We start from the raw sequence: 55340 nt of genomic DNA, 5'->3' as shown, positions 1-55340 counted from the left end.
TCAAATGGCTGCACGCGATCTCCTGGAGTGCGACGCGCTCGACCCGACCGACACCGGCTGGTGCACTGGCCTCGCCGGCGTCGCCCTCGCGCGCGACGACGAACGCCTCGCCGGACTGCTCGCGTCCCGGGAACCGTTGCGGGACATGAGTCTCTGCCACGGCGAGCTGGGCGTGGTCGAGGCGCTGGCCGCCCACCACCCGAGCGCCGCGACCCGGCGCACGGCGTTGCTGCTGGGAGCGTTGGAAGAAAACGGACCGCACTGCGCGACGCCCGGTGGTGTCCCCTCACCCGGACTGCTGACGGGCCTGGCCGGCATCGGCCACGGTCTGCTGCGGCAAGGGTTCCCGATCCCGTCCGTGTTGTTGCCCCACCCACCCCGAGAAGAGGAGCACTCCCGATGAACGAGTCCCTGCACCGCACCGCCGACCAGCACGAACCGGCCGAGGACGCGATCGGGGAGATGGAGCTCGCACCCAAGACGTTCGCGGGTGCGCGCGCCCGTGCGCTGATGGGTCTGACGATGGCGATGAGCGCGTTCGTGGCGATCACCCCAGCCATCTCGGACACGACGGTGAGCGACAAGTAAGAAAGTTTCACCCCGAATACGCCTGGGCAGCCGATAGGGAACCTGTCCAGGGAACGTTAGGGTCCAGACATGCAGACCCGAGCCCCCCACGTGGTCGGCCGTGATCGTGAGGTCACGGCCATCACGGGGGCACTCGGCCAGACGCGCGAGTCCCGCGGTGGCGCCGTCTTCCTCACCGGGGAGGCGGGCATCGGCAAGTCGCGGCTGGCCAGGTTCGCCGCGGGCCAGGCCTACGACGCGGGCATGCGGGTGCTCAAAGGACGCGGCACGACCATCGGCCCGATGGTGCCGTTCCGGCCGATCGCGGAGGCGTTGCTGGGCCTGTTCCGCGGCGATCCGCCGGACGACTCGGCGCTCGGGCCGTACAAACCGGTGCTGGGCACGCTGATCCCGGACTGGCACGACCACAGGTCCACGACCGAGTCGGTCGTCGTGCTGGCCGAGGCGGTGCTGCGGCTGCTCGCGTCGGTGGCGCGCAAGACGCCGTGCCTGCTGGTGCTCGAGGACCTGCACGAGGCCGACGCGGAGACGCTCGCGGTGGTCGAGTACCTCGCGGACAACCTGGAGGACCAGCCGGTACTGCTGCTGGCGACGATCCGCACCGAACCCGGTCACGCGCTGGAACTCGTGCACCGGATGGTGCAACGCGGCTCCGGCGGGCTGCTCGAACTGCACCGGCTCTCGCAGGACGAGGTGGGGCGGATGACGTCCGCCTGCCTGGACAGCGACCTGGTGCCGGCCGAGCTGGTCGATCGCTTGTGGACGGACAGCGCCGGGAACCCGTTCGTCATCGAGGAACTGCTGCACGGCATGGTCAGCGGCGGCCTGCTGGTCGCGGGCGCGCAGGGCTGGCAGGTGCTGGGTTCGCTGAAACTGCCCGTGCCGGCGGCGTTCGTGCGCAGCGTCGCGCACCGCACCGACCGGCTGGGGCCGCAGGGCCGCGAGGTGCTGTCCATCGCGGCCGTGCTGGGGCACCGGTTCCCGCTTTCGGTGGTGCAGAAGGTGACCGGGACGGACGACCGGGCGTTGCTCAGCCACCTGCACGCCGGGGTGGCCGCGCAGCTCGTGACGCCGGACGAGCCCGCGCCGGACTGGTACGCGTTCCGGCACCCGCTGACCGCCGACGCGCTGCTGGCGCAGCTCACCCCGGCCGAGCGCGTGGACCTGTCGGCGCGCACGGCGGACGCGATCGAGGACCTGCACCCCGGCCTGCCCGGTGACTGGTGCCCGCTGGTCGCGAAGCTGCGGTTCGACGCCGGTTCCCGCGCGCAGGCGGGACTCCTGTTCGCCGAGGCGGGCAAGCGGGCGCTGACCGGTGGTGCCGCCGTGTCGGCCGTCGCGTTGCTGGACCGCGCCCAGGACCTGCTGCAGGACTCCTGCGCCGCACGGGCCGAGGTGCTCGACACGTTGCTGCCCGCGTTGGCCGAGACCGGCGACTTCGAACGCGCCTTCGCCCTGGAAATCGGTGACCTGCAGGGCTCCCTGCGCGCGAAGGTCCACACGCGACTGTCCAGGGTGGCCTACCTGGCCGGGTGGTTCACCGAGGGTGCGGAGCAGGTCCGGATCGCCAGGACGTTGCTCGGCCCGGACGCTCCGGACGACCTCACCGCGCAGCTGGACGTCAACTCCGCCTACCTGGCGCTGAACATCGCGAGCGCGGACCGGATCTCGTCGGCGGCGGGCCTCGCGCGGCAGGCGGCGCTCGCGGCCGACCGCGCCGGGTTGCCGATGGTGGCGTGCGAGGCGTGGCAGCTGCTCGGGATCATCGCGCGGGAGCAGGACATCGACGAGGCGAACGCGTGCTTCAGCAAGGCGCTCGCGCTGGCCGACGAGCACCAGCTGCCGATCCAGCACGTCTACGCGCTCGTCCGGCTGGCGGGCAACGACTGGCTGCGGCACGGCAGCACGGCGTCGCTGGACCGCACGCACGCCCAGGCGTGCCGGGTGGGCGCGATCACGGTGGCGCACAACGTGGACGCGATCCTCGCGCTGCAGTCGGTGCTGACCGGCGACTACGCGGCGGCCGCCGGGCAGATCGACCGGTGCCTGCGCACGACGACGCGCCTGCGGTTCCACGCCCTGACCCGCTACCTGCTGATGGCGAAGGCCGTGCTGGCCGCGCACCAGGGCGACCGCGCCGGGACCGACGACGCCATCGGCGAGTTCGAGGCCGTGGCGAAGAGCGGCGCGCAGGAGTACCCGCTGTGCTTCGGCCTCGCCCGCGCTTTCTGCGCGTTGCTGGAGGAGAACCACGGCCTGGCGATGACCGAGCTCGACCGCGCGCTCGACCTGGAATCGCAGAACCCCTCGACGTTCCACCTGTCCGGCACGCACGGGCTGCGCGTGCTGCTCGGCGTGCTGGACGGCCGGTTCGACTGGCCGCAGTACGACGAACTGACCGCGACGTCCGCCGCCGCGATGCGCTGGAACCGTCAGTTCACCGACCTCGCGCACGCGGTGCTGCTGGGCCGCGGCGGGCGGTTCGACGAGGCCCTGGAGGCGTTCGAGCGCGCCCAGGAGGCCGCCGCGCCGTACCCGCTGGCCCGGCACCTCGGTCTGCGGCTGGTGGCGGGTTCGGCGGCCGGGTGGGGGGATCCGGTGGCGTGGCTGCGCTCGGCCGAGGAGTTCTTCCACCAGGCGACGGTGCCCGCGGTCGCGTCGGCGTGCCGGGGGTTGTTGCGGCAGGCGGGAGTGCCGGTGCAGCAACGGCGCAGCGGCACCGACTCGGTGCCGGCCCAGCTGCGCGGGCACGGCGTGACGGTGCGCGAGTTCGAGGTCTTCGTGCTGCTGGCTGACCGAATGGGCAACAAAGCGATCGGCACGCGCCTGCACATCTCACCGCGCACGGTGGAGAAGCACGTGGCGTCGCTCATCGCGAAGACGGGCCAGCCCGACCGGGAATCCCTGTCCGCGTACGCCGCCGCGCTCGGCCGCTGAGTCCGGCGCGACGGCGTCACGCCGAACCCGCGAGCGCCCCGGTCGTCACTGCTCGGCTGACCCGGGCTCGGTCATGGTGCGCATCATCCTCGCCTTCACGGTGTCGGGCGCGACCTTGCCCGCGATGGCCTGGACCTTGTTCTTGAGCGAGCCCGCCACCACGTGGTCGTCGCCCTTCATCAGCGCCTCGAAGCCCTGCCGCGCCACCTCGGCGGGATCGTCCTTCTCCCCGGTGGCGACCAAGGTGTCCTGCATGCCCGCCCGGTCGAAGAACTCGGTGTCGGTCGGGCCCGGCATCAGCGTGGTGACGCTGACCCCGGTGTCGCGCAGTTCCTCCCGCAGCCCCTGCGCGAACGACGCGAGGAACGCCTTGGAGGCGGCGTAGACGGAGTGGAACGGGCCCGGCGCGGTGGCAGCGATGGACGACGTGAAGAGCACCCTGCCCTGCTTGCGGTCCACCATGTCGCCGATCAGGCGGTGTGCCAGGTGCACGGAGGAGCGGACGTTCAGGTCCACGATCTCCAGGTTGTCGCCGAGCGAGGTGTCGCGCACGAAGTCCCCGCCGACGCCGACGCCCGCGTTCACCGCGAGCACGTCGACGGGACGTCCCATCGTGCGGATCCGCGCGACGAGCGACTCCACCCCCTCGTAGGCGCGCAGGTCCGCACGCACCGGTTCGACCCGCACACCTCCGCTGCGCAGCCGCAGTTGCGCGGCGGTGTCGTCCACCCTCTCGTCCTCGGCCACGACGACGACGTCAAAGGCGTTGTCCGCCATCACCTTCGCGAGTTCGTAACCTATACCGCTCGTTGCACCGGTTACCACGGCAAGCGCATTCACAGGTGTTCTCCTTCCGGCTCACCGGCTGGTTACCCATGACCGGCAGGTCGATGCGACATCGGCCGAAAGTCCGATGCAACCTCCCCGAGGTATCAGGTGTCCTTATCGGTAGGTTGGCTGAAACGACATGGGGGACATTCGTGCGCAAATTCGTTCTCGCGCCGCTGTGCGCGCTGGTCACGGTGAGCGTGGCTGCGTGCAGTCCGTCAGGTCCGGACCAGGCCAATCCGGAACTGGCACCGCGCGGCACGCAGATGACCAAGGTCAAGCCCACCAAGCAGGACCTGACGACGAAGCTCAGCATCGCGGGCAAGGTCGAGATGAACCCGACGTTCGGGCTCGTCGCGCCGGTCGCGGGGCAGGTCAGGTACTTCGACGTACCGGCACCGAACGGCACGCCGACCAGGCCGATCCGGGTCGCGACGGTGTGGAAGGACCAGACACCGAACTACGTCGAGGCCCCGGCGGGGTCGACGTTCAGCGGCAGGCTGGTGGACGACAAGGCGACGGTGACGGCGGGCATGCCGATCGCGTCCGCCAAGCACGTCGGGTACGCGCTCGTCGGCGACATCGACGGGCAGCAGGCGTACAAGATCAACGGCGCGCTGACCGACGTGACGGCGCAGATCAAGAACGGCCCGGGCCCGTTCCCGTGCACCGTGCTCGGCACGATCGCCGCGCTGCCGTCCGGCACCATCCCGGAGAAGCCCCCGGTGACGCCGGACACCAAGGACGGCGAGAAGAAGGACCAGCCGCAGCAACCGCAACAACCCCAGCAGCAGCCCAGTTCCTCGACGGGTCTGCGGATCGTGTGCACGGCGCCGGCGGACGTGCAGATGATCAACGGCGCCACCGCGTCGATCGAGGTCACCACGGGCAAGTCGGCACAGGCGCTGGTCGTGCCGGTCGAGGCCGTGGCGGGACAGCAGGGCAAGGGCAAGGTCGACGTGATCGCGCAGGACGGCTCGCGCCGCACCACCGACGTGACGCTGGGCCTGACCGACGGCAAGGTCATCGAGATCAAGTCGGGTCTCACCGGTGACGAGGAACTGGCCGTGCCGGGGCCGAACCTGCCGGAGGGCCAGCAGCAGGGCGGCGACCAGAGCAAGCCGACGGGACCGTGATGACGCAGTCCTTCGACCAGCCGACCGTGCAGGTGCAGCCGGCCCAGGCGCCGCTGTTGCAGCTCACCGGGATCACGAAAGTCCTGAAGGGCCAAGGCGAACCGCGGACGATCCTGTCCGGTGTGGACTTCACCGTGCACGCGGGGCAGAGCGTCGCCATCCTCGGCCGCTCGGGTTCGGGCAAGTCGACGCTGCTGTCGTTGATCGGCCTGTTCGACAAGGCCGACGAGGGCCAGTACCTCTTGCACGGCAACGACATCACGAAGCTCGCCGAACGCAGGGCCGCGGCGTTGCGCAGCGCGGAGTTCGGGTTCGTCTTCCAGCGCTTCTTCCTGCTCAAGCACCTCACCGCGGCGCAGAACGTGGCGATGGCGCTGGTGAACGGCCAGGGCTGGTCGTCGCGGCGCAAGCGCAAGCAGCAGGTGGAGGAGGCGCTGGAGCAGGTCGGCATCGCGCACCTGTCGAAGTCCAAGCCCAGCAGGCTTTCCGGCGGTGAGCAGCAGCGCGTCGCGATCGCCCGCGCACTGGTGCGGCAGCCGCGCATCATCCTCGCCGACGAGCCCACGGGCGCGCTCGACACCGAGACCGGCAACCTCGTCGTCGAGGTGCTGCTCAACACGACCAGGCAGGGCTGCGGCCTCGTGCTGGTCACGCACGACCACGACCACGCGCGCAAGATGGGCCGCGTGATGGAGCTGCGCGACGGGCGGTTCAACTGATGCTTTCCGGCAAGTTCCGGTCCGCCGTGGTCATCGGCGGACAGGGCATCCGCGCCCGCAAGCTGCGCACGTTCCTGTCGATGGTGTCGCTGTTCCTCGGCGTCCTCGCGGTCGTGGCGGTGCAGGCGGGCTCCGAGATCGCCGAACGGGCGATGCTCACCAACATCGAGCTCCAGGCGGGCAAAGACGGCACGATCATGGGCTACGTCCCCGGCGAGAAGGGCGCGCCCGGCATCGTCGAGTCGACCCTGAAGGGCCGCACCGACGCCGTCGCGATGATCAGCTCGCGCGCCGTCATCGGCGAGCCGGGTGTGCGCCCCGTCAACGAGGGCGGCATGCCGTTCGAGTACGCGGGCCGCGGCGGCGACTACGGCGGCCCGATGGTCTACTGCGACGCCAACGGCACCTGCACCGAGCAGAAGCAGCAGGAGAAGAAGCCGGCCGGCCAGGCCATCGAGGTCGGCCTGGTGGCACTGACCGGCGACATCCGCCCGTTCAAGCCGTTCCGCCCGGTCTCCGGCAGCTGGCTCGAGTTCGGTTCGACGCCTTCACTGGCTCCGCGCATCGTGCTGAACGAGGAGGCCGCCAAGGGTCTCAACCAGTACCGCGTTCCGGGCGAGATGATGGTCGACGGCGCCACGCACCACATGACGCCGCAGATCCTCGGCGTCGTCACCGACGGCTACAGCCAGCCGCGCGCCTACATGCGCCTCGACGAGCTCCGCACCTGGATGCCGTCCAGCGTCGAACCCAGCGAGGTCGACAAGTTCCGCGGCGGCGGCACGAGCCTCGAGCTCTACCTCGAGCCTGGCACCGACGACCTCCAGCAGTTGCTGAAGTCGAAGATCGTGGCCGCGGGCGTGGCGCAGGAACAGCTGCACTTCCAGGTCGTGAAGTCCAAGGAGAACATGGAGTCCGAGCTGAGGATCATGCGCCTGATCTTCCTCGGCATGGCCTTCATGGTGCTGCTGATCGGCGTCGCCGGCATCCTCAACGTCGGCCTCGCCACCGTCGGCGAACGCGTCGAGGAGTTCGCGCTGCGCCGCGCGGTCGGCATGTCCCGGCTGCTGCTCGCGGGCATCGTGCTCGCCGAGACGTTGCTGACCGGCCTGTTGACAGCCGGGCTGGCGATCGGCACCGGAGTCGCCGGGCTGCACGTCGCTTTGATGATGTTCGGCAGCCGGTTCCCGTCGCTGGAGGGGACGACGTTCCCCTGGGAGGCGGGCGTCGCCGGGGTGATCGCGGGTCTGGTCGCGGGTGTGCTCGGCGGGTTGATCCCGGCGATCCGGGCGGCGCGGATCCCGATCGCGACAGTCATGCGGGCCTGAGTGCTGTGGCCGTCGAACCGGGGGTTCGACGGCCTCCGTGCTTTCGGCTCGTCGCCGGCGAAGCCCCGGACCGCGGAGATGCGGTCCGGGGCTTCGCGCTGTCCGGCGAGAACTAGTTGAGCTCGTCCGGGTTCGGGCCGATGCGGCCGCCCCGGTCCAGCCCCGCGATCGCCTCCACCTCGGCGTCGGCCAGCTCGAAGCCGAACACGTCGAAGTTCTCCTGGATCCGCGACGGCGTCACGGACTTCGGGATCACGACGTTGCCGATCTGCAGGTGCCAGCGCAGCACGACCTGGGCCGTGGACTTGCCGTGCGCCAGCGCGATCTTCTGCACGACCGGGTCGGTCAGCAGGTCACCGCCCTGGCCGAGCGGGGACCAGGCCTCGGTCTGGATGCCGTGCTGCGCGTTGAACGCGCGCACGTCGGCCTGCTGGAAGTACGGGTGCAGCTCGATCTGGTTGACCGCGGGCGTGACGCCGGTCTCGTCGATCAGGCGCTGCAGGTGCGCGGGCTGGAAGTTGGAGACGCCGATCGCGCGGACGCGACCCTCCTTCTGCAGCTCCACGAACGCCTTCCAGGTGTCGACGTAGTTGTCGCGCGCCGGGGTCGGCCAGTGGATCAGGTACAGGTCGAGGACGTCGAGGCCCAGCTTGGTCATCGACGCGTCGAAGGCGCGCAACGTCGAGTCGTAGCCGTGGTCGTCGTTCCACAGCTTGGTGGTGACGAACACTTCGTCACGGTCCACACCGGACTGCGCGATGGCCGCGCCGGTGCCCGCCTCGTTGCCGTAGGCGGCGGCCGTGTCGATGCTGCGGTAGCCGGCCTTCAGCGCCTCCGCGACGGCCGTGGTGGCCTCCGCGTCGGGCACCTGCCAGACGCCGAAGCCGAGCTGGGGCATGACGACGCCGTTGTTGAGCTTCACGGTGTTCAAAGCGAAATCCTTACTGTGATCAGGGAATCAGCGTCGGTGCGGTGCCGCCGTCGACGCGCAACGCGGCTCCGGTCGTCGCGGACGACAGGTCCGACGCGACGTAGGTGATGAGGTTCGCGACCTCGTGGGGGCGGATCAGACGGCCCAGCAGCAACGTGGGACGTTCGGTGCGGACGAACTCCGCCTCGCCGCCGTCGCCGACGCGGTCGCGGATGAACTCCTCGACGCCGGGCGTCAGGGTCGGGCCGGGCAGGACCGAGTTCACGGTGACGCCGGTGCCCTTGACCTCCTGGGCCATGCCGCGCGAGATCGCGATCTGGGCGGTCTTCGTCATGCCGTAATGGACCATCTCGGTCGGCGTGAAGACGCCGGACTCGCTGCTGACGAAGATCACCCGGCCCCAGCCGCGCTCGACCATGCGGGGCGTGTAGTGCCTGGCCAGGCGGACGCCGGACATGATGTTGGTGTCGAAGTAGCGCTGCCACTCGGCGTCGTCGATCTCGAAGACCGGCTTCGCGCCGTAGATGCCCAGGTTGTTGACGAGCACGTCGACGTCGGGCACCTGCTCGACCAGCGCCGCCGCGCCCTCGGCGGTGGCGAGGTCCGTCGCGACCCCGCGCACGTCACCGTGACCGCTGAGCTTGCCGACGGCCTCGGCCACGGTCTCCTCGCTGCGGCCCGTGACGACGACCGCGGCACCCGCCTTGAGCAGGCCCTCCGCCGCGGCGAAGCCGATGCCGGCGGTGGAGCCCGTCACAAGTGCCGTGCGTCCCGACAGATCCATGTCTCTCCCCGGTAGACTTGTTGAAGACGATTACAAGCGTACGCAATAGTTGCACACGCTGTCTATTCGAGAAGGGTTGACCTATGTCACTGGACGACGACGCCGTCCAGGCGCGCGCGCAGGGCTGGCGGACGCTCGCGGCGTTGCACGCCCGCATCGAGGACCGCCTCGAGCGCGCGTTGCAGAAGGCCCACGAGCTCTCCGTCAGCGAGTACACCGTTCTGGACGTCCTCAACCGTCAGGACGGCTTCCACCTCCGGATGAACCAGCTGTCCAACGCCGTCGTGCTCAGCCAGTCAGCCACGACCCGGCTGGTCACGCGACTCGAGGACCGCGGCCTGCTCGCCCGCTACCTCTGCCCCACCGACCGGCGCGGCATCTACACCGAGGTCACCGAGAAGGGCCACGCGCTGCTCGCCGACGCCCGCCCCACCCACGACGAGGTCCTCGCGCAGTCGCTCGCCGAGGCCACCGAGACGCCCGAGCTGAAGCCACTCGTTGAGGCGCTCGCCAAGCTGTAGGACCAGGGGCAAGATCGCGCGCATGGATCTCCACGCCCTGATCCGCGCCGAGGCACCCCAGGCCGAGCAGCAGCGCGCCCTCACCGAACCGGTGCTGACCGCGCTCGTCGACCACGGCGTGCACCGCCTGATCGCCCCGAAGCGCTACGGCGGCGCCGAGACCGGCCTGCCCGAGTGGAGCCGGACCGTCCAGGAGCTGTCGCGCTCGGACGCCTCCACGGGCTGGACCGCGATGACGACCACCATCTCGTCGTCGCTCGCCTGGTACCTGCCGACCGACGCCGCCGACGAGGTGTTCGGCGACCCTCGCGCGTTGATCGCGGGCACCGCCGCACCGCTCGGCAGGGCGGTCGAGGCCGACGGCGGCTACCGCGTCACCGGCCGTTGGGGCTGGGGCAGCGCCGTCGCGTACTCGTCGTGGATCATCGGTGGCACGATCACGCCCGTTGGCCCGCGTCTGGCCGTGTATCCGCGCAACGACGTCACGATCCACGACACCTGGCACGCCGCCGGCCTGCGCGCCACGGCCTCGCACGAGTTCTCCGTGCAGGACGCCTTCCTGCCCCCGGACCGCGCCATCTGGCCGATCGGCAGCACGCCCGGCATCGAGGGCCCGATCACGATCTTCCCGTACTTCAGCTTCCTCGCCGCGGGCGTCGCGTCGGTGTGCCTCGGCGTGGCCCGCCGCGCGATCGACGAGATCGAGGCGCTCGCCACCGAGAAGACCCCGCAGTACGCGACCACCCGGCTCGCCGAGCAGACCGGCGTGCAGATCGAACTCGCCGTGATGGAGGCCCGGCTCTCAGCCTCGGCGGCGTTCCTGCACGAGGCGTTGAGCACCGCCTGGGAATCGGCGCTGCACGGCGACCCCGCCCCCGACCCGGTGAAGGCACGACTGCGGCTCGCCTGCTCGTTCGTGACCGGCGAGGCGGTCGACGTGACGCAACGGGCGTTCGCGGCGGGCGGTGGCAGCTCGGTGTTCGAGTCGTCGGCGTTGCAACGGTGCCTGCGCGACGTGAACGTGGCCGCACAACACACGGTCGTGTCACGGCGGATGCTGGAGACCTACTCGATGCTCAGGCTGGGCCTCAGCCCGGACATGTCGAGGTTCTGATGGACGCCCTCGAAGCGATCATGACCACGCGGGCCATCCGCCGGTTCACCGGCGAGCCGGTGTCGGACGACGACGTGTGGACGTGCCTGCGCGCCGCCCAGCAGGCCCCGTCGGGCGGCAACGTCCAGCCCACCCGCTACCTCGTCGTCACCGACCCCGAGGTGCGCGAGGAGGTCGGCAAGCTCTACCGCAGCGCGTTCACCAGGTACACCGAGATCGCGCCGGCGCGCACCGACACCGTCGGCCTGCGGATCGGCCGGTCCGCGAACCACCTCGCCGACACGGTGGCGTCCGTCCCGGTCATCGTGTTCTTCCTCATGCCGCGCACGCCGTCGCTGGTGGAGGGCATCGACATCGGACCGGTGCACGCGTCGGTCTACCCGGCCGTCCAGAACTTCTGCCTGGCCGCCCGCGCGCTGGGTCTCGGCACCACGCTGACCACGGTGATCAGGGTCCACCAGGCCGAGGCGCTGGAGTTGCTCGGCGTGCCTGCGCAGTGGGAGATCGCCGCGATGGTCCCCCTCGGGCACCCGGCGGAGAAGTTCTCGGTGGCGAAACGACGCGAGGTGTCGAAGCTGACTTCGTTCAACCGCTGGAGCTAGGGTTCGGGGCATGCCCGACACGCAGTACGAAGACCTGCTCCGCCACGTCCTGAAGGAGGGCGTGCGCAAGGAGGACCGCACCGGCACCGGCACGCGGTCGATCTTCGGCCACCAGCTGCGCTACCCGCTCGCCGCCGGGTTCCCGCTGATCACCACCAAGAAGGTGCACTTCAAGTCGATCGCGTACGAACTGCTGTGGTTCCTGCGCGGCGACTCGAACGTGCGGTGGCTGCAGGAGCACGGCGTGTCCATCTGGGACGAGTGGGCGTCCCCCGAGGGCGAGCTCGGCCCTGTCTACGGCGTGCAGTGGCGGTCCTGGCCCACGCCTGACGGCGGGCACGTCGACCAGATCGCCGAGGTCCTGAAGACGTTGCGGACGAACCCGGACTCGCGCCGGATCATCGTCTCCGCCTGGAACGTCGGCGAGATCTCGAACATGGCGTTGCCGCCGTGCCACGCGTTCTTCCAGTTCTACGTCGCCGACGGCAAGCTGTCGTGCCAGCTCTACCAGCGCAGCGCGGACCTGTTCCTCGGCGTGCCGTTCAACATCGCCTCGTACGCGCTGCTGACGCACATGATCGCCGCGCAGACCGGGCTCGGCGTCGGCGACTTCATCTGGACCGGCGGCGACTGCCACATCTACGACAACCACCTGGAGCAGGTCGAGCTCCAGCTCAGCCGCGAGGCCCGCGAGTTCCCGACGCTGCGCATGGCGGACGCGCCTTCCCTGTTCGACTACTCCTACGAGGACTTCGAGATCGTCGGGTACGACCCGCACCCCGGCATCAAGGCGCCGGTGGCGGTGTGATCGGGCTGATCTGGGCGCAGGCCGCGAACGGCGTCATCGGCCGCGACAACGCGATCCCGTGGCGCCTCCCCGAGGACATGAAGCACTTCCGGGAGACGACCTCCGGCGCGGCCGTCCTGATGGGACGGCTGACCTGGGAGTCGCTGCCGCCGCGCTTCCGCCCCCTGCCCGGCCGCCGCAACCTGGTGCTGTCACGCACGCCCCAGGAGGGCGTGGAGACCTTCGACAGCCTGGAGAAGGCCCTCGCCGACGTCACCGGTGACCTGTGGGTGATGGGCGGCTCGGCGGTGTACGCGGCGGCGCTGCCGTTCGCCGACCGGGTCGAGGTGACCGAGATCCGCGAGGAGTTCGAGGGCGACACCTACGCGCCGGCCGTGGACCGCGAGCCGGTCAGCGTCGGCGAGTGGCTGGAGTCGAGCAGCGGGCTGCACTACCGGTTCGTGAGCTACTGACCGATCGACAGCCCAGACTGTTCAGTCTAGGCTGTCTATTGTGACCGAACCCGTCGCCCTCAACCAGCGGCTGCGCGTGCTCGTCGGACGGTTGCGCCGCAGGTTGCAGGACGAGTCGTCGGTGGACGACCTGACCGCGCCGCAGGCGTCGGCGCTGGCCAGGCTGTTGCTGCTGGGCGAACCGTCGACCGCCAGCCAGCTCGCGGGCGCCGAACGCGTGAAGCCGCAGTCGATGGCCAAGACGCTGACCGCGCTGCACGAGCAGGGCCTCATCCAGCGCGCCGCCGACCCGTCCGACGGCCGCCGCCAGCTGATCACCCTCACCCCCGACGGCCGCGCGGCCGCCCAGGGCGCCCGCGCCACCCGGATCGAGTGGCTGACCGACGCGTTGACGCAAGCGCTGAGCGAGTCCGAACGGCAGGTGATCGCCGAGGCGCTGACGCTGCTGGAGCGCGTGGTGGAGGAATGACCGCCGCCACGGGCTTCGACCGGCGGCTCATCACGCCGCTGGTCGCGGGCGCCGTGCTGAACCCGATCAACACCACGATCCTGTCGGTGGCGCTGGTGCCGATCGGGGCGTCGTTCGGCGAGCCGCCGTCCGCGACCGCCTGGCTGATCACCTCGCTGTACGTGGCCACCGCCATCGGTCAGCCCGTGGCGGGTCGCCTGATCGACACCTACGGCCCGCGCCGGCTCTTCTTACCCGCCACCGCGCTCGTAGGCGTTGCCGGCGTGCTGGGAGCACTGGCACCGAACCTGGTGGTGCTCGTCGTCGCGCGCGTGTTGCTGGGCCTCGGCACGTGTGCCGGCTATCCGGCCGCGATGCGCCTGCTGCGCGACGAGGCCGACCGCACCGGCGAGGACAGTCCCGGCGGCATTCTGACAATCCTCGCCATAGCCACCCAGACGGTCTCGGTGATCGGCCCGCCGCTCGGCGGTCTGCTGGTCGACTTCGGGGGCTGGCGTTCGACGCTGGCGATCAACGTCCCGCTGGCGCTGGCGGCGTTCCTGCTGGGCCGGCGGTACTTCCCGCGCTCGCGGCCCAGTTCGGTGGCGCGGAAACCGTTGCTGGACCTCAGCGGCCTGAACCGGCCGTTGCTGATCACGTACGGCCGCGCGCTGCTCGCGTACCTGGTGTCGTACAGCTTCGTCTACGGCTTCACCCAGTGGCTGGAGGCGGGCCGCGGCCTCACGGCGGGCCAGGCGGGGCTGGTGATGCTGCCGATGTTCGGCGTGGGCATCCTGGTCTCCGCCCTGACCGGCCGCAGTGAGGCCGTGCGCGGCAAGCTGATCGTGTCGTCGTTCGCCCAGATCACCGCCTGTGTCCTGCTGTTCGTCCTCGGCGCGTCAAGTCCACTGTGGATACTACTGCTGGTCGTGGTGATCACCGGTGTCCCGCAGGGCCTCAACAGCCTCGCGCTGCAGAACTCCGTGTACCGCCAGGCGGATCCGGCTTCGGTCGGTGCCGCGGCGGGACTGCTGCGCACGTTCGGCTACGTCGGCGCGATCGTCTCGTCCACCGCGCAGGGCCTCGTGTTCGGCGAGAGCGCCGACACCGGCGGCCTGCACGGGCTGGCGGCGTTCCTGGTCGTCGCGAGCGTCCTGTTCCTGCTCGTCAACGTGCTCGACCGCTCCCTGAAAGGTGTTCGATGACCACCGCACTGCTCGTCATGGACTTCCAGAACGGCATCGTCGGCCGCATCCCGGGCGCGGAAGCGTTGCTGGGCAACGTCTCCACCGCCGTCGAGAAGGTCCGCGCCGATGGCGGGCACGTCGGCTGGGCGCGCGTGGCGTTCACCGACGACGACTTCGCGGCCATCCCCTCCACGAGCGTGATGGCCCGCATGGCGACCTCCGTGGTGCGTGACTCGATGCACGCGGACGCCGCCACCACCCAGTTCCACGAAAAGCTCGCCCCACAGCCGGACGACATCGTCGTGCGAAAGACGCGCATCGGCGCGTTCACCACCACAGACCTCGATGCCCAGCTGACCGACCGTGGCGTCACCTCGCTGGTGCTGGCAGGCATCAGCACGAGCGGCGTCGTCCTCAGCACGGCACGAGAGGCGATGGACCGCGACTACGCCCTCACGGTCCTGTCCGACGCGTGCGCCGACCCGGACCAGGCCACCCACGAGTTCCTGGTGAACACCCTCTACCCGCGCTACGGCGAGGTGGTCACCGTTTCGGCTCTCTAACGCCGCCCGCCCGGCTCCCACTCGTGCACCTCGACGGCGTCGTACCGGTCCGCGCTCAGCACCGACGCCGGTTCCGCTGCCCGCACCAACGCGGCCGTCCCGAGCCACGCCGTGCCGTCGTCGGACAGCAACGGCCCGTACGCGACCAGCCCCTCGGGCCGGGGCGGCACGAGATCGACGGCCTCCCCGGCGCCGAACCCGAGCACCAGGTGCCCTCCACCACCGGGCGAGTCCCACATCGTGCGCCCGAGGACGTTGCGCCACCGCCGCACCAGCACGTCGCGGTAACCACCGGCCTGGTAGACGGGCTCCTCGAACGCGAACGCCCGCGCGGCCGCCGCGTCCGGCACCTCGACGACGTGCACGCTTCCGGTCAGGACGCCATCGGTGAAGGTCGGGCCACGCGCGATGAGCTCGAACCCGTCCATGTACGACCAGTGCGCTTCGAGCAGCTGCCGGCGCAACGGCATCGACCCGGGCCGGTCCCGGTGGAAGCAGAAGAACTCCACTACCGCCGCCGCGCCCGAGCGTGCCACGCCTCCACGATCAACTCTTCCAACTCCCCCACCCCGATGTGCTCCAACCGCACGAGGATCGCCGGATACCCCTGGAAGTGCGGCGTCGTGAAGTACACCGAGCAGTCGGAAGCCAGCAACGCCTCCTTGGCCCCCAGGTCCGGCACCCGAGCGGCCAGGATGGGCCCGGACGGCGCCGAAGGCCCCAAAGCGGACAGGTCGGTCCCCCGCAGCGGCCGTTCCCAGACGAAGAGCTTCTCCTTGACCCGCCAGTCGACGACGCCCTCGCGGAGCCGCTCCGTCACGTCGGGCATGGAGGTGGCGATCCTGCGCACGTCGTCCCAGGTGGCCATGGCGGAAGCTCCTACAGGTGGTCCGGCGGACGCTGCTGCTCGGCGAGGAACCGTTCGAACTCGGCCCCCAGTTCGTCCGCGCTGGGGATGTCGGTGTTGCCCACAGTCTGGATGAACGCGTCGTACTGCCGCTCGAGCGCTTCCACGACCTGGGCGACCTCCTCCGACTCCGCTACCTGGCGGTGGATCTCGGCATCGGCGGCCTGGGCGGCGTCGAGCAGCGAGCCGATGGGCAACGCCAGGCCGGAGGCGCGGGCCACGGCGTCGAGCAGGGTCACGGCGGCGGTCGGGTACTGCGACTGCGCGAGGTAGTGCGGGACCTGGGCGGCGAAGCCCATCGCGTCGTGGCCCGCCTGGCCCAGGCGGAACTCCAGCAGGCCCGAGACGTTGCCGGGGACCTGGACGCGGTTGAAGAAGGGCTGGTACTCCGACACGAGTTCGGGGCGCGTGGCGTGGCCGATGACGTTCAACGGCCGTGTGTGCGGCACGCCCATCGGGATGCCGTGGTAACCCACGGTCAGACGGACGCCCCAGCGGTCGATCAGCGACTTCACGGCCTCGACGAACGCCTCCCAGCTGCGGTCCGGTTCGGGGCCGGTGAGCAGCAGGAACGGGTGCCCGGCGCTGTCCCAGAGCAGGTGCACGACCAGTTCGGGGGCGGCGTAGTCCTCCCAGTGGTCGGTCGCGTAGGTCATCAGGGGGCGGCGCGAGCGGTAGTCGATCAGGCCGTCCACGTCGAAACGGGCGACGACGCGGCTCTCCAGCGTCTCCAGCAGGTGTTCGGTCAAAAGACGGCCCGCGGCGCCGGCGTCCATGAAGCCCTCGAAGTGGTGCAGCAGCACCGCACCTGTCAGGTCCGGCACCTCCGAGTCCACCTCGTACAGGTTCTCCGGGTCCACCGCACGCCTCCTGGATCAATCGCTTTCGTCTCGTCCAAGCCAACCACGTGGATGCAGAACTGATTCCGCTCGGGTCGATTAGCCCATACGGACCGTGTGTGCGCATCACCTCACGGGTACTCCAACGCGGTGTACAGGCGCTGGGTGACGCGTGGAGCATTGGTCGCGGCCGTGGTGATTCTCCTCGGTGCGGCGGTCTTCGCCTTCGGTCCGATGACTCCTTTCGACAACGAATCGATCGACCGCAGCCAGCCCGCCATGCTCAAGTCCGTCCGGGACCTGAGCCAGTACCACGCGGCGGCGGGCGAGTTCCAGGTCGTGCTGGACATCGAGGACGACGTGAAGTGGGTGCCGGCGGCGCTGGCGGGCCAGCGCACGTTGTTCGTCGCGGCCGGGTCGGTCAACGCCTACGTCGACTTCGGCACGCTCGCCGACGACGGGCTGGTCGTCTCGCCCGACGGCAAGACCGTGGAACTGCGGCTGCCGAAGCCGCAGCTGGACAAACCGAACCTGCACAACGACCGTTCGTACGTCTACAGCCAGGAACGCGGTCTCATCGACGACTTCCAGGCGCTGGCCGGACCTCCCGACCTGCAACGGTTCTACGTCGCGGCCGAGCAGAAGCTCGCGGAGGCGGCGGACGAGTCCGAGCTGCGCAAGCGGGCCGAGGACAACACGCGCGTGATGCTCACCGGAATGTTGCAGGCACTGGGCTTCCAGGTGAAAGTGCGCACCGACTGAACCGAAGAGCCCGATCCTCCCGAACGTCCAGCGGTGACCCCATCACTCCGGGTTAGGATCCGCTGGTGGAAGACGATCTGATGGCCTGGGCCCCCGTTCCGGGTGCCGCGCCGGCGTCCGGGATCGCGTTGCCCGGGTTCAGCAACTTCCGCGTGATCGCCCAGGGTGGCGAGGGCACGATCTACCGGGCGCGGCAGGACGGCCTCGGCCGCGACGTCGCGGTCAAGGTCCTCCAGGTCACCGACCCCGCCACGGTGGCGCGGTTCCGCCGCGAACTCGCCATCACCGTCGAACTGGGCCGCCAGCACCCCCACATCGTCACGGTGCTCGACACCGGCACGTTGCCGGACGGCCGCCCGTGCATCGTCATGGAGTTCTACGAGCGCGGGTCGCTGCACGACCGGTTGCGCGCCATGGGTCCGTTGCCGGTGCAGGACGTGGTGGCGGCGGGCATCGCGGTGGCGGACGCGCTGGCGTTCGCGCACGGCCAGGGCATCCTGCACCGGGACGTGAAGCCGCAGAACGTGCTCGTCCTCCCGACCTCCTACGTGCTGGCCGACTTCGGCATCGCCCGCGGTGCCGACGCGGGGCATTCCGCGTCACTGCAGATGGTCAGCTACCGGCACGCGGCGCCGCAGATGATCGAGGGCGCCCCGCCGTCGTTCGCGGACGACCTGTGGTCGCTCGGCTCGACGCTGTTCACGTTGCTGGAGGGCAAGCCCCCGTTCGCCTCGGACAACCCGGACGAGGACACGCTGCTGTCCTACGTCGGACGGGTGAGCAGCGCCGAACCCCGCGCGCTGACCCGGTTCGACGTGCCCGCGTGGCTGGTCGCGGTGATCAACCGCTGCCTGCGCAAGGACCGCGCCGAACGCTACTCGTCGGCGCTGGAGCTGCGGGACGCCCTGATGGCGGCCAACTCCGGCACCGCACTGTCCTCTGTGGACCCCGACGCGACGGCGATGCTGGGCGAGCGCCCGGACTTCTACCCGGAGGGCCCGACGGAGGCGCCCGGTTTCGGTCCACGCGGTTTCCAGCCCGAACCGGAACCGGAACCAGAACCCGAGCCGGAGCCGGACGACTCGTGGCGCGGCCGCCTGGAGGATCTCACCTACCGGCAGCACGACCTGGTCCCGCCGCCTCCGCCGCAGCCGCGCCCGGTGCCGCAGTTGCCGGACATCCCGCTGCCGGCCGTGCCGCCGCTGACCGCGGACCTGCCGGCCGAACCGATGACGGGTCCGGTCCGCAGGAGCAAACGCGGTGCGGTGCTGGCGTTGCTGGCCGTGATCGCGGTGACGGGCGGCCTCGCCGCGGGCATCTTCCTCAACCGCGGCGACGGCCGGCAGGCCCAGCCGCCCGTGACGACCACGACCACGCTCCCGGTGCCGACGTCGGACTCGGCCGACCTGGGACCGTCGCCGAACACCGACCCGCGGTTCGTGCCGGTGCTCAAGCGCGCCGAGTACCAGGGCAAGGCGATCGAACTGGAGTGGAGCGACCCGAGCGACGGCCAGGCCGACTTCGTGGTGATCGACGTGACGGGTGAACAGGGGAACGCGCTCGCGCGTGTGACCGGTGGCGGCACGAAGTACGTCGTCGAGGACGGCGGCGGCGACCGGCGGTGTTTCCAGATCGCGGCGTTCGGCTACAGCGGCGAGCGCGGCAGCTCGGCAAAGGTCTGCGCCAACAAGAACTGAACGTTCTGGCCCCCTTGTTGTTGCGGGCGCACGAACTGGCGTACGGTCCCCCGGTGCAAAGCGCTCGTTATGCCGGCCCACCGATGTTCGCTCGTGGACGAAAGCGCCGCACACTCCTGCTGGTGGCGGTTCCGCTCGTCGTCGGCATCGGGATCGGTGTGCTGATCGGCGGCAACCTCCAGTCGCAGTCCACCCAGGACACCGGTGCCACACCGACGCCACCCGCTGTGCCCGATCAGCTCGAATACACCGACATGCCGTGCGATCCCGGTTCGTCCGTTCTGGTCCTGCACTCGCTGGAGGGCGCGATGCGGGAGTCGGACGTCCGCGTGCTGCTCGACTACGAGACGATGTGGGTGCAGCACCGGGAGAGCGCGAACCCGGCGCTGAGCGGCCAGACCGCGCAGCTGAGCAGACGCGACGACGTGTGCCCGGTGATCGTGCCCGAGGACCCGCGCTTCACCCAGTTCATCTGGCTCGGCCCGTTCCCCTCGGACACCGCCCCGGCGTTGTGCGAGGCGCTGCTCAAGGTGACTGGCAAGAACTGCATCCCGGCGCAGGTCGTGCGCTAGACGGGGGAACGGGCGGCGGGCCGGCCGTCCACCCCACCCCTTGGATCTTGTCCTTCAAGTCTGTCAGGTGGCAGGCGCGGGTGAGCGAGCCGGAGGACAGGGCCTAGCGCCGGAACAACGGCCTCGGGTCGACCGGCCACACCAGCTTGCGCCACCAGGAAGCCTTGCGCCGCACCGCTTTCTTGACCTGCCGGGCGAGCCGCCAGCTCTGCTCGTCGTTCGCGGGCCGGGGTGCGAACGCGGCCTCGTCGACGACGACCGCGAGCCGTGCGCCCGCCTCGCCCCACTCGCGCCCGACGTCCGGCACGGTGCGGCTGGGTTTCGGCCGCAGTCCGGCGAGTTGCAACGCGTCGAGCACCTCGTTCCACGCTCCCACGGGCCCGGCCGCGCGCAGCCGGAGCCGCCGGGACGTGCGCGCCACGTAGAGCGCGACGAGCAGCACCACGGGCGTGAACACCCAGAACGGGAACGACTTCGGCGCTGCCGGCGCCGCCACGGCGTCACCGGCCACCGCACTCGGCTGCACCAGCGGCGGCACCGACGCGAGCGAGGTCGGCGTGGGCTTGGCGGTGGTGGACGCGAGCCGGTTCAGCACCTCGCGCTTCGACGCGGCGCTCGGCCCGCTTCCGTTGCCGGACACGGGATCGAACGCCACCCAGCCCCACCCGCTGAAGTACACCTCCGGCCACGCGGTGGCGTCCGCGGCACGCACGATCCGTTCGCCGTTCTGCTCGGGCACCGGCTGGAACCCGACCACCACCCGCGTCGGCAGCCCGACGGCCCGCGCGAGCACCGCGTAGGCCGACGCGAACTGCTCGGCCGTGCCGGCGTTCGCCCCGGACTCGCCCTCCGCGCCGAACAGGAACGTCTCCAGCCGCGCGTACGACGACCCGACCGGCGCCTCCGCGTCCGGCCTGCGGTTGAGCCGCACGACCTGCTCCAGCGCCACGGCCTTCTCGTACGGCGTGCGCGCGTTCTGCGTGGCCTGCCGCGCGTAGTCCGCCAGCGTGAACGGCAACCGCGGCAACGCCGTGTACTTCGTGACGTCGACCGGCACCTGGGCCTCGGCGAGATCGTTGTCCGCGGGCGTCTCCACCACCCCGCGCACCGTGTAGCTCAGCCCGGTCCTCAGCCCGTCCGCCACCACGAGCGACCCGGTGTCCGGATCCACCATGGCGTTGCTCAGCGACACCGCCTGCGGCTTCCCGACGCCCGGCAGCCACTCCCCCTGCAACCCGGTGATCTGCAGGTCCACACTCGCGTCCTGGACCTTCCCTCCGAGCGGCAGGTCCGGCGCGTCCACCACGCCGAGCGGCCCGTACGTCGACGCCGCCTCCCACGACGCCCCGGAGTACCGGCTCAGCGTCACCAGCCGCACCGGCACCTCGGGCCCGCGCATGCGGAACAGCTCGGTCTCCCCCTGCGCCGCCCAGGAAGCCAGCTGCGGCAAGGGGTTCGAGATCGCGATGTCGGTCACCGGCGGCGTCACGAGCTTGCGCGGCTCGAACCCGTTGGCAGGCAACACGAACGTCAGCAACGTCAACGCCGCCAACGCCGTCGCCAGCACCGCGGGCGGTACCACGGGCCCGCGCCGGTCGATGATCAGCCAGCCCAGCGCCAGCACCACGACCATCGTCAACGCCACCAGCCCGTAGCTGTCCGCACGCCCGGTCGTGAGCAGCGCGGCCGCGACGTACAGGGTGGCGGCGCCGAGTGCGGGTACGAACAACGCCGTGCCGCGCCTGGTCACCGACAGCACCGCACCGGTGGAGATGCCGATGATGAGCAGCAGACCCGGTACCAGCAATTCCGGCGTCGCCGGGGCCGGCCGGGCGGCGGTGAGCAGCCGGGGCACGGTGTCGAGCAGCACCCACGTGGGGTCGCGGTCGGGGGACGCGCCCTTGGCCATCAGGAACCCGCCGGCCATCGCCACGACCATGACGGCCAGGGCGGCGAGGCCTGCCGGGACGAACCTCTTGAGCAGCAGGGCGAGGAAGCCGGAGAACGCGGCCAGTCCGAAGTAGACGAACGCGCCGTCCCACGCCTGGGCCAGCTGGAGGGCACCGACGAGCAGCAGGGCGGACACCCACGCGAACTTCACCGCTTCGCGCTTCATCGCGACACCACCGCGTTCCACGAGTCCACCAGGTCCTCTGCCCCGGCCCCGTTGATCACCAGCACCGACCCGGCCGCGCTCACCGGCTTCTTCTCGTCCACCACCAGCACCGTGCCGAACGCCGCCCGCCCCGCCTCCAGCACGAGCGCCGGCACCGTCTTCCCGCTGATCACCGCGACCACGTCCAGGTCGCGCACCGGCACGGTCGGCCGGCCGTCCACGTCCTGCAGCTCCAGGTCGGCCAACGCCGACAGGATCGGCGCCGAGTCCTGCTGTTCCTCGATGTCCGTGCCGCCCGACGACGTCAGCAGCCGCACCGGGTGCCCCTGCTCCAGCGCCGACGTGACGAGCGACGCCGCCACCTCGACGGCTTCCTCGAAGCGTTGCGGGTCGTCATAAGAAGAAGCGCTGTCGTCCAGCAGCACGGCGAGGTGCGGGCGGGCCGGGTCGGCGTCCTCGCGGATCATCAACGTGCCGGTGCGCGCGGACGTCGCCCAGTGCAGGCGGCGCAGGTCGTCGCCCGGCACGTACTCGCGCAGCCCCACCAGGTCCGTGCCGCCGCGCTCGACGCGTTCGTCGGCGCCCACCTGGCCCCGGCGGGCGCCGGAGGGCAGGCCCCGCACCGGCAGGACGCGCGGGACCACGCGGACCTGGACCACCTCGCCCAGCACCGTGCGGGCCTGGGCCAGGCCGGCGAGTCCCTTGCGGCGCAACGTCAGCGGGCCCACGTCGAACACACCTCGGCGTTCGGTCGGGATCGTGTAGTCGACCGCCTCCACGACGCCGGGCTTGAGCAACGGCACGTCCACGTCGGTCGCGGCGCCCGCCACCAGGTCCACCGCGTCCAGTGCCACGGGCCAGCGGCCGGACGACGAGAGTTCCAGGCGGCCGGAGCAGCGGGCCAGGCGCGGCACTGTGCGGGGGCGGACCGTGCGCGAGACCGTCAGCGGTGAGGCGACCAGCACGGAGACGGTCGAGGCGATCACCAGTGCGGTCAGCGCCAGGCCGAACGCCGCCATGCCCGCGTAGCGCCACCACAGGCCGACGCCGAGCATGAGCAGGCCCAGCACCGCCGTTCCGGTGCCGCGCGCGGTGAGTCTCATTGCGCGGCGGGCTTGGGCACCGGCACGCGCGAGAGCACGTCCGCCAGCACTTCCGACGTCGTCACGCCCGACAGCACGCTTTCGCGCGTGAGGACGAGGCGGTGGGCCAGCACCGGGTCGGCGATGTCCTGGACGTCCTGCGGCACCACGAAGTGCCTGCCCTTGGACGCCGCGTACACCTGCGCGCACCGCACCAGCGTCCGCAGGCCGCGGGTCGAGGTGCCGAGCCGCAGGCGTTCGTCGGAGCGGGTGCCCGTGCCCAGGGCGGAGATGTACTGCAGGATCGGGTCGGCCACGTGCAGCAGGGACAGCCGAGCGCTGAACGAGCTGACCTCGCGCGGCGACGACACCGTGCGCACGTCGGCGATCCGGCCCGCGCCGCTGCCCGGACGCAGCACGTCCAGTTCGTCCTCGACCGACGGGTAGCCGATGGAGGTGCGCAGCATGAACCTGTCGAGCTGCGCCTCGGGCAGGCGGTAGGTGCCGTCGAGGTCGATCGGGTTCTGCGTCGCCACCACGAGGAACGGGTCGGGCACCGAGTGCCCGACGCCGTCGATCGTGACCGTGCGCTCCTCCATGACCTCCAGCAACGCGGACTGCGTCTTCGCGGCCGCGCGGTTGATCTCGTCCGCCAGCACGATGTTCGCGAACACCGGGCCCGGCCGGAACCGGATCTGGCCCGTCTGCGGGTCGTAGACCGACGTGCCCGTCACGTCCGACGGCAGCAGGTCCGGCGTGAACTGCACCCGCCGCGACACCCCGCCGAGCGCGCCCGCGACGGCACGCGCCAGCGTCGTCTTGCCCGTGCCCGGCACGTCCTCGAGCAGCACGTGGCCGCCCGCGAACATCGCCACCAGCACCAGGTCGACCACGTCGCGCTTGCCGCGCACCGCGCCCTCGACCGCGTCGCCGAGCCGCGTGTGCAGGTCGCGGAAGGCGGAAACCTCACCGGTGTCGATCATTTGTCCTCATCTCCACGCCGAACACCGATGCGCAACAGGAACGCGCACGCCAGCAGACCCAGCCCACCCACGCCCATCGGCGCGGTCTCCACTCCGGCCGGAGCCACCTTCGGGATGCAGCCGGGCTTCCCGCCGCACTCGTCGATCAGCAGGCTGACGTTCTTGCCCGCCGAGTCGACCTGGCCACCGCCGGACGCCGCGTAGGCGCGCACGACGATCCGGTTCGGCCCTTCCTCCAGCGAGATCCGCGCCGTGGTCGCGTTGCAGGCAATGCCCACCGCGTAGTCCCATGTGGTGTTCACGACCTCGCAGCGACCGTTGTGGCTCGCCCAGTCGGCGGGCGGCGCCATGTTCACCGTGCGCGTCGGCATCCGCACCCCTCCGGTGAAACCCGTGATCACCCCGGCACCCGCCGAAGGCAGCGGTGGTGGAGGCGGCGGGGGTGGCGGCGTCGTCGTGGTCGTCACCGGCGGGGGCGGTGGTGGCGGCGTCGTTGTCGTCGTCACCGGCGGAGGGTTGTTGGGGGGCGGGTTGTTCGGCGGCGGCGTCACCGTGAACGCGGCCATGCCCGAGGCACCCGCGGTCGACGCCGTCGAGGCGCGCACCGTCACGTCCAGGCGCCCGCCCGAGCAGAAGGTCGTTCCCGCACAGGGCACCGAGAGGTCGGCGGACGTCGCGGCCGTCTGCGCCGAGACCGAACCACCGCTGAACGACCCGGACCCGGCCACGGTGTACCCCACGATCGGCTCGGCCGACTGCGGCGCGCTCCAGCTCACCGTCACGACCAGCGCCGAGGCGTTGCGCGACTTCTCCCGCACGGTCACCCCGGCGGGCGCGCCCGGAGCCGTCCCGCCGACCGAGGGCGGGGTCGACGGCACCGACGGCGGCGTGGAACCACCGGTGTCCGGAGGCGTGCCGTTGCCGTTGCCGGGGTTGCGCGGCGGCTTCTGCGGCTCGTTCGGGTTCGGCGGCGGAGGCGGCGGCACGGACGGCGGCGGCGAGCGGTCCGGGTCCTTCACCGGCAGCTCGGGGCTGCGGATCGTCAACGACCGCGTCGCACCGTCCGGGTCCACCAGCACGCCGGTCGACGACCCCGGCACGTTCACGAACAACCGGCCGTCGTCGAACACCAGCTCGGGGTCGGCCCCGCCGGACGTCCGCACGTCGTCCCCGCCGCGGCTGCCACCGCGATCGAGGATGACGACCTTGCCGGATCCCTTGCAGGGCACGTAGACCTTGTCGCGGAACACCGCGGGCCGGCCGGGCTTCGGGCACCCCATGGCGCCGACGTCGACGCGCAGGACCTCACGTCCGACCACGAGGACGACCGTCGAGGAGGAAGGCACCGACGCGGGCACCAGGTCGAGCGGCGAGGTCTGGGCGGCGATCACCTCGGCGTCCGAGCGGTCCGTCGACGAGTCGACGTCCTCGCCCGTGCCGTCGCGCACCACGACACCGCCGTCGAGACCGATCAGCGTCACGCCCTGGTCGTGCGGCACGAGCACCGTGCGCGGCCCGGCACCGGTGACCTGCCGCTGCGACCGTTCCTCGAACCGCTCGTCGCCGTCGGACCAGTCGAGCGACCTCAGCGTGCCGCCGTGGTCGACCAGCCACAGCACGCCGCGCTCGTCCACGACGGCGTCGGCCAGCGGCTGCCCGGCCTGCCACGTCTGCCCGACGTCGGCCAGGGTCAGCGGGTCGGCGGTGTGCACGGTGCCGGCCGCGCGGTCGACGACGAACACCATCCCGTTGGCCACCAGCACCTTGCTCGACGCGCCGGGCGGCGCCTGCCGGCGGCCGGAGGCGAGCAGCGTGGCCAGGTCGATGACCGTGATCTCGCCGGTGCGGCGGTTCAGCACGATCAGCCGGCCGTCCTCCTGGGCGATCTCCAGCTGCGAGTCGGGACCGCTGACCTGCAACCGGGTCTGCGGCCTGCCCGACACGGGGTTGACCTGCACGACCTCACCGCGCTGGTCGTCGCCCAGCCAGGTGAGACCGTCCGACACCGCGACCGACGTCCGGGAGATGCCCTGCCCGAGCGCGGCGCCCGCGAGCACCAGCACGCCCAGCAACGCCGCGACGAAACTCGCCGACTCCCGCCCTCCACCGGAGATGATGCGTCTGATCCGGTGCCACCACGACATAAAGCGCCCTCCCTCGCCGCCGGGGATGCTAACCCTCGACTCTGACAACTTCGGACCCGCTCCGGTTCCCGGTTCGCCTGGTCAGCCGCTTGGCCGACATCAGGAACGGTAATCACGGGGTCTGACACTTTTGAAAACCGAATGGCGTTCCCCCAAACCGACCAACGCTTAAGGCAGAGTGGACGCATGGAAATCCCCGGCATGGGACTTGCCAAGCAGGCGCTCAACACCGCGCTCGACACGACAGCGGCCGTGGCGGCCGTCCCGAGCCGCGTGCTCGACCTGATCAGCGAGGTCGAACAGCTCGTCCGCAAGGTCAGCAGCACGATCGACGCCGTCGACGGGATCGTCGTGAAGGCGGACGCGCTGGTCGACCGGACCGCGAACGTCGTCGCCGACGCCGAGAAGGCCGTGGACGAGGTCCGCGCGATCACCGCGAGTGCCGCGGACGTCTCCGAACGGGCCGCGCAGGTCGTCGTCACGGCGGGCCGGACCGCCGGCACGGCCGACGAGCTGATCGGCATCTACGAGCCGCTCGCCAAGAAGGCGCAGCCGCTCGCGCAGCGGTTCGTCGACGAGCTCTCCCCGCACGAGGTCGAGGCCGCGATCAAGCTCGTGGACGAGCTGCCGGTCCTCACCGAGCACCTGACCAGCGACATCCTCCCGATCCTCGCCACCCTGGACAAGGTCGGACCCGAGGTCCACCAGCTGCTCGAGGTCACGAGCGACATGCGCCAGGCGATCCTCGGCATCCCCGGTTTCGGGTTCATGCGCCGCCGTGGCGAGAAAAAAGAAGAAAAAGAGGAAGAAGAAGGTGTGAAGGCGGTCGAGAACGGGTAACCGGGCCGCCATGACGGCCCGCCTGCACGACACCCAGCTGACCTGGTGGCTCCTCAGCAGCGTGTTCGGACTCCTGTCCGCGACCAACGTCCTGCTGGCGCTCACCGAACGCGCGACCTGGCCCTACGCGCTCGCGACGCTGCTCCTCGCCGCGAGCGCGTGGGCCGCCAGACAGGCGCTCAGACCTTCCCCGTCGTCTGCTGAGTCAGGTTCGACGGTGCCCCGAAGCGGAACGCCCGCACCCGATAGGTCGCGGTTTTCTCGTCTGGAAGTGTGATCACCCCGTACGAGGTGGTGTCCGGGTCGAGTTGCACGGCGACGCGGTAGTCCGCCGCGCCCGCGGGTCTGACCTCGATCAGGTAGCCGTCCTCGTCCGCCGCCCGGTCCTCCCACGTGAAGAGGATCCCGTTGGCGTGCTTCACCTCCGCCTCCAGTCCGGCCGCGGCCGACTCGGGCGACGACACGGCGTGCGTGCCCCCGCCACCCTTCACCGCGGCCGTCCAGTCCGGCCCCTCGATCTCCGGCACCTCGTCACCAGGGGGCAACGTGACGTCCACAGTGGCCGACGGAGGCCCCGTGAACGGCCGGACCCGGTAGTAGAACCGGGTTTCCGGAATCAGGTCGGGGTGCCTGTAGGTGTTCCTGGACGCCGGGCTGAACTCCAGGATCGTGTACTCGCCGTCCGCCGCGTTCGCGTACTCGACGACCTGCCCGGCCACCCCCGCCTCGGGACGCCAGTGCAGCGTCACGTCCACGGGCGAGGTCAGCTCGGACGTCAGCACGGGGTCCTGCTGTTCTTGGCCGCAGGCAGCCGAGAACAGCAGGAGCGCCACCGACAGTCGCTTGATCACTTGCGCCAGAAGCGGACGTTGCTCCAGACGACCGTGGCGGGTCCCTGGCCGCTGGACGTCCGGTAGGCGCCGAACTTGTCGTAGAAGCTCGTACCCGAACTCGCGTAGGTGTGCGCACGCGAGCCGTTGATGTACGTGCGGTGTTCCGTGGCCGTGTTGTGCACGGTGTTCACGCGAACAGTCGCTCCCACGGTCGCGCCGGTGGCGATGGTGGCGCCCCCGTGCACGGCGTAGAGCCGGCCGCCGCGTTCCACGGCGAGCATCCAGAACGGTCCGGCGCTCGGAGCTTCCCGGAACGTCTGCTTGAGACTGATGCGGGTGCCGCCGAGACTCGTGATCCGGAAGCTTCCCTCGAACTGGCGCGTGCCGCCGGTGTAAGTGGCGTAACGCCGCTCGGCACGCTGGTCTCCGCTCGCGGTGGAGCAGGTGAGCTGGAACGTGAGGTTGTCGACGTTGCCACAGCCGCGTTCCTGAACGGTGAACGAGGGCGAGTAGCTGGTCCAGGGACCCGTCTCGACCTGAGCCCGTGCCGGTGAGACCGACACGAGCAGACCGGTCGCCAGTGCGATCCCCGCGGCGATGCGGAGTCGTTTGGACATACCGATACCTCCTCAAAACGTGCTGAGGGCAGCACGTTCTCTCAGGGGGCGGTAGCCGGAGACTAGCGGATACTGATCGAATGTTCGACCTCCACCGTCTGCGACTTCTGCGCGAACTTTCCCAAAGGGGGACGCTCGCCGCGGTCGCGCAGGCGTTGAACTACAGCCCGTCGTCGGTGTCGCAGCAGCTCTCCCTGCTGGAGACCGAGGTGGGCGTGCCGTTGCTGGAACCGGTCGGCAGGCGGGTCAAGCTCACCCCGCAGGCCGAAATCCTGGTGCGGCACACCGAAGAGGTCCTCGCCCGCCTGGACCAGGCGGAGTCCGAGGTGGCGGCGTCGCTGCACGAGATCACCGGCACGTTGCGGGTGGCGACGTTCCAGACGGCGGCGCTCGCGTTGATCCCGGCGACGCTGGCGCGCATGAGGGACGAGCATCCGTCACTGCGGATCGAGTTCCAGGTGCTCGACCCCGCGGAAGCGCTCTCCGCGTTGCACGCCAGGGACTTCGACCTCGTCTTCGTGGAGGAGTGGCCGGACCAGCCGGAAGCGCGCCTGGCCGGCCTCGAGTACCGGGAACTGACCCGGGACCCGATCCGGCTGGCCGTCCCGCGCGGACTGCCGGTCGAGGAGATCGGTTCCCACCCGTGGATCATGGAGACCGACGGCTTCCCGCAGCGGATCTTCAACGTGAACTGGTGCCGCCACAACGGGTTCGAGCCGGACGTGCGGTTCTCCTCGACGGACGTGCTGGTGAAGCTGCGGTTCGTGGAACGGGGTCTCGCGGTCGCGCTGCTGCCCGACCTCGTCTGGTACGACCGCGAGATCACCGTCGACCTGCACGAGCTGCCGGTCCCGCAGTCCCGGCTGCTGTTCACTGCGGCACGGGCAGGACGAGGTCAGCATCCCGCTGTGCGGGCGTTTCGCGAGGCGCTGGCGCTCTCCGTAGCGCCGCTCCGACCCCGGCCGTGATCACCAGCGCGATGCCGCACAACGAGATCACGCTCAGGTGCTGGCCGAGCAGCACCGCCCCGGCGAGCGCCGCCGCGGCCGGTTCCAGGGCCAGCACCACACCGAACGTGCTGGCCTGCAACGTCTTCAGCGCCCGGATCTCCAGCGTGTACGGGATCGCGGACGCCAGCAGCGCCACCAGCGTGCCGAGCAGCAGCATCCTGGGTTCGAACAACGCGGTCCCCGCCGTCGACAGCCCGTACGGCAACGTCAGCGCCGCCGCGATCAGGCTCGCCCCCGCCAGGCCTCCGGTGCCGAGCCCCGCCGTCGCGAGCTTGCGCCCGGCCAGCACGTAACAGGCCCAGAACACGGCCGCGATCAACGCCAGCACCACACCGATGAGGTCGAGCTTCGCGCCCGTGTACTCACGTACGCCCAGGACGACGACGCCCGCGAGCGCCAGCCCGACCCACACGAAGTCGCGGGCCCGCCTGCTGAGCACGGCCGCGAGTCCGAGCGGCCCGAGGAACTCGATCGTCACCGCGACGCCGAGCGGGATGCGGTCGAGCGCGAGGTAGAACGTGCCGTTCATGCCGGCCATGGTCATGCCGAGCACGAGGGTCTCCTGGCGGAACTTCGGCCGCACGACCACCGCGAGCATCAGCGCCGCGATGCCGAGCCTCAGCGCCGTGGCGCCGGGTGCGCCGATCTGGCCGAAGAGCTGGTTCGCGAACGCCGCCCCGAACTGCAGGGAGACGACGGAGCCGAGGACGAGGAAGACCGACATGAGCCCAGTCTTGTTCGCACGGTCCGTTCAGTACAGCGAACGTTTCCGAGCGATATCGTTCGGTTTTCCCGACGCTTTAGACTGGTGGGTGCGATGAGACGCAAACCCTCCTCCCCCCTCCCCCAGCGCGCGGGCCTGGACGCGGCACGGCTGAAGCTGCCCTCCGAGGGCCCGTGGCTGTCGTTGCGCGACCACCTCGTGGAACGCCTGCCGCGCGTGGCCGCCGCACGCATCGACGAGATGCTGGTGGAGGAACGGATCTGGGGTGTCTCCGGACCGCTGGGCCTCGACACGCCGTTCGTGCCCGACTCCTACATCTGGTTCCACCGCGACCTGCCCGTCGAGGTGCCCGTGCCGTTCGAGGTCGGGGTGGTGTACCAGGACGACGACATCGTGGTCGCCGACAAACCACACTTCCTCGCGACGATCCCGCGCGGCCAGCACATCATGCAGACAGCTTTGGTGAAGCTGCGCGACTCGTTGGGACTGCCCGATCTCTCCCCCGCGCACCGGCTGGACCGCGTCACGGCCGGGCTGGTGCTCTTCGTGGTGCGCCGCGAACTGCGCGGCAAGTACCAGACGATGTTCCGGGACCGCCTGGTGTCCAAGGAGTACGAGGCGATCGCGCCGTACGACCCGTCGCTCGAACTGCCCCGGGTCGTAAGATCGCGGATCATCAAGGAACGCGGCATCATCACCGCGTTCGAGGCCGACGGCGAACCCAACGCCGAGACCCACGTGTCCCTGGTGGAGCATCGGGACGGCCTCGGCCGGTACCACCTGAAGCCGGTGACCGGGCGCACGCACCAGCTGCGGCTGCACATGTCCGGGCTCGGCGTGCCGATCGTCAACGACGACTTCTACCCCGTGTTGCGGGAGCGTCCGCTCGACGACTTCTCGTCGCCTTTGCAACTCCTCGCCCGCACACTGTCCTTCCCGGACCCGGTGTCGGGCGTGGAGCGTTCGTTCACCTCGGGGCTGAAGCTCTCCGCCTGGTCATGAGACGTGCGTGCGGCGGGTGTCGATCGGCTGCGGCTCCCAGACCTGGTTCATCCTCTCCAGCAACCGCCGCGCCAGCGCGCTCGTCTCCGGATGGGTCTCGGTGAACGTCGCCACGATCGCCGCCCGGAACATCAACCGGCCGCGTGCCGTCGTGCTGTACCAGAACCAGTCCTGCTCCACGGCCCGCGCGAGGTGGTCGGTACCGTCTCGTTCGGCCCGCTGCACCAGCGCGTCGCCGTTCACGAGCCACCGCACGCACGCGTCCTCGAGCGGCGCGGTGAACCCGCGTTCCTCGAAGTAGGCCGCTTCCGCCGCCTCCCGCAGCGCGCGCGGCGTCTCGGAGACGGTCGCGCAGGTCGGGAAACCGATGCGGAGGTAGACGACCTCGGCCAGCCCGTCGCCGAGCGCCGCGCCCTCGAAGTCGACGAACTTCGCGCCGTCGGGCGAGTACAGGTCGTTGCCGGGGCAGGGATCGCCGTGCACCAGGTCGAACTTGCCGGTGTCCGCGAACACCAGCTCCCGTTCCGCGCCGCCGATCTCGACGCCCATCGCGTGTACGAACCGCAGGAACGGCTCCGGGTCCGGCACGTGCTGGCGCGGCAGCAGTCCGGCGTGCTCGGGGCCGGTGGCCTGGTGCAGCTTGGCGAGGCCGCGGGCGTAGGCGATCACCCAGTCCTCGCCGAACGGGTCCGAGCGCAGTCGTTCCAGCACCACGGTCCGCTGCTCGTGGTCGACCTCGAGGATCCGCGGCACCACGCCGGTGTGCTCGGCCAGCCGCAACGCCGTGACCTCCCGTTCGAACGCCGCCGGGTCGCCGACCACCTGCTTGACGACCCGGTCGCCGTCCGCCCAGACCCGTGACCGCACACCGCTCTTCAGGCGTTCCATGCGAAACATCGTATTCCAAGCCCAAAAAGAATTTGTAACAACGGCCATGAACCGCACGAACCCACCGTCGTGCAGAATCAGGGAACGGAAGCGAAGCTGGGGCGTTTGCCTTCGCTGACCGGCATGAGATTCATCGCGGCGTTCATCGTCTTCGGATTCCACATCAACTCGGCAGGATTGTGGCCCTATCTGGACGTGCCGTTCCGTCAAGGCGCCACCGGAGTGAGCTTCTTCTTCATTTTGTCCGGTTTCGTGCTCACGTGGTCTGCGAGGCCGGAGACCACGGCGCGCACTTCCTGGCGTCGCCGAGCTGCGAAGATCTACCCGAACCACGTGGCGACCTGGCTGCTGGTGCTGCTGGTCGATGCCGTCACTCCGGGCGCCGCGCTGGCGAACCTCTCATTGACCCAGGCGTGGGTTCCGGACGAGTCCGTCTACTTCAGCTTGAACACCCCGGCGTGGTCGCTCTCCTGCGAGATGGCGTTCTACCTGGCATTCCCACTGCTGATCAAATGGCAGATGCGCAAGCCGTGGCTGATTGCAAGCGGAACGGTGATCGCGATTTTGACAGTTCCGTTGATCGCACTGTCAATGCCAGGCCCGCTCGAATACTGGTTCGTGTTCGTGTTCCCGCCCGTGCGCGCGCTGGAGTTCGTGCTCGGCATCGCGATGGCGCGGGTCGTGCAGCAGGGCAGGTGGATCGGGCTCGGGCTGTGGCCCGCGACCGCGCTGTTCGCCGTCGCCTACGTCGGGTCGTGGTACCTGCCGGCGTCGTTCCCGTACGTCGCGGGCACGGTGATCCCGCTGGCCCTGCTGATCCCGGCGGCCGCCGTCGCCGACCTGAGCGGCAGGTGGTCGCCGTGGCGGTCGCGCGTGATGGTGTGGCTCGGCACGGTGTCGTTCGCGTTCTACATGGTCCACCAGATCGTCATCCGGGTCGCCGAGAAGTTCCTCGACGTGCACGCGTTCCCGCTGGCCGCGGCGCTCGGCATGTTCGCGGCGTCGATGGTGGCGGCCTGGCTGCTGTACCGGGTGGTCGAGGTGCCGGCGGAACGGTTCCTGCGGGCACCTCGACCAGCGCGGATCAGGCGAGCGTCACCGCGTACAGCTCCACCCGCGGGTCGTCCGGCAGCGTCACCGAACGGACCGTCTTCGCGGGGTCGAGGCGCAGCGACTGACCGAACAGCCGGACCGGCGGCCCGTCAACGCCCTGCCCTGCCTTGATGCGGTGCGGCATCTCCAGCACGGTCGGCCCGCCGCCCGCCCAGTCGGGCACGGTGGCGGCCACCTCGGCCGAGGTGCCGTCGGCGTACCAGACGGTGAACGCGGCGGACACCGGTCCGTTGTGCGACGAGCCCACGACGTGCAGCCACGAGAACTGGCCGGTGGGCAGCAACATGCCCTGGCCGCGCGCCTCCACGAAGTTCGGCGCCGTGCCCGTCGGGTCCGGTGCCTGGTAGGTGATGCCACCCCACGTCACGGGGCCGGCGGCGGGCAGCAGGGCGGCGTCGTAGCTCCAGCCGCCGCCGTCGAAGTCGCCCGACGCCGAGTCCGCGACCGTGGCCGTGCCGTCGTGGTTGAGCTCCGGCGTCACGTCCACCGAGCACGTCGAGAACGCGCACAGGGCAGCGGGTTTGACCTCGACGACCGCCTTCAGCACGACCTCCCCGACCTGCACCGAGACGTCGTAGCTGCCCGGCGCCACGCCCGCAGGCACGGTGAACGTCAGCGGCACCGTCTTCTGCGTCGGCTGGTGCCGCGACACGATCACGAACGGCTTGGCACCGCTCACCTTCCAGCCCGCCGGAGCGGTCACCTCCGGCCGCACCGAGGTGGCGGCGGGCGACTGCGCCAGCACGTCGAGCTGCACGGTCAGCGACTGCGCGGTCTCCGAGGTCGGCAGCACGATCTCGGTGCTGCGCAACGACGCCGACAACGCCCGGCGCGAGTCCGGGTTGCCGTCGTTGAGCGAAGGCGGGGCGTCGGACCGCCCGGTGCCCCAGGACGACGGCTTCGACGACACCTCGTGGGTGAGGTTTCCACCGCGCTGCAACGAGGTCCACGACAGCCAGGTCTTGCGGACGTCCCGGCCGCCGAACGACACGTTCTTGATGTACCTGTTGGTGTCCGACACACCGCGCGCGCTGACGTTCAGCGTGCCGCCCTGTGTGCCGTACTGTCCGATTCGGACGGTCGCGGTCTCGAACTGCGGTGACGACAGGGCGAGGAAGTCCGCGCCGTTGAACGTCGGGTAGAGCCCGAGCGACGAGAAGACGTACCAGGCCGACATCGTGCCCAGGTCGTCGTTGCCGGTCATGCCGTCCGGGCCGGTGGTGAACAACGTCATCGCCGCCCGCACGACCGTCGCGGTCTTCGACGGCGTGCCCGCCCACAGGTACATGTACGGCGCGAGCAGGTCCGGTTCGTTGTTCGGGTTGTAGGTCGGCTTGCCGTAGTAGTCGTACGGCTCGGTGATCCAGTCGCGCTTCGCGGTACCGGCCGGGTCCAGCAGCAACTTGTCGTAGACGAAGAACGAGTCGAGCCGCTTCTCGGTCTCCTTGCGCCCGCCCATCAACGACACCAGGCCGTCCGGGTCCTGCGGCACGAGCCACTGGTACTGGTGGGCGCCGCCCTCGTGGAACTGGTGCGCGGCGTCGACCGGGTTGTACGGCGCGAGCCAGGTGCCGGCCTCGGTGCGCGGCCGGAACTGCCCGATCGAGGCGTCCCACAGGTTGCGGTACCACTGGCCGCGGTCGGCGAACATCCGCGCGTCGGCCCGCTTGCCGAGTCCCTTGGCCATCAACGCGAGCGACGCGTCGGCCGCCGAGTACTCCAGAGTGGCGGACGCCGGGTGGACGCAGTCGTTGTCGCCGCCCTTGTGCGCGCAGTCCTTGCCGAGCTCGAGACCGGACGGGATGTAGCCGCGGTCCTGGTAGTACCGCACACCCGACCGTCCGTTGTACGGCGATTCGGCGGGTGGCAACGACGTCGCGTTGGTGCGCAGGAGCTGGTAAGTCTCCTCCTCGTACCCCTTCAGCAGCCCCTTCGACCAGGCCTCGACGAGGAACGGCGTGACCGGGTCACCCGTCATGATGTTGGTCTCGGACGAGGCCAGCGCCCAGCGCGGCAACCACCCCCCGTCCCGTCCACTGGCCACAACGGACAGTGCGACGTCTCTTGCCACCTTGGGCTCGAGGATCTGCAACAGCTGGTTCTGCGGCCGGTACGTGTCCCACAGCGAGAAGTTCTGGTACGGCGTGTGGCCGGAAGCCGTGCGCACCTCGCCGTCGAAGCCCATGTACTTGCCGTCGACGTCACCGGCGAGGTTCGGGTGCAGCACCGAGTGGTAGAGCGCGGTGTAGAACGCGACCTGCCGATCTCTCGTCCCTCCCGTGACCCTCACGGCGTCGAGCTGCTTCTTCCACACGTCCTTGGCGGCGTTGACCGTGGCGTCGAAGTCGAAGGCGGGAGCCTCCGCCGCGAGGTTCTTCCGCGCGCCCTCGATGCCGGTGTACGACAGGCCGAGCTTCAGCACGACGTCCCGGTCCGCGGTCGCGTCGAACGTGACCCACGCGCCGTTCCCGCCCGTGCCGGCCGCGTCCCGGACGTTCGGCGTGGGGACGCTCCCCCGCCACGCGCCGAAGGAAGCGAACGGCCGGTCGAACGTCGCGGTGAAGTAGACGGTGTGCTCGTCCTTGCCCGCGCAGAACCGGCCGTTGCGCACCCGGCCCTCGATCGTGCGGTCACCGACGACGTGGATCTCCGAGTCCAGCACCGTCTGGTTCGACCGTCCGGTGTTGAACAGGACGTTCGCCGCGCCGCTCGCGGGGAACGTGTAGCGCTGCCACCCGGTCCGCTGCGTGGCGGTGAGTTCGGCGTTCACCCCGTACTTCGACAGCCCGACGCGGTAGTAGCCGGGTTGCGCGGCCTCGTCCGAATGGCTGAACTCGGACTTGTAGGCGTTGATGTCAACGTTGTCGACGGACCCGACCGTGGGCATCACCGGCAGCTCGCCCATGACGCCGCAGCCGACGCCCGACAGGTGCGTCTGCGAGAACCCGTAGATCGAGTTCGCCTTGTAGTCGTACCCGCCCTGCCCTCCCGTGTCAGGGCTGACCTGCACCATTCCGAACGGCACCGACGCCCCGGGGAACGTGTTGCCGAAGTTCTGCGTGCCCACGAAGGGGTTCACCAACGAGGAGGGATCTTCCTGCGCCTGTGCTGTCTGGGCAGGAACTGTTAAGGCCAGTAACAGTCCGGCTACAACCAGTGTCCGCATGGAACGCAGTATTGTCTGATCGTCGCCGCCCCGACACCCATCGGAGGTCGGCGATGCGCGTTTTCTTCGCGGTGTTGCTGATTCTTGTCGCATTTTGTCAGCCGGCGCAGGCCGCGCCCGCTCTCGACACGGTCACCACGGCGAGCGTCTACGGGTGCCTGCGCACCAACGGCGCGGGTGTGTACGACGCCAGCGTCAACAAGACGTTCGTGACGTACTCGGGGACCCGGCACGACATCTACGTCAAGGCGTTCGACCACGCGGCGAACTCGTGGTCGGCGGCGGTCAAGGTCGCCACGCTGAACCTGACGCACGACAACGCCTACCACGACTACCCGGTGCTGACGCAGCTCGGCGACGGCCGGCTCGCGGTCTTCCGCGCCACGCACACGGCGTCGATGCAGCTCTACACCGCGCCTGCGCCGCGGTCGATCACGGGCACCTGGTCGGCGCGGACGATCAGCACCGACAAGAACACCTACCCGGAGCCGGTCGTCACCGGCAACACGATCCACCTCTTCTACAGCCACAACACCGATCTCTCGTACCCGTACCGCACGTACAAGATGATCAAGTCGACGGACAACGGCCAGACGTGGTCCGCGCCGCGCACGATCATCGACTCGGGCCGCACGGCCGACAGGTACGCCGAGGTGTACGCGTTCGGCGTGACGCACCGCAACGGCCGCGTCTACCTGACCTGGTCGCTGCACGGCGGCCCCAAGGGCCACAACGGAGGCGGCAAGAACATCTACGTCGCCTACCTCGACACGGCGTCCGGCACCCTGTTCACGGTCGGTGGCGCGTCGCTCGGCACGGTGATCGACTCGGGTGACACCGACAAGACCCGCGTCGTGACGACGAACCCGACGGACCTGCCGGCCGACAAGGCGTTGCCGGAGGAGAACCCGGTGACGGTGCCGTTGAACGACGGCTCGCTCGTGCTGGGCCATGGCGTGCACACGCGCACCAGCGCCCGGATCGTGCTCTCCCGTTTCGCTTCCGGCACCTGGACTTCCACGACGGTGGACAGCTCGACGTCGTTGTTCAAGGACCTCGTCGCGACGGGCGGCGGCGTCGACTTCTCCTACGCCAGCGCGGACCGCAAGCGCTTGCTGGTGAAGTCGTGGACGCCCGGCGGATCCGTTGCGGGCAAACACGATCTGACCATCCCGTACGCGGCGGGCGCCGACACGACGTTCTACGCGAACTTCGTGGAGAACCGGCCGAGTGACCTGATCGCCAACACGATCGACTACGAAACCCGCAAGACCAACCACACCGGCACCTGGCCGGTGTTCTCCATCCGGGGTTAAAGGTGCTGCGCGGGCATGACACCTGCACTAGACAGGTGTCATGCCCGTACAGCTCAACCACACCATCGTCCACTGCTCCGACCAGAACGTCTCCGCCCGCTTCCTCACCGAGCTCCTCGGCCTGCCGGACGCCGTGCGCTTCGGCCCGTTCCTCGTCGTCGAGGTCGCGAACGGCGTCTCGCTCGACTACCTGACCGCGTCCGGCCCGATCACCGAGCAGCACTACGCGTTCCTCGTTTCCGAGGACGAGTTCGACGAGATCTACGGCCGCATCCGGGAACGCGGCCTCGACCACTGGGCCGACCCGTTCCACAGCGCGCCGGGGCAGATCAACACCAACGACGGCGGGCGCGGCGTCTACTGGAGCGATCCCGACGGCCACAACCTGGAGATCATCACCCGCCCGTACGGTTCCGGTTCCTGACGAACCGGTTCACGTATCTAAAAGGTATAGACCACCTCTTGTGCTCGGAGTATCAGCCCTGCCACCGTGAGAGCGGTAACACGCAGTGGCCGCCCTGACACTCCGAGGAGTTGGTCCCCATGCTCAGGACCCGCGCCGCCGCCCTGCTCGTCGCGCTGATCGGCGTCTTCACGCTCGTTCAGCCGGCGACGGCGGCGCCCTACGTCATCACCGACGCCCAGTTCAACCAGATGTTCCCGTCGCGCAACAGCTTCTACACGCTCTCGGGGCTGCGGAACGCGATCAACTGGTCGGGCAGGTTCGCCAACGAGGGCAGCGAGACGATCAAGAAGCAGGAGCTCGCGGCGTTCCTCGCCAACGTCTCGCACGAGACCGGTGGCCTGTACTACCTCCGCGAGATCAACCAGAGCGGCGACTACTGCGACGAGAGCCAGTCCTACGGCTGCCCCGCCGGGGTGCGGCAGTACTACGGCCGCGGCCCGATCCAGCTGTCGTGGAACTACAACTACAAGGCGGCCGGCGACTACCTCGGCATCCGCGACCTGCTGCAGAAGCCCGACCAGGTCGCCACCAACGCCACCACGGCGTGGAAGACCGCCATCTGGTACTGGATGACGCAGAACGGCCCTGGCACCATGACCCCGCACGCGGCGATGACCGGTTCGCGCGGGTTCGGCCAGACGATCCGCAGCATCAACGGCTCACTGGAGTGCGGCGGCCGCAACCCGGGCGCGGTGGAGTCCCGCGTGTCGAAGTACCGCCAGTTCACCGGCATCATCGGCGTCGCGCAGGGGTCGAACCTCTACTGCTAGCAAGTGAGAGCGCTCCCCCAGGTCGTTCGGTGCCACCCAGGGGAACCTCTTCCTCCACCACAGAAGAAAAAGGTCTAGACCCTTGACTGGTCTGGACCACTGATGCCAACCTCAGCGTTGTTCACATACCTGATCCTCCGGGCGCAAGACTCCAGGAGTGAGTGACCTTGCTGAGAAAAAGAATTCTGGCGTCTCTGGCGGCGGTGGCGATGGCGGCGACCGTGGCCGTCCTCGCCCCGACCGCGTCCGCGCAGGCCGAAGTGTCCGCACAGGCCTGTTCGGGCAACAACTGGGTGGCCGGGCAGTGGTACACGGCCGGCACCACCGTCAGGTACACCGACGGCAAGTACTACACCGCCGAGCACGACAATCCCGGCTACGACCCCATCATCTCCACCTGGTACTGGGAGCCGGCGAACTGCGGCGGTGGAGGTGGCGGCGGCACCTGCAGCGCTCCTGACTGGGTAGCGGGTCAGTGGTACCCGGCCGGCAGCATCGTGCGGTACGCCCCCAACGGCCTGTACTACATCGCCGAGAACGAGAACCCCGGCTACGACCCGACGATCTCCACCTGGTACTGGAGGTCGCACACCTGCAACGGTGGCGGCGGGGGCGGAGGCGGCGGCGGCAACATCGTCTCCGAGGCCCAGTTCAACCAGATGTTCCCCGGCCGCAACAGCTTCTACACCTACCAGGGCTTCATCGACGCGACGAAGACGATCCCCGCGTTCGGCACGGTCGGCAGCGACGCGGTGAAGAAGCAGGAGTTCGCGGCGTTCCTCGCGAACGCCTCGCACGAGACCGGTGGCCTCGTCTACATCGAAGAGATCAACAAGAACAACGACCTCTGCGACGAGAGCCGTCCGTACGGCTGCCCGGCCGGCACCTACGCCTACTACGGCCGCGGTCCGATCCAGCTGTCGTGGAACTTCAACTACCAGGCGGCGGGCGAGTACCTCGGCCTGAACCTGCTGCAGAACCCGTACCAGGTGGCGCAGAACTCCACCACCGCGTGGCGGACGGCGATCTGGTACTGGATGACGCAGTGGGGCCCCGGCTCCATGACGCCGCACATGGCGATGGTCAACGGCGCCGGCTTCGGCCAGACCATCCGCAGCATCAACGGTTCCCTGGAGTGCGACGGCCGCAACCCGGCGCAGGTCCAGAGCCGCGTGTCGAAGTACCAGCAGTTCACCAGCATCCTCGGCGTGGCCCCTGGCGGCAACCTGTACTGCTAGTGGTCCTCCTGACTAGGACTTGAGCGGTCCTGGTCCGGTCATAGCTTCACTGCATGACCATGGAGCTCACCGATCTGCTGCACGAGCTGAACGACCAGCGCAGCACGTTCCGCGTCACGATGAACGGCTTGTCGGAGGCGGACGCCAAGAAGCGCACGACCGTCAGCGAACTCACGCTGGGTGGGTTGCTCAAGCACCTCACCCGGTGTGAGCGCGGCTGGACCCACATCCTGACCGAGCAACCCCTTCCACCGCCCGGGATGCTGGACTTCGACCAGTACACCTGGACGGGCACGGACTTCGGGGAACTGCTCACGTCGTACGACGAGGCGGTGCGCGCGACCGACGAGGCCCTGCGCACCGCCTCGCTCGACAAACTCGTCCCGCTGCCGTCCGCGCCCTGGGACACCGACCCGCAGCCCATGTCGATCCGGCGGATCGCGCTGCACCTGATCCGGGAGACCGCGCAGCACGCGGGCCACGCGGACATCATCCGCGAGATGCTCGACGGCCAGTCGACGACGGCGTTCCTCTACGAGTAGCCGCTCAGGCCGCGAGCTGTTCCTTCACCTGGGCGAGCGACGGGTTCGTCAGCGCCTTGCCGTTCGGGAAGTGCACGGTCGGCACCGTCCGGTTGCCGCCGTTGACCTCCATCACGAAGTCGGCCGCGCCCGGCGTCTCCTCGATGTTGATCTCGACGTACTCGATGCCTTCGCGGTCGAGCGAGCTCTTCAGGATCCGGCAGTAGCCGCACCACGAGGTCGAGTAGACGGTCAGCTGGTCGGGAGCCATCAGGCGCACTCCTCATCGGGGTTGGACTGTGTCACCAGTATCAACATCCGATGAGGAGCGCTTCTTCCCAGGGCGGGGAAGCTCACTCCCGCCACTCGATCGGACCAGCGAACGGCGATCGTCAGACAATCGTCAGGTCAATTCTCTGCACGGTGGGTGAGCATGGTCCGCGCGCGGCCGAAGATTTCGACCGTGCACTTTGTCGTACATTTTCTGGGACACCACCCACTAATTCAGTCACCCAATCGGCGGCCCGTCACCACGCAGGGTTTCCGATATCGTCGTGATTCCGCCGCCACAAACGAAAGCAACCAGAAAGGCTGGCCATGCTGAAAAAGGTGGCGGCTGCTGCCCTCGCGCTGTCCGCGGTCCTCACCGCGCCGGCCGCGCACGCAGCACCCGATGTCCCCGACTTCGTGACGATCGACGTCGTCACCGTCAACGGTTCCGGCTGCCCCGCGGGCACCGCGGCCGTGGCCGCGGCGGACGACCGCACGGCGTTCACGGTCACCTACAGCCAGTACCTGGCCCAAGCCGGTCAGGGCTCCGGTCCCACCGACTTCCGCAAGAACTGCCAGCTCAACATCAGAGTGTCCTACCCGCAGGGTTTCACGTTCGGCATCGCCCAGGCCGACTACCGCGGATTCGCCCACCTGCAGCAGGGCGCGACAGGCACGGAAAAGGGCAACTACTACTTCCAGGGAATGTCGCAGGGCGCGAGCCGCTCCCACTCGTTCAGCGGCCCGAAGAGCGACAACTGGCAGGCCACCGACCGCGCGCAGGTATCGGAAATCATCTACGCGCCGTGCGGTGAGGTGCGGCACCTGAACATCAACACCGAACTGCGCGTGAACGCGGGAACGGCGTCGAAAGCGAACAGCTTCATGACGATGGATTCCACGGACAGCAGCGTGAGCACGAAGTACCAGTTCTCCTGGAAGCGCTGCTGACCGCAGGCACCGACCGCCGCCGCCCCGAACGTTTCGACTCCGAAAGGTGCCCGATGCTCACCACCCTGGCCGCGGCCGCGCTCGCGATGTCGACGATCATCGTCCCGCCCGGCGGTGCCCCCGGTGACACTCCCCCGCCGGACCACATCACCATCGACGTCGTGACGATCAACGGCTCCGGCTGCCGGGCGGGAACCGCCGCCGTGGCCGTCAGCCCGGACAACAAGGCGTTCACCGTCACCTACAGCGAGTTCATGGCCCAGGTCGGTCCGCAGGCCCTGCCCACCGACTTCCGCAAGAACTGCCAGCTGAACCTGCGCGTCAACGTGCCGTCGGGCTTCACCTACGGCATCGCGTCCACCGACTACCGCGGCTTCGCGCACCTGGAGCGCGGCGCCACCGCCCTGGAGAAGGCCAACTACTACTTCCAGGGCATGTCGCAGACCGAGTACAAGCAGCACAACTACAAGGGCCCGTTCAGCGACGACTGGCAGGCGACGGACACGACCGACGTGGCCGCGATCGTCTACCACCCGTGCGGCGAGAAGCGGAACTTCAACATCAACACGGAGCTGCGGGTCATGGCCGGCACCTCCGACAAGAAGCTCACCAGCTTCATCGCGATGGACTCCACGGACGGCTCCATCGAGACGACGTACCACTTCTCCTGGAAGGTATGTCCGCCTAGGCCGTAGTACCCCGCTAGGTGCCGGGCATTCCGCGAACGGGGTGCCCGGCACGCCCCTCTTCCGAGTTCGACGCGCCGGTGCGCGAACTCCACGAGCAGATGCTCTAGATCAGGAACCGGTACGCCGTCGACCCCGGCTCCACGTGCTGGATCTTGAGCGGGGACTCCTTCATCCGGCCCCACAGCAGGTCGTAGTCCTCGCGGCGGCCCAGCTCGATGCAGACGAGCGCGGCCCCGGTCTCCCGGTTGTCGCGCTTCATGTACTCGAACTGCACGATGTCGTCGTCCTTGCCGAGCACGTCGTCGAGGAACCGCCGCAGCGCGCCGGGCTCCTGCGGGAACTCGACCAGGAACCAGTGCTTGAGGCCGCGGTGGATCATCGAACGCTCGACGATCTCGGCGTACCGCGACACGTCGTTGTTGCCACCGGACAGCAGGCACACGACCGTCGCGTCGGGGGCCACCGCGATCTCCTCGACCAGCGCGGCCGAGGCCAGCGCACCGGCGGGCTCCGCGATGATGCCGTCGATCTGGTACAGCTCCAGCATCTCCGTGCACACCGCGCCCTCGGACACGGTCAGCAGCTCGGCGCCGGAGTCGCGGACCATCGGGAACGTCACGTCGCCGGCCCGGCGCACGGCCGCGCCGTCGACGAACGAGTCCACGTTGGGCAGCGTCACCGGCTCGCCCGCCTGCACGGCGGCGATCATGGAGGCGGCGCCGGCCGGCTCCACGCCGATGATGCGGGTCTTCGGGAAGCGCTCCTTGAACCACGTGCCGACGCCGGACAGCAGGCCACCGCCGCCGATCGGCACGATCACGACGTCCGGAGCGCCGCCCAGCTGCTGGACGATCTCCAGGCCCACGGTGCCCTGACCGGCCACGGTGCGGCGGTCGTCGAAGGCCGGCACCAGGGTCGCGCCGGTCGCCACGGCGTACTCCTTGGCGAGGGCGGCCGCGTCGTCGTAGGTGTCGCCGTCGACGATCAGCTGCACCATGCCCTGGCCGAGGGCGTGGATGCGGTCCCGCTTCTGGCGCGGGGTGGTCCGCGGCACGTGCACGCGGCCCTCGATGCCCAGGCGGCGGCAGGCGTACGCCATGCCCTGGCCGTGGTTGCCGGCCGACGCGCACACGGCGCCGCCGAACGCGAACTCGGTCTGGCAGAGCAGGTTGAACGCTCCGCGCAGCTTGTAGGAGCGGCCGACCTGGAGGTCCTCGCGCTTGAACCACACGCGGGCGCCGGTCTTCTCGGACAACCGCTGGTTGACCTCTAGCGGCGTGGTGCGCGCGACTCCACCGAGCCGGGCAGCGGCCGCGGACACCTCATCAGCGAAGGACATGACAGTACATCTTCCGTGAACGACTCGGGTCTGGCACGCGTACCCCTAGAAAGACAGGGGAGGTGCCCGTGTTTCGCCTTTTGGGCGTGCTAACGCTGCTCATGATGCTCTCTGTGGTTCCCGCGCACGCCCATGGTGCGCCCACTGACCCGCCGAGCAGGGCTTTCCTGTGTTCGCCAGGTCAGCCCACAGCATCATCCCCGCCGTGCCGCGACGCCATTTCAGCGGGGCTGCCGTCCAAGGAGTGGGACAACATCCGGTTGGCGAACGTGCGCGGCCAGGACCGGCAGAAGGTCCCCGACGGCCGCCTGTGCAGCGCGGGGCTGCCGAAGTACACCGGTCTCGACGCGCCCAGCGCCGAGTGGCCCGCGACGTTGCTCAAGGACACGGGCTTCACCTACCGGGCGACCATTCCGCACCAGGGTTCGTTCCGGTTCTACGTCACCCGCGCCGGCTACCAGCCGGCCAGATCGCTGACGTGGGCCGACCTCGACCAGTTCCTGAGCGTGCCCTCTCCCCCGCTCGTGAACGGCGCCTACGAGTTCCAGGTGCAGCTGCCGAAGAACCTCACCGGGCGGCACCTGATCTACACGGTCTGGCAGAACACGGACACGCCCGACACCTACTACTCGTGCACGGACGTCGAACTCGCGGCACCCGCGCCGCCACCGGCCCAGGCCCAGCAGGCCCCCGCCGTCGCACCTCCCGTGCGGGCCGCGCCGAAGACCACGCGGTCCGCGCCGTCGTCGGAGCCGTCCGCACCCGTCACCACCACCGCGCGGCAGAGCACGCCCCGGCCCGTTCCCGTTGCGTCGAGCGCCGAACAACCGCCGTCCGACGCCACCAGGTTCGGCATGGCGGCCGTGGTCGCGGCCCTGGGCGGCCTGGCGGTGCTGGGCGGCTTCATGTTGTGGCGCAAAAGAATTCTGTGAACGTACCGGTCCCCAACAGGTCTAGACCTTCTCTACGATGATCTTCGGGCGCGCAACCCCTGCTACACGAAGGTGTGTCCCGAATGGCCAGAAAACTGCTGGCGTTGCTGGCAATGCTCGCCGCCACCCTCGTCCCGGTTTCTCTCTCGGCAACGAACTCGGCACAAGCGGCACCGTTCAAGGTGCTGGCGTTCTACAACGGCACCTGGGACGCGGCGCACATCGCGTTCGTCAACGAGGCCAACCCGTGGCTGACCCGCGCGGGTCAGGAGAACGGCTTCACCTACGAGTCGACCCGTGACTGGAACCGGCTCACCAACCTGACCCCGGCCCAGGCCCAGGTCGTGATCTTCCTCGACGACGCGCCCACGGGTGCGGCGGCGCGGTCCGGCTTCCAGCGCTACATCGAGGCGGGCGGCGGTTTCTTCGGCTTCCACGTCAGCGCGTTCACCCAGAACGCGAACGAGTGGCCCTGGTACCACAACACGTTCCTGGCCAAGGGCAACTTCGTCAGCAACACGTGGGGTCCGACCGTCGCGACGCTGAAGGTCGAGACCCGCACCCACCCGTCGACGCTGCGCCTGCCCGACCGGTTCGTCTCGGCGGTCAGCGAGTGGTACAGCTGGGACCGCGACCTGCGGCAGAACTCGAACATCCAGGTCCTGGCGAGCGTCGACCCGGTGAGCTTCCCGCTCGGCACCGACCCGAACCAGCAGTGGCGTTCGGGTTACTACCCGATCATGTGGACGAACAAGAACTACAAGATGATCTACGCGAACTTCGGCCACAACGCCATGGACTACGCGGCGAACCGGCCGCTGTCGTCCACGTTCGCGAGCGCCACGCAGAACAACTTCCTCATCGACAGCCTGCTCTGGCTGGGCGGTGGCGGCACCCCGCCGCCGCAGGGCGAGTGGAAGACGATCACCAACCGCGGCAACGGCAAGTGCGTCGACGCCGCGGGAGCGGGCCTGACCAACGGCACCGTCATCCAGCAGTACGCGTGCAACGGCACCACGGCGCAGAACTTCCGCGTCGTGGCGACCACCGACGGGTTCTCGCGGGTCGAGTACCGCAACGACCCGAACAAGGTGCTGGACGTGAGCGGCCCGTCCACCGCGGACAACACCGGCATCCACCTGTGGGACGACTTCGGTTCGACCAACCAGCAGTGGCGGGTCACGACCGGGTCCGACGGCTACTCGACGCTGACGGCACGGCACTCGAACAAGTGCCTGGCGGCGAACGGTGGCAGCGCTGACGGCGTGCAGCTGGTGCAGGTGACCTGCAACGGGTCGGCGGCGCAGAGCTTCAAGATCGGCTAGTCCGTCGGGATCGGGTGGTTCCCAAGGAGCGAAACACGTTCAACCGGCCGGGCTCCGGCCGGTTGGATGTGCTCCATGACGACACGACGCGGAACCGTGGCCTGGCTGGTCGGCGCTCTCCTGCTGGGTCTCACCTCGGCGAGCGCGGCCGCACCGGCCGCCCCCTCCCCCGGCGAGCAGTACAGGCGCACGGAGCTGTACTTCGGCGGCAACCTGCAGAACGGCACCCCCATCACCCCGGCGCAGTTCGAGTCGTTCCTCGACGCGGAGGTGACGCCGGCCTTCCCCGACGGGCTCACCTGGCTCCAGGCGCACGGCCAGTGGAAGGGCGGCAAGGAGGACTCCTACGTCCTGATCCTGCTGTACCCGCAGTCCGACCGCGCCGCGAACCGCGAGATCGAGGAGATCCGGCGCGACTACAAGTCCCAGTTCGGCCAGGAGTCGGTGCTGCGCGCCGACAGCACGGACCGGGTCTCGTTCTAGGAGTTCTGGGACGAGCGTGAGCGGTTCTGCTCGCCCAGGCGGCCGGAACCGCTCACCACGACCCGTTCACCGGGCAACGGGTCGCTGGGGTGTGCGGCCCCGAGGAACCCGTACATGTCGTTGAGCTGGTGCAACGCCTGCACCGCGTCCCGCCACACCGGGCAGGGCCACGCGCGGTGCCGCCCGTACCAGGTGTGGCACGACTTGCACCGGTGCCGCTCGTTCGGCTCGTGCATCCGCAGCAGCCCCCGCCACCACGGCAGGGCGGCACGGAGCTGCTCACGCAGTTCGAACACCTCGTCGGGCGAGTCCGTCTGCGCGAGCTGGTTCATGGTCTTGTAGACGACATCGATCACCGACTGGTGGAACGACCCTTGTCGCTCAGCAAGCGCCATGTCCCGGAACCTCCGCGAAGTGGCGATCAGGTGGACTGCCGTGACCGTCCCGGACCGGGTGGACACCCTCCGCAGTTGAGACGCGCACGGGGGGAGTCTATGTTGGCCATTGGAGGGCTTTCAACTGGTGAAAATCCACTCACCCAGATAGCCCTTTCCATGGGTGGAGACGCTCACCGCGCAACGGGGGAGGCGGCATGGCGGGGGAACGGTCCCTGGCGGACAAGCTCAACCACCTCTTCGCCAGACATACCTCCAGGTCAGGCCAGGAGTACAGCAACGAGCAGGTCGCCGCCGCGATCGCCGACACCGGCCTGACGATCTCGCAGAGCTACATCTGGCAGCTGCGCAAGGGCAAGAAGGACAACCCGACGTTCAAGCATTTGCAGGCACTGGCAGGCTTCTTCGGTGTGCCCGTGAGCTACTTCTTCGACGACGAGGTCACCGATCGCGTCGACGAGCAGCTGAAGTCGTTGCAGGACGAGCAGTCGCGCCTGAACGAGATCACCTCGGGCAGCGACGCGCAGCTCATGGCGATGCGCGCGGGGGAACTGTCGCCGGACCGCCGCCGCCTGGTCATGGAACTGCTCGACGTGGTCTACCGACAGGAACAGGCCGAGCGCGGCGAAGGATGACTCGTGGCCGAACGAGATTTGCGCAAGCGGTGCCGCCGCTTGTTGAACGAGCTGGACATCCAGCCGCCGCTCGACGTGCACGAGCTGTGCCGGCGCGTCGGTGACCAGCGCGGCAAGCCGATCCGGCTGATCGCGCACCCGATCCCGGTGCCCGGCCCGTACGGCGTGTGGATCGCGACCGCCAAGGCCGACTACATCCTGTACCAGCAGGAGACGTCGAAGGCGCACCAGAACCACATCATCCTGCACGAACTCGGCCACCTGCTGGCCGGGCACACGAGCGACGAGCAGGACGACGATCTGCTCGCGGGCCTCTACCCCGACCTCGAACCGAACGCGGTGCGGCGGGCGTTGCGGCGCACGTCCTACGACTCGGCGCACGAACGCGAGGCCGAGACGGTGGCGACGATCATCCTGGAGTGGGCGTCGGTGCTGGACAAGGTCGCGCCCCGCGCGTCCGAGGGCCCGGCGCGGCGCATGTCGAAGTCGCTCGCGGACCGCCTGGGGTGGTTGTAGGTGGAGTACCTCAAGGAAACACAGGGCATCGTCGCGTTCTCGGCCCTCGCGGTCGTGCTGTACCTGCTGGTGCGCAGACCGTTCGACCCGCGCCTGCGGTCGGTGACCGGACTGGTCGCGGGCTGGGCGATCGGCTACCCGTTCGGCCGGGCGGCGGCCAACGGGCGGTGGTTCCTCGGGCTCGACCCGATGGTGTGCCAGCTGATCCAGCACTCGATGCTCCAGGTCGGCGTGTACGGCCTGATCTGCTTCTTCATCTTCTCCGCGCTGGACGACGCCCGCGCCAAGCGGCAGGCGTTGCTCCAGCTCGCGCCACTGGTGCTGTGCATCACCGTGATGACGTGGGCGGTGCTCGCGATCCCGGACGACCTGAGGGTGGCCGCGGCGCGCGTGCCGAACTCGCTCGGCGGCGGCCCGACCGGGATCCTCGCGATCACGGTCTTCTACGCGCTGGGCAACGGCTACCTGCTCTACGGGTTCGCGACCATGTTCGTGTGGGCGCGCCGCTACGCCCGCGGCGCCGAGCCCCGGTTGCGGCGCGGCCTGCTGATCACCTCGACGGGTCTCGCGCTGCTGGTGCCGGCCGACGCGATCTTCGTGGCCTCCAACGTCTCCCGCTACTTCGGTGAGCCGCTCCCCCGCTGGCTGCTGACGACCGCGGTGTGGTTCCTGCTGCCGGGCGTGCTGTTCTGCGTGATCGGCGTGATCTACCCGATCGCGGCGATGCGCTTCGCCGCGACCCGGTTGTGGTTGCGGCACCTGCGGGCCTACCACCGACTGGCTCCACTGTGGACGTTGCTGCACCAGTCGTTCCCCGAGGACGCCCTGCACCGGGTGCCGTCGCGGCGGGACGCGGTGTCGTTGCGCGGCGTGCACCGGCGCTACTACCGGCGGGTGATCGAGTGCCGCGACGGGCTGGTGCGGATCAGCCCGTACGTCGCTGAGACGCCGGAGGACCTGCCGCTGTCGGAACGGTTGCGGGCGGGCCTCGAGACGCGCCGGTCGGGCGCGGTGACGCTGCGGCGGCCGATCGCGCTGGCGATCCCCGAGGACGACGGCATGGACGCGGACGTGCGGGAACTCGAAAAGCTCGCGGTGTCGTTGCGCTGAGCCGGGCCGTGTCGGGCCAGTCCGTCCGCGCTGGCCGCGCTCAGACGTGAGTCTCATCGAACGGACTGGCCCGACACGGCCTATGGTCGCGGGGTGGACCTGCCCGTGCTGCCGCCGGTGAAGCCGATGCTCGCGAAGTCCGTGCCCTCGCTGCCGCGCGGGGACGGGCTCTCCTACGAGCCCAAGTGGGACGGGTTCCGGTGCGTCGTGTTCCGCGACGGCGACGAGGTGGAGCTCGGTTCGCGCAACGACAAGCCGTTGACCAGGTACTTCCCCGAGGTCGTGGCGCTGCTCGAACGGGCTCTGCCGCCGCGGTGCGTGGTGGACGGTGAGATCGTCCTGGTGACGCCGGACGGGTTGAGCTTCGACACGTTGCAGCTGCGGCTGCACCCGGCGGCGTCGCGGGTGCGGAAGCTCTCGGTGGAGACGCCGGCGAGCTTCGTGGCGTTCGACCTGCTGGCGCTGGGCGACGAGGACGTCACCGGGTTGTCCTTCGCCGAACGGCGCAAGCTGCTGGAGACGGCCGTGTCCGAGGTGCCCGGTGTCTACCTGACACCGTCCACAACGGACCCGGACGTGGCGCAGGACTGGTTCACCCGGTTCGAGGGCGCGGGGTTCGACGGTGTGATGGTGAAGGCGCTGGACGGGGTGTACGAGCCGGACAAGCGCGTGATGTTCAAGGTGAAGCACGAGCGGACGGCCGACTGCGTGGTCGCGGGCTACCGGTGGCACAAGGACGGCGAGACGGTCGGATCGCTGGTGCTCGGGCTCTACCAGGACGGCGAGCTGCACAACGTCGGCGTGGCGAGCAGCTTCACGGCGGCGCGGCGGCGGGAGCTGGTCGAGGAGCTGGCGCCGTTGCTCGATCCCGCCGACCACCCGTGGGCGGCGTGGGCGACGTACGAGGGGCCCGGCATGAACAGCCGGTGGAACCCCGGCAAGCAGCTCCAGGTCGTGCTGCTCGATCCGTCGCGGGTGGCCGAGGTGCGCTACGAGCACGTGCAGGGCGGCCGGTTCCGGCACACCGCGCGGCTGGTGCGCTTTCGCGCGGACAAGACGCCGCTGGAATGCACGTACGAGCAGCTGGAAGAGGTGCCGCCGGCGGAGTTGGACGCGCTGTTCGGCGAGGCTGAGCGGCGGCGGACAATCGAACCGTGAAGGTGATCAAGCGGGACGGCACGCACGAGATCGAGATCCAGCGGTCGCGGTTCCTGTGCCACGTCGCCCGGGTCGCCACCGACGCCGAGGCTTCCGAGTTCTTCGCCCGGGTCCGCAAGGAGCACTGGCAGGCCTCGCACAACTGCACGGCGTTCCGGACGGCGGACACCCAGCGCTCGTCCGACGACGGCGAACCCGCCGGCACGGCCGGGGTGCCGATGCTGGAGGTGCTGACGCGGCGGGACCTCGTGGACACCGCCGTCGTCGTCACCCGCTACTACGGCGGCATCAAACTCGGGGCCGGTGGCCTGGTCCGCGCGTACGGACGGGCCGTGTCCGAGGCCATCGACGCTCTCGGCACCTTGACGCGCGAACGGCACGAGAGCGTGCTTTTGGCCGTGGAGCACGATCAGGCCGGGAAGCTGGAGAACGCGTTGCGCGCGGCCGGGTACCACGTCGCGGACACGGACTACGGTCATGACGTCACCTTCACCGTTCTCACGAAGGACCCGGACGACTTCGAGGTCTGGCTCGCCGCTGCGACGGGCGGTGCGGTGACCGCCATCAGGGGCGAGCCCGTGGACCTCGACACCTAGAACCTGCTCGCCCAGTTCAGGGCGTGGTCGGCGACCTCTTCCCAGCCCTGCGTGCCCAGGACGAAGTGCGGGCGGTTCGGGAACTCCTTGATCTCGGTGACGGTGGGCGTCTTGTAACGGCGGGCGTTCTCGCGGTTCATCGAGGCGGGCACGACGTTGTCGCTTTCGCTCGCGATGAACAGCAGCGGCGCGCGGTTCGGGTTCCGGTAGTCGACCCTGGTCGCGTTGTGGGTGGTGAAGTTGGCGGTCGCGGCCTGCCAGAGCGGACGTCCGGGCGCGGTGATGGCCCACTTCTCGCGCAGCGCCTCGGCTTCGTCCTTCGGGAGCGTGTTGGTGAAGGCGTAGTGCCATTCCTCGGCCGTCAGGGCGACGTTGCGCTTGGCGTTGGCCGGGTTCTTGAGCACCGGGAACGCGGCCTTGAGCGAGGAGAACGGCAGGCCCAGCGTGCCCTTGGCGGGCGCCGAGTGGATCGCCACGCCGGCCTTGCCGAGGCCCCGGTCGAGCAGCTTCTGGGTGATCAGGCCGCCGAACGAGTGGCCCATGATGATCGCGTCCTCGGCGTTGTTGGCGCGGATGAACTTCTCGACGTGGTCGGTGATCTCGACGACGCCGAGGCCGTTCGCGATCTCCGGGTGGGCCCGCATCTCGGCGACCTCGCCGTAGCCGGGCCAGGTCGGCGTGAGCACCTCGTGGCCGGCGGCCTCGAAGCGTTCGGCGACGTTCTTCCAGCTCGCCGCGGTGAGCCACAGTCCGTGAACCAGCACGATCTTCGACATTCCCGTCTCCTTCAGTTGTGGAGAACGCTCGTTCTCCGGCATGGGTGCTAAGGTAGAGAACGTACGTTCTCCACGGCAAGGGGTAAGCGTTGTGACTGCGGACACAGAGGCGCGGGAGCGGGTCCTAGAGGCCGCTGACCGGCTGTTTTACGCGAAGAGCGCGCACGCTGTCGGCATGGACGAGCTGCGCGCGGAGGCCGGCGTCTCGCTGAAGAAGCTCTACCAGCTCTTCGACGGCAAGGACGCGCTGGTCGAGGAGGTCCTGCGGCGGCGGGAGGAGGCCATCACCGCCGCGACCATGCAGTACGTGCGGCGCGCGTCGACGCCGGAGGAGCAGGTCCTCGCGGTCTTCGACTGGATGGCGGACTCGTCGGGGACGACGGACTTCCGCGGCTGCGCGTTCATCAACTCCTACGCGGAGCTGGGCCCGTCCTCGGAGCGCGTGACGGCGGTGGTGCGCCACCAGAAGTCCGGCGTGCGGGGGGCGATCGCGGCGATGGTCGCGGCGACCGGCCGGCCAGAATGGGTGGCGGACTCGATCTTCCTGCTGTTCGAGGGGGCGATGACGAACACGGCGATCACCGTGTCGTCCGAACCCGCCCGGCAGGCACAGACGGCGGCGCGCTTCCTGCTGGAGAAAACAGCAGGAAGCGCGCCGGGGGCCTAGCTGGTGCTCAGTGCCTACGTGCAGGGCAGGGCGTCCGGATCGGTGCCCGCCTTGGGCACCCACCGGATGTTCGCGAACGAGGCCTGGAACGCGCCGTCGGTGTAGACGAGGAACGGCGTGTTGACCAGTTCCAGGTCCAGCCCCTTGTCGGAGAAGCAGGAGACCGGGATCTTGACGGTCGACTTCTGCCCGACGGGGAGGTCGCGGAACACCTGCGTGGCATCGATCTCGGCCATGCACGGGTACTGGCAGTGTGAGCTGATGACCGTGCGGTTGGCCGGGGCCTGGTGCACGATCACGTCGAACACGATGGCGGAGTTGGCGTTGCCGTAGCCCCGCAGGTCGGCGGGCGCCGGGCTCTGCAGGTACACCTGGCCGGGGCCGGTGCCGGTCCACGTCGTCTTGAGCGCGTCCTGCTGGACGTTGACGTCGGACTGCACGACGTTGATCTCGGCGTGCGAGGCCTGGCCGTCGGGGCCGATGACCGTGCCGCCCCAGTTCTCCGCCGACCCGATCATCGACTGGTAGGGCGCGATGTCGGTGCGGTTGAAGACCTCCAGGTCCTCGGTGGCCGTGCCGCCGCCACCACCGGAGCACAGGGCGCCGGGGCTGGTCTCGTCGAGCTTGCCGAGGTTGCCGGTCTGCCAGTCGCGCAGGCCGTAGCCGAGCTTGAACAGCGGCTTCTTGGCGGGCTCACCGGGCAGCGCCGGGCAGGCCTCGCCGGGCCACGAGTAGGACAGCTTGCCGCTGAACCCGTTGTGGCGTCCCTTGATCAGCAGGTCGGCGATGCCGCCGCCCTCGGTGCCGGGCAGCCACGCCGCGACGAACGCGTCGGAGCGGTTGATCTCCTTGTTCATGTAGAGCGCGCGGCCACCGACGTACACGGTGACGACCGGCTTGCCCTTGCCGGAGACCTTGTCCAGCACCGCGAGGTCCTGCGGCTGCAGGCGGGCGGCCTCGAAGGAACGCTTGCCGAGGTCGCCGACGCCCTCCGCGTACGGGGTCTCACCGATGACGGCGATGACGGCGTCGAACTGCGACGCGTCCACGCCGTCCGCGGTCGCGGAGAACGTCACGTTCGCGGTGCCCAGGGTGTCCTGGATGCCCTTGAGGATGCTGGTGGCGTTGGGGAAGTCGGCGTTGGTGTTGCCGGTGCCCTGCCACGACAGCGTCCAGCCACCGGTCTGGTTGCCGATGTTGTCGGCGCTCTTGCCGACCACGAGCACCTTGCTGCGCTTGGACAACGGCAGCACGCGCTTGTCGTTCTTCAGCAGCACGGCGGACTCGCGCACGGCCTCGCGCGCCAGTTCCTTGTGCTGCAACGCCTTCGCGTCACCGGCGTGCTCGCGCAGCGACGGCTTCTTGGCCTCGAAGACGCCGGCGCGCAGCTTGACGCGCAGGATGCGGGTCACCGCGTCGTCGATGCGGGCCATCGGGATCTCGCCCTTTTCGACGGACGCGATCGTGTTGGTGATGAACGCCTTCCAGTCGTTCGGCACCATGAAGATGTCGAGACCGGCGTTGACCGCCTGCGGGCAGGAGCCGTTAGTGCAGCCGGTGACCTGGCCGTGGCCGTTCCAGTCGCCGACGAGCAGGCCGTCGAAGCCCATCTTCTCCTTGAGGATGCCGGTCTGCACGTACTTGGAGCCGTGCACCTTGCCCTCGTTGATGACGTCGTTCGTCCAGCTGTTGAACGAGATCATCACCGACTGCGCACCCGCGGCGAGGGCACCGTAGTAGCCCTGGCCGTGCAGGTTGATCATGTCCTTCTCGGAGAAGGCGTTGACGCCCTGGTCCTTGCCGCCGGTCGTGCCGCCGTCACCGAGGAAGTGCTTCGCGGTGGCGATCACGCCGTCTTCGCTGATGCGCTTCTTGGCGTTGTCCTGCAGACCGCGCACGGCCTCGTAGCCGTAGGCGCGCGTGATCCGCGGGTCCTCGGAGAAGCCCTCGTACGTGCGGCCCCAGCGGTCGTCCTGCACGACGGCGAGCGTCGGCGAGAACGCCCAGTCCTGGCCGGTGGCGCGGATCTGCTCGGCCGTGGCCGCGTTGATGTCGCGGATGAGGCACGGGTCCTGCGTCGCACCGAGACCGATGTTGTGCGGGAAGACCGTCGCGCCGTAGACGTTGTTGTTGCCGTGCACGGCGTCGATGCCCCAGATGACGGGGATCTTGGTGCGCGACTGCTTCGAGGCCTCGAAGTACGCGTCGGCCAGCGCCAGCCACTCCTGCGGCGTCGCGTTCTTCTTCGCGCCGGGCCAGCTGCCGCCACCGTTGAGGACGGAGCCGAACCCGTAGGTCTTGACGTCCTCGGCCGTGATCGCGGCGATCTCCGGCTGGGTCATCTGACCGACCTTCTCGGCCAGCGTCATGTCCTTGAGGATCGCCTTGATCCTCGCCTCGTCCCTGCGGTCACCGTCGAGCTGGCTCTCGACCTTCGGCCAGCCCTTGAGCTCCGGCAGGGACTTCTCGATGCGGGCACAGCCGTGCTCCGTCTTGGGCTGCCCGATGACCGTCTGCTTCGGCGGCTTCGGCGGCCAGTGCTGCGCGTCCTGCGCGACGGCCGCCGAGGTCGTGCCGGCGGCGAGCGTCAGCCCCAGCACTGCGGCGAGAGTGCTTCTCCAATGCATGCCGCCGATCCTCAACGGCGTGTTACGTCCACGTCAATGGGAACGCTCTCACGACTTTGTTCCGGAAACTTTCAGGACGAAAGTCCCATACCGGGCTGATGGGTTCGGTTGAGCGGGGTTGTGGGGTGTTGGGGCACTCTGTTGGGCTCGCTTGGGTGGTGGTCCTGGAGACCTCGACGAGCGTGGGCCAGGCATCGCCGCTTCGCGACGATGGGGATCGGGGCTTGACAGTGAGGATGTGTGTGGTGGTTCTCGCTGGGCTGGTCTGACTCGTGGCTTGACTGACCTTGTGTCTTTCCGAAGATCTGTCGTCTGGTCT

Annotated in this window: 56 protein-coding genes and 1 pseudogene (1 of these 57 running past the window's edge); 37 read left to right on the top strand and 20 right to left on the bottom strand. The window is 69.5% G+C overall.

The genetic code is table 11. The annotated features are described in order from the left end of the window. The 3 genes from QSK25_RS39115 to QSK25_RS39105 all read left to right on the top strand — a co-directional run. Positions 1-403, top strand: partial view of a type 2 lanthipeptide synthetase LanM family protein gene (locus QSK25_RS39115; protein ID WP_285646008.1) — the 3' end only. The gene continues 2204 nt to the left of window position 1, outside the view; only the last 403 of its 2607 coding nucleotides appear in the window; its start codon lies off the left edge, out of view; the stop codon is at positions 401-403. Beyond that, positions 400-588, top strand: a complete 189-nt coding sequence (locus QSK25_RS39110; protein WP_285646006.1) for a hypothetical protein — start codon at positions 400-402, stop codon at positions 586-588. Before QSK25_RS39115 ends, QSK25_RS39110 begins: the two co-directional genes overlap by 4 nt. 69 nt (positions 589-657) lie before the next feature. Beyond that, on the top strand, positions 658-3525 hold the full coding sequence (locus tag QSK25_RS39105) for a helix-turn-helix transcriptional regulator (protein ID WP_285646004.1): 2868 nt from the start codon (positions 658-660) through the stop codon (positions 3523-3525). A gap of 45 nt (positions 3526-3570) precedes the next feature. Here QSK25_RS39105 and QSK25_RS39100 read toward each other — a convergent pair whose 3' ends face one another. After that, positions 3571-4350 (bottom strand): SDR family NAD(P)-dependent oxidoreductase, encoded by a 780-nt coding sequence (locus QSK25_RS39100; protein WP_352236880.1) that lies wholly within the window; start codon positions 4348-4350, stop codon positions 3571-3573. A 155-nt stretch (positions 4351-4505) separates the two neighbouring features. Between QSK25_RS39100 and QSK25_RS39095 the strand changes: the two genes are divergently transcribed. Genes QSK25_RS39095 through QSK25_RS39085 form a run of 3 tightly spaced genes read left to right on the top strand, consistent with a single transcriptional unit; the run spans position 4506 to position 7536 of the window. Further along, positions 4506-5489 (top strand): efflux RND transporter periplasmic adaptor subunit, encoded by a 984-nt coding sequence (locus QSK25_RS39095; RefSeq protein ID WP_285646000.1) that lies wholly within the window; start codon positions 4506-4508, stop codon positions 5487-5489. Then, a complete protein-coding gene (locus tag QSK25_RS39090) occupies positions 5489-6208 on the top strand; it encodes an ABC transporter ATP-binding protein (RefSeq protein WP_285645998.1) in 720 nt (239 codons plus the stop codon). The genes QSK25_RS39095 and QSK25_RS39090 overlap by 1 nt, the downstream gene beginning before the upstream one ends. Further along, a complete protein-coding gene (locus QSK25_RS39085; RefSeq protein ID WP_285645997.1) occupies positions 6208-7536 on the top strand; it encodes an ABC transporter permease in 1329 nt (442 codons plus the stop codon). Before QSK25_RS39090 ends, QSK25_RS39085 begins: the two co-directional genes overlap by 1 nt. Positions 7537-7648: 112 nt before the next feature. On the opposite strand, the gene QSK25_RS39080 is transcribed toward QSK25_RS39085, so the two are convergent. Further along, the gene (locus QSK25_RS39080) at positions 7649-8434 is read right to left on the bottom strand and encodes an aldo/keto reductase (protein WP_285646155.1); all 786 of its coding nucleotides are present in this window, start codon (positions 8432-8434) and stop codon (positions 7649-7651) included. 52 nt (positions 8435-8486) lie between these two features. Next, positions 8487-9251 (bottom strand): SDR family NAD(P)-dependent oxidoreductase, encoded by a 765-nt coding sequence (locus QSK25_RS39075; protein ID WP_285645996.1) that lies wholly within the window; start codon positions 9249-9251, stop codon positions 8487-8489. 83 nt (positions 9252-9334) lie between these two features. Here QSK25_RS39075 and QSK25_RS39070 point away from each other — a divergent pair, with 83 nt between their 5' ends. Genes QSK25_RS39070 through QSK25_RS39035 form a run of 8 tightly spaced genes read left to right on the top strand, consistent with a single transcriptional unit; the run spans position 9335 to position 14946 of the window. Continuing rightward, positions 9335-9772 carry a MarR family winged helix-turn-helix transcriptional regulator gene (locus tag QSK25_RS39070; RefSeq protein WP_285645995.1) on the top strand — a complete coding sequence of 146 codons (438 nt, stop codon included), beginning with the start codon at positions 9335-9337 and terminating at the stop codon, positions 9770-9772. Between the two features lie 22 nt (positions 9773-9794). Further along, positions 9795-10886 (top strand): acyl-CoA dehydrogenase family protein, encoded by a 1092-nt coding sequence (locus tag QSK25_RS39065; protein WP_285645993.1) that lies wholly within the window; start codon positions 9795-9797, stop codon positions 10884-10886. Next, positions 10886-11488 (top strand): nitroreductase family protein, encoded by a 603-nt coding sequence (locus QSK25_RS39060; protein WP_285645991.1) that lies wholly within the window; start codon positions 10886-10888, stop codon positions 11486-11488. Before QSK25_RS39065 ends, QSK25_RS39060 begins: the two co-directional genes overlap by 1 nt. A 10-nt stretch (positions 11489-11498) precedes the next feature. Then, positions 11499-12296 carry a thymidylate synthase gene (locus tag QSK25_RS39055; RefSeq protein WP_285645990.1) on the top strand — a complete coding sequence of 266 codons (798 nt, stop codon included), beginning with the start codon at positions 11499-11501 and terminating at the stop codon, positions 12294-12296. Then, complete coding sequence (locus tag QSK25_RS39050; RefSeq protein WP_285645989.1) at positions 12293-12748, top strand: dihydrofolate reductase; 456 nt, start codon at positions 12293-12295, stop codon at positions 12746-12748. Before QSK25_RS39055 ends, QSK25_RS39050 begins: the two co-directional genes overlap by 4 nt. Before the next feature lie 40 nt (positions 12749-12788). Further along, complete coding sequence (locus QSK25_RS39045; protein ID WP_285645987.1) at positions 12789-13217, top strand: MarR family winged helix-turn-helix transcriptional regulator; 429 nt, start codon at positions 12789-12791, stop codon at positions 13215-13217. Next, the gene (locus tag QSK25_RS39040; RefSeq protein ID WP_285645986.1) at positions 13214-14401 is read left to right on the top strand and encodes an MFS transporter; all 1188 of its coding nucleotides are present in this window, start codon (positions 13214-13216) and stop codon (positions 14399-14401) included. Before QSK25_RS39045 ends, QSK25_RS39040 begins: the two co-directional genes overlap by 4 nt. After that, a complete protein-coding gene (locus QSK25_RS39035) occupies positions 14398-14946 on the top strand; it encodes a cysteine hydrolase family protein (RefSeq protein WP_285645985.1) in 549 nt (182 codons plus the stop codon). Before QSK25_RS39040 ends, QSK25_RS39035 begins: the two co-directional genes overlap by 4 nt. On the opposite strand, the gene QSK25_RS39030 is transcribed toward QSK25_RS39035, so the two are convergent. Genes QSK25_RS39030 through QSK25_RS39020 form a run of 3 tightly spaced genes read right to left on the bottom strand, consistent with a single transcriptional unit; the run spans position 14943 to position 16713 of the window. Continuing rightward, the gene (locus QSK25_RS39030) at positions 14943-15482 is read right to left on the bottom strand and encodes a YciI family protein (RefSeq protein WP_352236861.1); all 540 of its coding nucleotides are present in this window, start codon (positions 15480-15482) and stop codon (positions 14943-14945) included. The two genes, QSK25_RS39035 and QSK25_RS39030, sit on opposite strands and share 4 nt — an antisense overlap. After that, entirely contained in the window at positions 15455-15814 is a 360-nt protein-coding gene (locus QSK25_RS39025) for an MmcQ/YjbR family DNA-binding protein (protein ID WP_285645983.1), read from the bottom strand. The genes QSK25_RS39030 and QSK25_RS39025 overlap by 28 nt, the downstream gene beginning before the upstream one ends. An 11-nt stretch (positions 15815-15825) precedes the next feature. After that, on the bottom strand, positions 15826-16713 hold the full coding sequence (locus QSK25_RS39020) for a proteasome assembly chaperone family protein (RefSeq protein WP_285645981.1): 888 nt from the start codon (positions 16711-16713) through the stop codon (positions 15826-15828). 213 nt (positions 16714-16926) lie between these two features. Here QSK25_RS39020 and QSK25_RS39015 point away from each other — a divergent pair, with 213 nt between their 5' ends. From QSK25_RS39015 to QSK25_RS39005, 3 genes are all read left to right on the top strand, one after another. Further along, complete coding sequence (locus QSK25_RS39015; protein ID WP_285645979.1) at positions 16927-17454, top strand: DUF4230 domain-containing protein; 528 nt, start codon at positions 16927-16929, stop codon at positions 17452-17454. Positions 17455-17519: 65 nt separating this feature from the next. Next, positions 17520-19151 carry a serine/threonine-protein kinase gene (locus tag QSK25_RS39010; RefSeq protein WP_285645977.1) on the top strand — a complete coding sequence of 544 codons (1632 nt, stop codon included), beginning with the start codon at positions 17520-17522 and terminating at the stop codon, positions 19149-19151. A gap of 122 nt (positions 19152-19273) precedes the next feature. Next, positions 19274-19723, top strand: a complete 450-nt coding sequence (locus QSK25_RS39005; RefSeq protein ID WP_285645975.1) for a hypothetical protein — start codon at positions 19274-19276, stop codon at positions 19721-19723. A 103-nt stretch (positions 19724-19826) separates the two neighbouring features. Here the strand turns inward: QSK25_RS39005 and QSK25_RS39000 are convergent, their stop codons facing one another. From QSK25_RS39000 to QSK25_RS38985, 4 genes are read right to left on the bottom strand one after another with little or no spacing between them, the layout of a single operon-like run. Continuing rightward, a complete protein-coding gene (locus tag QSK25_RS39000; protein WP_285645973.1) occupies positions 19827-21839 on the bottom strand; it encodes a transglutaminase TgpA family protein in 2013 nt (670 codons plus the stop codon). Next, on the bottom strand, positions 21836-22942 hold the full coding sequence (locus tag QSK25_RS38995; RefSeq protein WP_285645971.1) for a DUF58 domain-containing protein: 1107 nt from the start codon (positions 22940-22942) through the stop codon (positions 21836-21838). The genes QSK25_RS39000 and QSK25_RS38995 overlap by 4 nt, the downstream gene beginning before the upstream one ends. Beyond that, complete coding sequence (locus tag QSK25_RS38990) at positions 22939-23904, bottom strand: AAA family ATPase (protein WP_285645969.1); 966 nt, start codon at positions 23902-23904, stop codon at positions 22939-22941. The genes QSK25_RS38995 and QSK25_RS38990 overlap by 4 nt, the downstream gene beginning before the upstream one ends. Then, the gene (locus tag QSK25_RS38985) at positions 23901-26048 is read right to left on the bottom strand and encodes an NHL repeat-containing protein (protein WP_285645966.1); all 2148 of its coding nucleotides are present in this window, start codon (positions 26046-26048) and stop codon (positions 23901-23903) included. The genes QSK25_RS38990 and QSK25_RS38985 overlap by 4 nt, the downstream gene beginning before the upstream one ends. A gap of 186 nt (positions 26049-26234) precedes the next feature. Between QSK25_RS38985 and QSK25_RS38980 the strand changes: the two genes are divergently transcribed. After that, positions 26235-26888 carry a hypothetical protein gene (locus tag QSK25_RS38980; RefSeq protein WP_285645965.1) on the top strand — a complete coding sequence of 218 codons (654 nt, stop codon included), beginning with the start codon at positions 26235-26237 and terminating at the stop codon, positions 26886-26888. Between the two features lie 179 nt (positions 26889-27067). Here the strand turns inward: QSK25_RS38980 and QSK25_RS38975 are convergent, their stop codons facing one another. Together QSK25_RS38975 and QSK25_RS38970 are read right to left on the bottom strand one after the other, a co-directional pair. Beyond that, the gene (locus QSK25_RS38975; protein WP_285645964.1) at positions 27068-27739 is read right to left on the bottom strand and encodes a fibronectin type III domain-containing protein; all 672 of its coding nucleotides are present in this window, start codon (positions 27737-27739) and stop codon (positions 27068-27070) included. After that, positions 27736-28338, bottom strand: a complete 603-nt coding sequence (locus QSK25_RS38970; RefSeq protein WP_285645962.1) for a hypothetical protein — start codon at positions 28336-28338, stop codon at positions 27736-27738. Before QSK25_RS38970 ends, QSK25_RS38975 begins: the two co-directional genes overlap by 4 nt. 80 nt (positions 28339-28418) lie before the next feature. Between QSK25_RS38970 and QSK25_RS38965 the strand changes: the two genes are divergently transcribed. After that, positions 28419-29306 (top strand): LysR family transcriptional regulator, encoded by an 888-nt coding sequence (locus tag QSK25_RS38965; protein WP_285645960.1) that lies wholly within the window; start codon positions 28419-28421, stop codon positions 29304-29306. On the opposite strand, the gene QSK25_RS38960 is transcribed toward QSK25_RS38965, so the two are convergent. Beyond that, positions 29209-30072, bottom strand: coding sequence for an EamA family transporter (locus QSK25_RS38960; protein WP_285645958.1), 864 nt, complete (start codon positions 30070-30072; stop codon positions 29209-29211). The two genes, QSK25_RS38965 and QSK25_RS38960, sit on opposite strands and share 98 nt — an antisense overlap. Before the next feature lie 93 nt (positions 30073-30165). Here QSK25_RS38960 and QSK25_RS38955 point away from each other — a divergent pair, with 93 nt between their 5' ends. Then, positions 30166-31074 carry an RluA family pseudouridine synthase gene (locus QSK25_RS38955; RefSeq protein WP_285645956.1) on the top strand — a complete coding sequence of 303 codons (909 nt, stop codon included), beginning with the start codon at positions 30166-30168 and terminating at the stop codon, positions 31072-31074. Here the strand turns inward: QSK25_RS38955 and QSK25_RS38950 are convergent. Further along, positions 31069-31962, bottom strand: a complete 894-nt coding sequence (locus QSK25_RS38950) for a phosphotransferase family protein (protein WP_285645954.1) — start codon at positions 31960-31962, stop codon at positions 31069-31071. The two genes, QSK25_RS38955 and QSK25_RS38950, sit on opposite strands and share 6 nt — an antisense overlap. A 123-nt stretch (positions 31963-32085) precedes the next feature. Here QSK25_RS38950 and QSK25_RS38945 point away from each other — a divergent pair. After that, positions 32086-32982: pseudogene (locus QSK25_RS38945) on the top strand (acyltransferase family protein); the annotation flags it as partial. A gap of 64 nt (positions 32983-33046) precedes the next feature. On the opposite strand, the gene QSK25_RS38940 reads toward QSK25_RS38945, so the two are convergent. Beyond that, positions 33047-36241 (bottom strand): GH92 family glycosyl hydrolase, encoded by a 3195-nt coding sequence (locus QSK25_RS38940; RefSeq protein ID WP_285645953.1) that lies wholly within the window; start codon positions 36239-36241, stop codon positions 33047-33049. 53 nt (positions 36242-36294) lie between these two features. Here QSK25_RS38940 and QSK25_RS38935 point away from each other — a divergent pair, with 53 nt between their 5' ends. The 5 genes from QSK25_RS38935 to QSK25_RS38915 all read left to right on the top strand — a co-directional run bounded on the left by QSK25_RS38935 (position 36295) and on the right by QSK25_RS38915 (position 40573). After that, positions 36295-37557, top strand: coding sequence for a BNR-4 repeat-containing protein (locus tag QSK25_RS38935; protein WP_285645951.1), 1263 nt, complete (start codon positions 36295-36297; stop codon positions 37555-37557). A 40-nt stretch (positions 37558-37597) separates the two neighbouring features. Next, positions 37598-37981, top strand: coding sequence for a VOC family protein (locus QSK25_RS38930; protein ID WP_285645950.1), 384 nt, complete (start codon positions 37598-37600; stop codon positions 37979-37981). A gap of 119 nt (positions 37982-38100) precedes the next feature. Beyond that, positions 38101-38793, top strand: a complete 693-nt coding sequence (locus QSK25_RS38925; protein WP_285645948.1) for a chitinase — start codon at positions 38101-38103, stop codon at positions 38791-38793. Between the two features lie 167 nt (positions 38794-38960). Further along, on the top strand, positions 38961-40031 hold the full coding sequence (locus tag QSK25_RS38920; RefSeq protein WP_285646152.1) for a glycoside hydrolase family 19 protein: 1071 nt from the start codon (positions 38961-38963) through the stop codon (positions 40029-40031). 53 nt (positions 40032-40084) lie between these two features. Then, positions 40085-40573 carry a DinB family protein gene (locus QSK25_RS38915; protein WP_285645946.1) on the top strand — a complete coding sequence of 163 codons (489 nt, stop codon included), beginning with the start codon at positions 40085-40087 and terminating at the stop codon, positions 40571-40573. Between the two features lie 4 nt (positions 40574-40577). Here QSK25_RS38915 and QSK25_RS38910 read toward each other — a convergent pair whose 3' ends face one another. After that, positions 40578-40823, bottom strand: coding sequence for a mycoredoxin (locus tag QSK25_RS38910; protein ID WP_285645942.1), 246 nt, complete (start codon positions 40821-40823; stop codon positions 40578-40580). Between the two features lie 326 nt (positions 40824-41149). On the opposite strand from QSK25_RS38910, the gene QSK25_RS38905 reads away from it, so the two are divergent. Both QSK25_RS38905 and QSK25_RS38900 read left to right on the top strand, forming a co-directional pair. Next, a complete protein-coding gene (locus QSK25_RS38905) occupies positions 41150-41773 on the top strand; it encodes a DUF4360 domain-containing protein (RefSeq protein ID WP_285645940.1) in 624 nt (207 codons plus the stop codon). Between the two features lie 53 nt (positions 41774-41826). Next, on the top strand, positions 41827-42468 hold the full coding sequence (locus QSK25_RS38900) for a DUF4360 domain-containing protein (protein WP_285645937.1): 642 nt from the start codon (positions 41827-41829) through the stop codon (positions 42466-42468). Between the two features lie 97 nt (positions 42469-42565). On the opposite strand, the gene ilvA is transcribed toward QSK25_RS38900, so the two are convergent. After that, the gene (gene ilvA, locus QSK25_RS38895; protein ID WP_285645936.1) at positions 42566-43801 is read right to left on the bottom strand and encodes a threonine ammonia-lyase IlvA; all 1236 of its coding nucleotides are present in this window, start codon (positions 43799-43801) and stop codon (positions 42566-42568) included. A gap of 101 nt (positions 43802-43902) precedes the next feature. Here ilvA and QSK25_RS38890 point away from each other — a divergent pair, with 101 nt between their 5' ends. From QSK25_RS38890 to QSK25_RS38880, 3 genes are all read left to right on the top strand, one after another. Next, positions 43903-44733: a lytic polysaccharide monooxygenase gene (locus QSK25_RS38890; RefSeq protein ID WP_352236878.1), complete on the top strand. Its 831-nt coding sequence runs from the start codon at positions 43903-43905 to the stop codon at positions 44731-44733. An 83-nt stretch (positions 44734-44816) separates the two neighbouring features. Further along, entirely contained in the window at positions 44817-46058 is a 1242-nt protein-coding gene (locus QSK25_RS38885; protein ID WP_285645934.1) for a ThuA domain-containing protein, read from the top strand. Between the two features lie 75 nt (positions 46059-46133). Further along, positions 46134-46541, top strand: coding sequence for a DUF3574 domain-containing protein (locus tag QSK25_RS38880; RefSeq protein ID WP_285645932.1), 408 nt, complete (start codon positions 46134-46136; stop codon positions 46539-46541). Here the strand turns inward: QSK25_RS38880 and QSK25_RS38875 are convergent. Next, positions 46538-46936 carry a hypothetical protein gene (locus QSK25_RS38875; protein WP_285645931.1) on the bottom strand — a complete coding sequence of 133 codons (399 nt, stop codon included), beginning with the start codon at positions 46934-46936 and terminating at the stop codon, positions 46538-46540. The two genes, QSK25_RS38880 and QSK25_RS38875, sit on opposite strands and share 4 nt — an antisense overlap. A gap of 197 nt (positions 46937-47133) precedes the next feature. On the opposite strand from QSK25_RS38875, the gene QSK25_RS38870 reads away from it, so the two are divergent. The 5 genes from QSK25_RS38870 to QSK25_RS38850 all read left to right on the top strand — a co-directional run bounded on the left by QSK25_RS38870 (position 47134) and on the right by QSK25_RS38850 (position 50951). Next, a complete protein-coding gene (locus tag QSK25_RS38870) occupies positions 47134-47571 on the top strand; it encodes a helix-turn-helix domain-containing protein (protein WP_285645930.1) in 438 nt (145 codons plus the stop codon). Between the two features lie 3 nt (positions 47572-47574). After that, positions 47575-48087, top strand: a complete 513-nt coding sequence (locus tag QSK25_RS38865) for an ImmA/IrrE family metallo-endopeptidase (RefSeq protein ID WP_285645929.1) — start codon at positions 47575-47577, stop codon at positions 48085-48087. After that, the gene (locus QSK25_RS38860) at positions 48088-49197 is read left to right on the top strand and encodes an MAB_1171c family putative transporter (RefSeq protein WP_285645928.1); all 1110 of its coding nucleotides are present in this window, start codon (positions 48088-48090) and stop codon (positions 49195-49197) included. It abuts the gene before it with no gap. 93 nt (positions 49198-49290) lie between these two features. After that, positions 49291-50355 (top strand): ATP-dependent DNA ligase, encoded by a 1065-nt coding sequence (locus QSK25_RS38855; protein ID WP_285645927.1) that lies wholly within the window; start codon positions 49291-49293, stop codon positions 50353-50355. After that, complete coding sequence (locus tag QSK25_RS38850; protein WP_285645924.1) at positions 50352-50951, top strand: YigZ family protein; 600 nt, start codon at positions 50352-50354, stop codon at positions 50949-50951. The genes QSK25_RS38855 and QSK25_RS38850 overlap by 4 nt, the downstream gene beginning before the upstream one ends. On the opposite strand, the gene QSK25_RS38845 is transcribed toward QSK25_RS38850, so the two are convergent. Then, complete coding sequence (locus tag QSK25_RS38845; protein WP_285645922.1) at positions 50948-51727, bottom strand: alpha/beta hydrolase; 780 nt, start codon at positions 51725-51727, stop codon at positions 50948-50950. The two genes, QSK25_RS38850 and QSK25_RS38845, sit on opposite strands and share 4 nt — an antisense overlap. A 40-nt stretch (positions 51728-51767) precedes the next feature. Here QSK25_RS38845 and QSK25_RS38840 point away from each other — a divergent pair, with 40 nt between their 5' ends. Continuing rightward, positions 51768-52394, top strand: a complete 627-nt coding sequence (locus QSK25_RS38840) for a TetR/AcrR family transcriptional regulator (protein ID WP_285645920.1) — start codon at positions 51768-51770, stop codon at positions 52392-52394. A gap of 14 nt (positions 52395-52408) precedes the next feature. Here QSK25_RS38840 and QSK25_RS38835 read toward each other — a convergent pair whose 3' ends face one another. Beyond that, a complete protein-coding gene (locus QSK25_RS38835; RefSeq protein ID WP_285645919.1) occupies positions 52409-55021 on the bottom strand; it encodes a glycoside hydrolase family 3 protein in 2613 nt (870 codons plus the stop codon). Positions 55022-55340 lie beyond the last annotated feature (319 nt).

Origin of the sequence: Lentzea sp. NBRC 102530, assembly GCF_030269365.1 — a bacterium.
Taxonomy (GTDB): domain Bacteria; phylum Actinomycetota; class Actinomycetes; order Mycobacteriales; family Pseudonocardiaceae; genus Lentzea.
The sequence above is the reverse complement of the archived record's forward strand: the minus strand, read 5'-3'. Positions and strand labels throughout refer to the sequence as shown.

Bases quoted from the DNA above. Each gene is read 5' to 3' on its own strand.
- QSK25_RS39110 (WP_285646006.1), top strand. From the start codon at position 400: ATGAACGAGTCCCTGCACCGCACCGCCGACCAGCACGAACCGGCCGAG.
- QSK25_RS39105 (WP_285646004.1), top strand. From the start codon at position 658: ATGCAGACCCGAGCCCCCCACGTGGTCGGCCGTGATCGTGAGGTCACG.
- QSK25_RS39090 (WP_285645998.1), top strand. From the start codon at position 5,489: ATGACGCAGTCCTTCGACCAGCCGACCGTGCAGGTGCAGCCGGCCCAG.
- QSK25_RS39085 (WP_285645997.1), top strand. From the start codon at position 6,208: ATGCTTTCCGGCAAGTTCCGGTCCGCCGTGGTCATCGGCGGACAGGGC.
- QSK25_RS39080 (WP_285646155.1), bottom strand. From the start codon at position 8,434: ATGCCCCAGCTCGGCTTCGGCGTCTGGCAGGTGCCCGACGCGGAGGCC.
- QSK25_RS39075 (WP_285645996.1), bottom strand. From the start codon at position 9,251: ATGGATCTGTCGGGACGCACGGCACTTGTGACGGGCTCCACCGCCGGC.
- QSK25_RS39070 (WP_285645995.1), top strand. From the start codon at position 9,335: ATGTCACTGGACGACGACGCCGTCCAGGCGCGCGCGCAGGGCTGGCGG.
- QSK25_RS39065 (WP_285645993.1), top strand. From the start codon at position 9,795: ATGGATCTCCACGCCCTGATCCGCGCCGAGGCACCCCAGGCCGAGCAG.
- QSK25_RS39060 (WP_285645991.1), top strand. From the start codon at position 10,886: ATGGACGCCCTCGAAGCGATCATGACCACGCGGGCCATCCGCCGGTTC.
- QSK25_RS39055 (WP_285645990.1), top strand. From the start codon at position 11,499: ATGCCCGACACGCAGTACGAAGACCTGCTCCGCCACGTCCTGAAGGAG.
- QSK25_RS39040 (WP_285645986.1), top strand. From the start codon at position 13,214: ATGACCGCCGCCACGGGCTTCGACCGGCGGCTCATCACGCCGCTGGTC.
- QSK25_RS39035 (WP_285645985.1), top strand. From the start codon at position 14,398: ATGACCACCGCACTGCTCGTCATGGACTTCCAGAACGGCATCGTCGGC.
- QSK25_RS39025 (WP_285645983.1), bottom strand. From the start codon at position 15,814: ATGGCCACCTGGGACGACGTGCGCAGGATCGCCACCTCCATGCCCGAC.
- QSK25_RS39015 (WP_285645979.1), top strand. From the start codon at position 16,927: ATGACTCCTTTCGACAACGAATCGATCGACCGCAGCCAGCCCGCCATG.
- QSK25_RS39000 (WP_285645973.1), bottom strand. From the start codon at position 21,839: ATGAAGCGCGAAGCGGTGAAGTTCGCGTGGGTGTCCGCCCTGCTGCTC.
- QSK25_RS38995 (WP_285645971.1), bottom strand. From the start codon at position 22,942: ATGAGACTCACCGCGCGCGGCACCGGAACGGCGGTGCTGGGCCTGCTC.
- QSK25_RS38990 (WP_285645969.1), bottom strand. From the start codon at position 23,904: ATGATCGACACCGGTGAGGTTTCCGCCTTCCGCGACCTGCACACGCGG.
- QSK25_RS38985 (WP_285645966.1), bottom strand. From the start codon at position 26,048: ATGTCGTGGTGGCACCGGATCAGACGCATCATCTCCGGTGGAGGGCGG.
- QSK25_RS38980 (WP_285645965.1), top strand. From the start codon at position 26,235: ATGGAAATCCCCGGCATGGGACTTGCCAAGCAGGCGCTCAACACCGCG.
- QSK25_RS38970 (WP_285645962.1), bottom strand. From the start codon at position 28,338: ATGTCCAAACGACTCCGCATCGCCGCGGGGATCGCACTGGCGACCGGT.
- QSK25_RS38965 (WP_285645960.1), top strand. From the start codon at position 28,419: ATGTTCGACCTCCACCGTCTGCGACTTCTGCGCGAACTTTCCCAAAGG.
- QSK25_RS38960 (WP_285645958.1), bottom strand. From the start codon at position 30,072: ATGTCGGTCTTCCTCGTCCTCGGCTCCGTCGTCTCCCTGCAGTTCGGG.
- QSK25_RS38955 (WP_285645956.1), top strand. From the start codon at position 30,166: ATGAGACGCAAACCCTCCTCCCCCCTCCCCCAGCGCGCGGGCCTGGAC.
- QSK25_RS38950 (WP_285645954.1), bottom strand. From the start codon at position 31,962: ATGGAACGCCTGAAGAGCGGTGTGCGGTCACGGGTCTGGGCGGACGGC.
- QSK25_RS38940 (WP_285645953.1), bottom strand. From the start codon at position 36,241: ATGCGGACACTGGTTGTAGCCGGACTGTTACTGGCCTTAACAGTTCCT.
- QSK25_RS38935 (WP_285645951.1), top strand. From the start codon at position 36,295: ATGCGCGTTTTCTTCGCGGTGTTGCTGATTCTTGTCGCATTTTGTCAG.
- QSK25_RS38930 (WP_285645950.1), top strand. From the start codon at position 37,598: ATGCCCGTACAGCTCAACCACACCATCGTCCACTGCTCCGACCAGAAC.
- QSK25_RS38925 (WP_285645948.1), top strand. From the start codon at position 38,101: ATGCTCAGGACCCGCGCCGCCGCCCTGCTCGTCGCGCTGATCGGCGTC.
- QSK25_RS38915 (WP_285645946.1), top strand. From the start codon at position 40,085: ATGACCATGGAGCTCACCGATCTGCTGCACGAGCTGAACGACCAGCGC.
- QSK25_RS38910 (WP_285645942.1), bottom strand. From the start codon at position 40,823: ATGGCTCCCGACCAGCTGACCGTCTACTCGACCTCGTGGTGCGGCTAC.
- QSK25_RS38905 (WP_285645940.1), top strand. From the start codon at position 41,150: ATGCTGAAAAAGGTGGCGGCTGCTGCCCTCGCGCTGTCCGCGGTCCTC.
- QSK25_RS38900 (WP_285645937.1), top strand. From the start codon at position 41,827: ATGCTCACCACCCTGGCCGCGGCCGCGCTCGCGATGTCGACGATCATC.
- ilvA (WP_285645936.1), bottom strand. From the start codon at position 43,801: ATGTCCTTCGCTGATGAGGTGTCCGCGGCCGCTGCCCGGCTCGGTGGA.
- QSK25_RS38890 (WP_352236878.1), top strand. From the start codon at position 43,903: ATGATGCTCTCTGTGGTTCCCGCGCACGCCCATGGTGCGCCCACTGAC.
- QSK25_RS38885 (WP_285645934.1), top strand. From the start codon at position 44,817: ATGGCCAGAAAACTGCTGGCGTTGCTGGCAATGCTCGCCGCCACCCTC.
- QSK25_RS38880 (WP_285645932.1), top strand. From the start codon at position 46,134: ATGACGACACGACGCGGAACCGTGGCCTGGCTGGTCGGCGCTCTCCTG.
- QSK25_RS38875 (WP_285645931.1), bottom strand. From the start codon at position 46,936: ATGGCGCTTGCTGAGCGACAAGGGTCGTTCCACCAGTCGGTGATCGAT.
- QSK25_RS38870 (WP_285645930.1), top strand. From the start codon at position 47,134: ATGGCGGGGGAACGGTCCCTGGCGGACAAGCTCAACCACCTCTTCGCC.
- QSK25_RS38845 (WP_285645922.1), bottom strand. From the start codon at position 51,727: ATGTCGAAGATCGTGCTGGTTCACGGACTGTGGCTCACCGCGGCGAGC.
- QSK25_RS38840 (WP_285645920.1), top strand. From the start codon at position 51,768: ATGGGTGCTAAGGTAGAGAACGTACGTTCTCCACGGCAAGGGGTAAGC.
- QSK25_RS38835 (WP_285645919.1), bottom strand. From the start codon at position 55,021: ATGCATTGGAGAAGCACTCTCGCCGCAGTGCTGGGGCTGACGCTCGCC.